41 protein-coding genes and 1 pseudogene (1 of these 42 running past the window's edge) are annotated in these 57,671 nt (G+C 35.2%); 8 read left to right on the forward strand and 34 right to left on the reverse strand.

What is annotated here, in order from left to right:
• Window positions 1-215 precede the first annotated feature (215 nt).
• The 3 genes from EKM00_RS12905 to EKM00_RS12915 all read left to right on the forward strand — a co-directional run bounded on the left by EKM00_RS12905 (window position 216) and on the right by EKM00_RS12915 (window position 2,123).
• A complete protein-coding gene (locus EKM00_RS12905) occupies window positions 216-389 on the forward strand; it encodes a DUF255 domain-containing protein (protein WP_126516460.1) in 174 nt (57 codons plus the stop codon).
• A gap of 201 nt (window positions 390-590) precedes the next feature.
• Entirely contained in the window at window positions 591-1,211 is a 621-nt protein-coding gene (locus tag EKM00_RS12910; protein ID WP_199734701.1) for a hypothetical protein, read from the forward strand.
• Window positions 1,212-1,277: 66 nt separating this feature from the next.
• A complete protein-coding gene (locus tag EKM00_RS12915) occupies window positions 1,278-2,123 on the forward strand; it encodes a mechanosensitive ion channel family protein (protein ID WP_126454149.1) in 846 nt (281 codons plus the stop codon).
• Between the two features lie 131 nt (window positions 2,124-2,254).
• Here EKM00_RS12915 and tsaB read toward each other — a convergent pair whose 3' ends face one another.
• The 5 genes and pseudogenes from tsaB to EKM00_RS15000 all read right to left on the reverse strand — a co-directional run.
• Complete coding sequence (gene tsaB, locus EKM00_RS12920; RefSeq protein ID WP_126516461.1) at window positions 2,255-2,923, reverse strand: tRNA (adenosine(37)-N6)-threonylcarbamoyltransferase complex dimerization subunit type 1 TsaB; 669 nt, start codon at window positions 2,921-2,923, stop codon at window positions 2,255-2,257.
• 97 nt (window positions 2,924-3,020) lie between these two features.
• Window positions 3,021-4,319: an efflux RND transporter periplasmic adaptor subunit gene (locus tag EKM00_RS12925; protein ID WP_126516462.1), complete on the reverse strand. Its 1,299-nt coding sequence runs from the start codon at window positions 4,317-4,319 to the stop codon at window positions 3,021-3,023.
• A gap of 6 nt (window positions 4,320-4,325) precedes the next feature.
• Window positions 4,326-5,696 carry a TolC family protein gene (locus EKM00_RS12930; RefSeq protein WP_126516463.1) on the reverse strand — a complete coding sequence of 457 codons (1,371 nt, stop codon included), beginning with the start codon at window positions 5,694-5,696 and terminating at the stop codon, window positions 4,326-4,328.
• A 202-nt stretch (window positions 5,697-5,898) separates the two neighbouring features.
• A complete protein-coding gene (locus tag EKM00_RS15215; RefSeq protein ID WP_370453940.1) occupies window positions 5,899-6,135 on the reverse strand; it encodes a hypothetical protein in 237 nt (78 codons plus the stop codon).
• 142 nt (window positions 6,136-6,277) lie between these two features.
• A pseudogene (locus EKM00_RS15000) lies at window positions 6,278-6,457 on the reverse strand (ATP-binding cassette domain-containing protein); the annotation flags it as partial.
• 238 nt (window positions 6,458-6,695) lie between these two features.
• Between EKM00_RS15000 and EKM00_RS12940 the strand changes: the two are divergent.
• Window positions 6,696-8,105: a DUF4403 family protein gene (locus tag EKM00_RS12940; RefSeq protein WP_126516464.1), complete on the forward strand. Its 1,410-nt coding sequence runs from the start codon at window positions 6,696-6,698 to the stop codon at window positions 8,103-8,105.
• Window positions 8,106-8,137: 32 nt separating this feature from the next.
• On the opposite strand, the gene EKM00_RS12945 is transcribed toward EKM00_RS12940, so the two are convergent.
• From EKM00_RS12945 to EKM00_RS13080, 28 genes are all read right to left on the reverse strand, one after another.
• On the reverse strand, window positions 8,138-8,407 hold the full coding sequence (locus tag EKM00_RS12945; protein ID WP_126454158.1) for a hypothetical protein: 270 nt from the start codon (window positions 8,405-8,407) through the stop codon (window positions 8,138-8,140).
• Window positions 8,397-8,981 (reverse strand): DUF420 domain-containing protein, encoded by a 585-nt coding sequence (locus EKM00_RS12950; protein ID WP_126516465.1) that lies wholly within the window; start codon window positions 8,979-8,981, stop codon window positions 8,397-8,399. The genes EKM00_RS12945 and EKM00_RS12950 overlap by 11 nt, the downstream gene beginning before the upstream one ends.
• Entirely contained in the window at window positions 8,982-9,668 is a 687-nt protein-coding gene (locus EKM00_RS12955; RefSeq protein WP_126516466.1) for an SCO family protein, read from the reverse strand. It lies immediately after the preceding gene.
• An 11-nt stretch (window positions 9,669-9,679) separates the two neighbouring features.
• Window positions 9,680-10,321: a hypothetical protein gene (locus EKM00_RS12960; RefSeq protein WP_126516467.1), complete on the reverse strand. Its 642-nt coding sequence runs from the start codon at window positions 10,319-10,321 to the stop codon at window positions 9,680-9,682.
• 77 nt (window positions 10,322-10,398) lie between these two features.
• A complete protein-coding gene (locus EKM00_RS12965; protein WP_126454166.1) occupies window positions 10,399-10,749 on the reverse strand; it encodes a cytochrome C oxidase subunit IV family protein in 351 nt (116 codons plus the stop codon).
• A gap of 21 nt (window positions 10,750-10,770) precedes the next feature.
• Window positions 10,771-11,748, reverse strand: coding sequence for a cytochrome c oxidase subunit 3 (locus EKM00_RS12970; protein WP_126516468.1), 978 nt, complete (start codon window positions 11,746-11,748; stop codon window positions 10,771-10,773).
• Window positions 11,749-11,790: 42 nt separating this feature from the next.
• Window positions 11,791-12,378 (reverse strand): cytochrome c oxidase subunit 3, encoded by a 588-nt coding sequence (locus EKM00_RS12975; protein ID WP_126454170.1) that lies wholly within the window; start codon window positions 12,376-12,378, stop codon window positions 11,791-11,793.
• 3 nt (window positions 12,379-12,381) lie between these two features.
• Window positions 12,382-13,284 (reverse strand): heme o synthase, encoded by a 903-nt coding sequence (cyoE, locus tag EKM00_RS12980; RefSeq protein ID WP_126516469.1) that lies wholly within the window; start codon window positions 13,282-13,284, stop codon window positions 12,382-12,384.
• Window positions 13,285-13,388: 104 nt separating this feature from the next.
• On the reverse strand, window positions 13,389-15,542 hold the full coding sequence (locus tag EKM00_RS12985; protein WP_126516470.1) for a gliding motility protein RemB: 2,154 nt from the start codon (window positions 15,540-15,542) through the stop codon (window positions 13,389-13,391).
• Window positions 15,532-16,275, reverse strand: coding sequence for a deoxyribose-phosphate aldolase (gene deoC, locus EKM00_RS12990; protein ID WP_126516471.1), 744 nt, complete (start codon window positions 16,273-16,275; stop codon window positions 15,532-15,534). The genes EKM00_RS12985 and deoC overlap by 11 nt, the downstream gene beginning before the upstream one ends.
• A gap of 221 nt (window positions 16,276-16,496) precedes the next feature.
• Window positions 16,497-16,913, reverse strand: a complete 417-nt coding sequence (locus tag EKM00_RS15220) for a VanZ family protein (RefSeq protein WP_126454173.1) — start codon at window positions 16,911-16,913, stop codon at window positions 16,497-16,499.
• Window positions 16,852-17,232, reverse strand: coding sequence for a glycine cleavage system protein GcvH (gene gcvH, locus EKM00_RS13000; protein WP_126454175.1), 381 nt, complete (start codon window positions 17,230-17,232; stop codon window positions 16,852-16,854). The genes EKM00_RS15220 and gcvH overlap by 62 nt, the downstream gene beginning before the upstream one ends.
• 93 nt (window positions 17,233-17,325) lie before the next feature.
• Window positions 17,326-24,492, reverse strand: coding sequence for a T9SS outer membrane translocon Sov/SprA (gene sprA, locus EKM00_RS13005; RefSeq protein ID WP_126516472.1), 7,167 nt, complete (start codon window positions 24,490-24,492; stop codon window positions 17,326-17,328).
• 27 nt (window positions 24,493-24,519) lie between these two features.
• Window positions 24,520-25,101: a Holliday junction branch migration protein RuvA gene (ruvA, locus tag EKM00_RS13010; RefSeq protein WP_126454179.1), complete on the reverse strand. Its 582-nt coding sequence runs from the start codon at window positions 25,099-25,101 to the stop codon at window positions 24,520-24,522.
• A gap of 101 nt (window positions 25,102-25,202) precedes the next feature.
• Entirely contained in the window at window positions 25,203-27,479 is a 2,277-nt protein-coding gene (locus EKM00_RS13015) for an NADP-dependent malic enzyme (protein WP_126454181.1), read from the reverse strand.
• Window positions 27,480-27,637: 158 nt separating this feature from the next.
• Window positions 27,638-28,063 (reverse strand): CBS domain-containing protein, encoded by a 426-nt coding sequence (locus tag EKM00_RS13020; protein WP_126454183.1) that lies wholly within the window; start codon window positions 28,061-28,063, stop codon window positions 27,638-27,640.
• A gap of 71 nt (window positions 28,064-28,134) precedes the next feature.
• Window positions 28,135-30,000 (reverse strand): trehalase family glycosidase, encoded by a 1,866-nt coding sequence (locus tag EKM00_RS13025; RefSeq protein ID WP_126516473.1) that lies wholly within the window; start codon window positions 29,998-30,000, stop codon window positions 28,135-28,137.
• Entirely contained in the window at window positions 29,997-31,211 is a 1,215-nt protein-coding gene (locus tag EKM00_RS13030) for an MFS transporter (protein WP_126454187.1), read from the reverse strand. The genes EKM00_RS13025 and EKM00_RS13030 overlap by 4 nt, the downstream gene beginning before the upstream one ends.
• A 97-nt stretch (window positions 31,212-31,308) precedes the next feature.
• The gene (locus tag EKM00_RS13035; protein WP_126516474.1) at window positions 31,309-33,045 is read right to left on the reverse strand and encodes a glycosidase; all 1,737 of its coding nucleotides are present in this window, start codon (window positions 33,043-33,045) and stop codon (window positions 31,309-31,311) included.
• Window positions 33,046-33,051: 6 nt separating this feature from the next.
• Window positions 33,052-34,002 carry a carbohydrate kinase family protein gene (locus EKM00_RS13040; RefSeq protein ID WP_233592297.1) on the reverse strand — a complete coding sequence of 317 codons (951 nt, stop codon included), beginning with the start codon at window positions 34,000-34,002 and terminating at the stop codon, window positions 33,052-33,054.
• Between the two features lies 1 nt (window position 34,003).
• Window positions 34,004-35,299: an MFS transporter gene (locus EKM00_RS13045; protein WP_126516475.1), complete on the reverse strand. Its 1,296-nt coding sequence runs from the start codon at window positions 35,297-35,299 to the stop codon at window positions 34,004-34,006.
• 133 nt (window positions 35,300-35,432) lie between these two features.
• Window positions 35,433-36,350, reverse strand: coding sequence for a GyrI-like domain-containing protein (locus EKM00_RS13050; RefSeq protein WP_126516476.1), 918 nt, complete (start codon window positions 36,348-36,350; stop codon window positions 35,433-35,435).
• Window positions 36,350-37,705, reverse strand: coding sequence for a vanadium-dependent haloperoxidase (locus EKM00_RS13055; protein ID WP_126516477.1), 1,356 nt, complete (start codon window positions 37,703-37,705; stop codon window positions 36,350-36,352). The genes EKM00_RS13050 and EKM00_RS13055 overlap by 1 nt, the downstream gene beginning before the upstream one ends.
• 33 nt (window positions 37,706-37,738) lie before the next feature.
• Window positions 37,739-40,999: a VCBS repeat-containing protein gene (locus EKM00_RS13060; RefSeq protein WP_126516478.1), complete on the reverse strand. Its 3,261-nt coding sequence runs from the start codon at window positions 40,997-40,999 to the stop codon at window positions 37,739-37,741.
• Window positions 40,992-44,309, reverse strand: a complete 3,318-nt coding sequence (locus EKM00_RS13065; RefSeq protein WP_126516479.1) for a VCBS repeat-containing protein — start codon at window positions 44,307-44,309, stop codon at window positions 40,992-40,994. The genes EKM00_RS13060 and EKM00_RS13065 overlap by 8 nt, the downstream gene beginning before the upstream one ends.
• 264 nt (window positions 44,310-44,573) lie before the next feature.
• Window positions 44,574-46,112 carry a RagB/SusD family nutrient uptake outer membrane protein gene (locus EKM00_RS13070; RefSeq protein WP_126516480.1) on the reverse strand — a complete coding sequence of 513 codons (1,539 nt, stop codon included), beginning with the start codon at window positions 46,110-46,112 and terminating at the stop codon, window positions 44,574-44,576.
• Between the two features lie 11 nt (window positions 46,113-46,123).
• The gene (locus tag EKM00_RS13075) at window positions 46,124-49,099 is read right to left on the reverse strand and encodes a SusC/RagA family TonB-linked outer membrane protein (RefSeq protein ID WP_233592298.1); all 2,976 of its coding nucleotides are present in this window, start codon (window positions 49,097-49,099) and stop codon (window positions 46,124-46,126) included.
• Between the two features lie 726 nt (window positions 49,100-49,825).
• Window positions 49,826-51,832 carry a glycosyl hydrolase family 95 catalytic domain-containing protein gene (locus EKM00_RS13080; protein WP_126516481.1) on the reverse strand — a complete coding sequence of 669 codons (2,007 nt, stop codon included), beginning with the start codon at window positions 51,830-51,832 and terminating at the stop codon, window positions 49,826-49,828.
• 323 nt (window positions 51,833-52,155) lie between these two features.
• Between EKM00_RS13080 and EKM00_RS13085 the strand changes: the two genes are divergently transcribed.
• From EKM00_RS13085 to EKM00_RS13100, 4 genes are all read left to right on the forward strand, one after another.
• Window positions 52,156-53,745, forward strand: a complete 1,590-nt coding sequence (locus EKM00_RS13085; protein ID WP_126516482.1) for a glycoside hydrolase family 32 protein — start codon at window positions 52,156-52,158, stop codon at window positions 53,743-53,745.
• 49 nt (window positions 53,746-53,794) lie between these two features.
• Window positions 53,795-55,123 carry a sugar porter family MFS transporter gene (locus tag EKM00_RS13090; protein ID WP_126454209.1) on the forward strand — a complete coding sequence of 443 codons (1,329 nt, stop codon included), beginning with the start codon at window positions 53,795-53,797 and terminating at the stop codon, window positions 55,121-55,123.
• Window positions 55,124-55,125: 2 nt separating this feature from the next.
• A complete protein-coding gene (locus tag EKM00_RS13095; RefSeq protein WP_126516483.1) occupies window positions 55,126-56,013 on the forward strand; it encodes a carbohydrate kinase family protein in 888 nt (295 codons plus the stop codon).
• 548 nt (window positions 56,014-56,561) lie between these two features.
• Window positions 56,562-57,590: a LacI family DNA-binding transcriptional regulator gene (locus EKM00_RS13100; RefSeq protein WP_126516484.1), complete on the forward strand. Its 1,029-nt coding sequence runs from the start codon at window positions 56,562-56,564 to the stop codon at window positions 57,588-57,590.
• A 19-nt stretch (window positions 57,591-57,609) separates the two neighbouring features.
• On the opposite strand, the gene queG is transcribed toward EKM00_RS13100, so the two are convergent.
• On the reverse strand, window positions 57,610-57,671 hold the 3' end of the coding sequence (gene queG, locus EKM00_RS13105) for a tRNA epoxyqueuosine(34) reductase QueG (RefSeq protein WP_126516485.1). It continues 907 nt past the right edge of the window; only the last 62 of its 969 coding nucleotides appear in the window; its start codon lies off the right edge, out of view; the stop codon is at window positions 57,610-57,612.

A 57,671-nucleotide genomic window follows, 5' to 3' on the forward strand; every position in this document is an offset into this window, starting at 1 on the left:
TCCGCTTCACATAGCGTGTTTCTTCATGTTTTTCCATTAGGATACTTTTTGTGTATCGCTATTTCAGGACGGGACATAGAGTAGCTAAAAAAATCAAAGCGTTTCATCAGAAGCGCTTTTTTTAGGAGCAATTTCCCGTCATCCGTTACAATCTTTTTCTTTTTAAAGAAAAAAGAAAAAGGATTTCCACTTCTACCGGGGCTAAAAAAATTCCCATGAATAAATTCCATTTTAAAACCAGTCCCTATTTATTACAACACCCCAAAAATCCAGTAGACCGGAAAACACTGATTTCAATATCATTGGCACCAACCCTAGAAAAAGACAAACCCACCATTATAAACACCGCTAATTTCCCAGCCATTAACAACCAACCTGAATGGCACTAAGGCAGCAATGACAGAAATACAAAACTATCAAATTCTCTTTTTTACAGGCAGGCTTCTCAAACCAAGAAAAACTGTAATACTTGATTCAAAATAAAACCTGTCTACTGCCAAATACTGATTATCAACAAATTATTAATGATTTAATAAAGTAATCATAGAAAAAAATCACTACTATTGTAAGACCAATCAAATAGAAATACCATGGGACTAGCATCATTTTTAAAAAAATTATTTGGCTCAGCCAAAGAAACGACCAGTGAATTAGTGGACAAAGCCGAAACTAGTTTTGAACACGCCAAAGAAACAGCGGCGCCTTACTTAGAAAAAGCGGAGAGTTTTATAGCAGAAACATTTGAAAAAACAAAAGAAAGCGCAACACCCTATTTTGAAAAAGCAGAACTTTTTGCTGAAGATACTTTTGAAAAAGCAAAAGAAACGGCAGCGCCAATTATAGAAAAAGCAGAACACTTTGCCAGCAATACTAGAGAAGTATTAAGCGAGTATTCAGCCAAAACCGGAGAAGCTCTTGGAAATTTAGTAGATAGTATAAAAGAAAAAACTGATGCAACTGCTGACAAAGCATCAGATATGGCCATTGAGGAAAAAACAAGCGTATCTGAAGTTATTGATACCCTAAAAGAAAAAGCAAGCGAAACTGCTGACAAAGCAGAAGACTTAGCCAGTGATGCAAAAACAACCGCTTCTGAAGTTGTTGACACCCTAAAAGAAAAAGCAAGTTCCCTTGCACATGATGACGATGAAGAACTAAAACAGAGCAAAAAAGAAACCATAAATAAAATAGAAGAAGAAGATGCCGATTAATTTATTCGTATTTTTGTCCTTCAAACTTAACCTTCTCCTTTTGAGAAGGTTTTTTATTATATAAAAATGAATTTAGATCCAGACCAACTTACTAATTACGCTGATACTTTTTTAAAAGTATTGATAGATTATTCTCCAAAATTAATTTCTGCCTTTATAATTCTATTTGCTGGACTTTATATCATCCGTCTCATCAATAGGTTTATCAGAAGAATAATGGTGAAAAGGAATCTAGACCCTACACTGACAAAATTTCTGGCAGATATTTTAGTTTGGGTCTTACGAATAATTTTATTTGTATCCTTTATTTCGAAACTAGGGATTGAAACATCTTCCTTTGTGGCCATTCTCGGTGCAATGGGACTTGCGGTAGGCCTATCACTTCAGGGATCACTCTCCAATTTTGCAGGCGGCATGTTGATTATTCTCTTTAAACCCTTTAAGGTTGGCCATACAATTGAAGCCCAAGGGGTCATCGGAACTGTTAACGAGATACAAATATTTGTAACCAAATTAATAACCGCTAACAATCAAACTATTTTTATACCCAATGGATCTTTATCAAATGGGAATATTACTAATTATTCGTTGCAAAAGATCAGAAGAGCTGATTTGACAATTGCTATTTCTTATGATACGGATATTAAAAAAGCACGCGAAATGATCACGGCAGTTCTAAAGAACAATCCAAAAGTGCTTGAAACACCTGCTGCTGAAGTATCCGTAAAAAACCTCACCGACAGCGCCATCCAAATAGCGGTAAGACCTTGGGCTACAAATGAAGATTTTTGGGGTGTTTATGCCGATACATTGGAAAACTGCAAACAAGCGTTTGATACTGCTGGAATTATTATTCAGCCTTATGTTAAGGAGTCGTCAAAAAAGAATAACACGGAGAGTAATGAAATATAATAATAAAGAAATTAAGGGTTTGGCTGTACTGCCAAACCCTTAATTTCTTTATTAAAACCGCATTCCTACAATAAGAAAGGCAGAAGTTACGACACTATTATTTTAAAAACCAGATTCCACAAAAGCAATAACTATTTTTTTGAAGTCGTAATCAAAAAATCTTTCAAATAATAAGGCTCAAAGTACGCAACATCAACGGTGTCACTTACTTTGAATTTCTCATAACTCAAAGCACTCATTTCTTTGGCAGAAGGATATTTAATCTCCTCTAAAAATATATGGTTTTTTTTAGTTAAAACCAGCTTGCATTTCTCGGCACAATCTCCAACAAAATAGACGGATTCCTGCAAATCTTCAAATGAATTCTCCGTAATTATTTCGGCAAGAACTTCTCGTTTTTTTACTAAATTCGGGTTAAAAACAGCACTATATACTTCCATTCTTCGCGCATCAATCATGGGAATAATCAATCCGCTGGAAACTGTAACCTGCGATGCCAACGCTTGCAAAGTATCAATAGCAATCAATGGGATGTTCAGTGCATAGCAAAGCCCTTTTGCTGCCGAAACCCCAATTCGCAATCCAGTATAAGAACCCGGTCCCTGACTTACGGCAACAGCGGATAAATCCTGAAGCGTAATTCCGGCTTCTTTGATAATTTCCTCAATAAAAACATGCAATCGTTCCGCGTGGGAATATCCTTCTTCTGCTATTTCTTTGCAGAGAATCGTTTTTCCTTCTTTTGCAAGAGCTACCGAGCAATTTTTAGTGGCGGTTTCAATATTTAATAAGTAAGACAAGCCGTTTAAAGTTTAAAGTTTAAAGTTCCTCTCGAAACCTTTAATTTGTTTTATTTTTGAATTACAAAATTCGCATTATTTATCATGCTTTTCGCTTTTATTTTTTCTTAATTTCCTTATCTTTTTTCAGCATCACTTTATCTCCTGAATTCAGTTCCTTAGCGACTGTAGAGTATGGCCCGGTAATGACCACATCACCTTTTTTAAGACCTGTCAAAACTTCAATATTAGTATCATCCTGAATTCCGGTTTTAATAACTCTAATTTTTGCTTTATCCCCTACTTTTACGAACACACATTCGTATTTTTTATCACTTTTAGGCGCTGCTTCTTTTTGTTCTTCAGCCGGATCTGCCACTTTAATCTCTTTGACTGAAGCCGTATCTGACTTTATAACAACAGCACTTATAGGCACTGTCAGTATATTTGTTTTTGTATCGGTAATAATATCAACCGTTGCGGTCATTCCAGGTCTAAAAGGGGAATATGTTTCTGGTCTCCCTTTAAGTAAATCTTGATAAGATTCCTTCAAAATTCTAACTTTTACTTTAAAATTGGTGACCTGATCAGCTGTCAAAGCGGAACTGGCTGAATTAGAAATACTAGTTACCGTCCCTTTAAATTGTTTTTTTAAATAGGCATCCACCTCCACATTTGCTTCATCTCCTACTTTAATTTTTACAATATCATTTTCATTGACATCCACTTCCACTTCCATATTATTTAAATTAGCCACTCTTAAAATCTCCGTTCCGGTCATTTGTTGCGTACCCAAAACGCGCTCGCCCAGCTCTACATTCAGTACTGAAATGGTCCCGTCAGCGGGTGCATAAATGGTGGTACGCCCTAGATTATCTTTAGCCTCATTTACGGTTGCCGCAGCACTTTGAACATTAAAGTAAGCCGTTTGTTTTGATGCTTTAGCAACTTCATAAGAAGCAACTGCTTTATCCCAATCTGATTTTGAGATAATGCCTTTCTCAAATAATATTTTGTTTCTCTCATAATTTGATTTGGATTCTTTAAAAGAGGCCTCCGCCTGACTCAAAGCAGCTCGTGTACCTGATAAATTAGAAACGGAACGATTGTATCCTGAAGTATACAAATCCGGATTTATCTTGACCAATAAATCGCCTTTTTTAACGGCCTGTCCTTCTTTTACATTCAAAGAAATAATTTCGCCTGAAACCTCCGATGAAATTTTAACTTCAATTTCTGGTTGAATTTTCCCGGTAGCCGATACGGTTTCAATAATAGTTGAGGGATTGACCTGGGCGATTTCAATTTCTGTTCCCTCATCTTTATTTCCTATAACACCTGCTTTTGAAAGCGTTACTAACAATACAATAGCTGCTACTGAAACACCTAATACAATATAAATTGTTTTTTTTGACATGATAAATTAGTATTTGATAATTGGAATTCCAAAATAGAATTCTAGTATTTTGATTTTAAAAATATAATCGTATTTGGTTCTAATAATTTCTGATTGTGCATTCGTCAGTAAGGTTTGTGATTGATTAAAATCAAATGAATTCATCAAACCTACATCATATTTTTCTTTGGCATAATCGTAAGCGCCTTGTCTCGCCTCAAGTGCCACAACTGAGGATTCATAAGCATTTAGTGCGCCTTTAGCATCTGTAAAGGCAGTAAAAACATTACGCTGCAAATCTAAATCCTGCTGTTCCACTGCAATTTTTGACCGTTCTAAACTTACTTTTGAACGTTCTACATTGTTCCTCACCGAAAACCCATTGAATATCGGAATAGACAATTGTGCTCCAAAAGACTGTCCTTTATTACTATTAAACTGTTCGAAAAACGGAGCTGAATTTTTAGTGCCAATTAGATTCCTCATACTATCAAAGAAAGGGACATCAGCATAAGAAACTCGGCTATTAAAGCTGTAAAAACCTTGTAAAGTAGGTTGAAAAGCTCCTTTGGCAATCTCCAGATCTTTCTGTGCAATCTCCAGATTTGTTCTGGCAATTTTCAGTTCAGTTCTGTTTTCTAATGCTTTGTCATAAATAGCAGCTGGAGTTTGTACCATTATATTATTTTTATCTCTAATGTCAGTATCATCTACTACATCAAAATCTTCAAACTCTTTTAATTGCAACAACTGCGCTAAACTTAATTTAGAAATTAATAAAGCATTATCTGCAGCAATAACATTTTGATTGTTCAATGCTACTGTAGCTTTGATATCTAATAAATCCCCACGAGGAATTGAACCTGCTTTAACTAATTCTTCAGAGCGTACATATTGCTTTTCATTAATTTCCAACTGTTCTTTTTGTACTTTTAGATTTTCTTTATTAAAAAGAATCTGTAAGAAAGCGTTGGCAACATTCAGGGCAATATCCTCCTGCATTTTGAGCAATTGGTATTTAGCCGCCACAATTGAAAGATTAGCTCTCCGAAGTGTATTTTGATTTTGCAGTCCTTTATAAATATCCACTCCAACATTGGCTCCTGCCGAAGTAAATTGCGTCGTTTGGTTCTGCAAAAGCCCTGTTGTAATGTCCTGATTCAAACCAATGTTCCAGGAATGTGATGCATTTGCATTTAAAGACGGCAGAAAATTTCCGATTGCTCCTTTTTTCTCAATAAGAGCTGTTTTACTATCTAATTCTGATTGCTTGATGGAAATATTGTTTTGAATGGCATATTTCACGCATTCCTCGAGGGTCCATTTTTTGGATTGCGCCTGAATAGATAAACTGAACAGCGTGATAAAAACGAAACTGATATAACTATTTTTTTTCATATATTTTAGATGAAAGTGTAACAAAGGTACTACACATATTTAACATTTTTTTAAAAACTGAATTTCTTTTTTAAGTACAGATTTAGGGTTTCACTTCTTCGTTTTTTAAGCCTTGATTCCAAACTTTAATCGTATCGCAAGCTTTAGTTCCACTTTTGATTTCGACATAAATACCATCGCTGACACCCAAGACTAAGTCCTTTCATATAAATTTCTGCGTCCCCGTTTGAATCTCTACGTATGGTTTTTGTGTCTTCTTATCAAGTTGAATCAGCGCCTCTTTCAGCGTCAATACCTTATACAATTTTTCAAGTATAATTGATGCATTTGCGCTGAAACCAGCGCGAATAAAAATGTTCTCACTATTGGCTAATGATGTTTTGATTTCAAATTGGACGTCACCATTTTCAGTTTTACCTTTTGGAGCAATGTATTGCAATACGCCGTCAAATTTTTTGTTTTCGATAGCGCCAATGGTAATTTCGATGGGTAATTTTTTTTATTTTGTCCACTTCTAACTCGTCAATTTTTCCCACAAATATCATTCGGCCTACATCTGCAACACTTTCAATTGTTTTCCCTTCATTGAAGTTATTACTTTCAATAACCTGATTCCCTACTTTTACGTGAACAGTATCTAAATTGTAATTCCCGAAATCTGCCTCATCAAGAATTCCAAGTATGTTTAATAGTGTTAATTTCCCTGAACCAGAGGAACCCATAATGGCCACTAGCTCGCCTTCCTTGATATTAAAATTAATCCCTTTTAAAACATGTAGTTCAGAACTTCATATTTTATACGATTTGTACAGGTCTTTAATTTCAATCATAATCTGGCGATTTTAAAACACTATTTGATTAGTTTCAACAGTAAATTATACGGAAATAAAAAAAAACTTCAAGGATTTTAACCATAAGACTTCGTTGCAGATAAAATGTTACACTTTAATCTTAAAAAAGAATAGTTTTATTAATTTTACTGCTTTAAACCCGAATTAAATGCCAAAAACGCTATCAACCCTGCTTACACTCTGTTCTATAATTTTATTTTTTAGCTGTTCGTCAACAAATCAAATTGAAGCTTTGAAACCTGAGCCTGACGACGCAACACCATTAGTCTATGAAAATACTCCGTCCTTTATCAACTTGCCCATCAGTATCAAACTGAAAGAAATTCAAAACCAAACCAACACTCTAATGAACGGCTTGATTTACGAAGACAACAACATTGACGATGATGGCATTGAAATGAAAGTTTGGAAATTGGCACCAATAAGTATCGTGAATGACCCGGAGAACTCAGGAGAAAAAATAAAAACTATTTTACCCTTAAAAGCGGTTGTGAAATACCGAATTGGCACTAAAAAAATGGGAATTGAATTGTATGATACGCGGGAATTCAACCTGAATGGCGTGATCACTTTAGTAAGCGAAATCAGCTTAACCAATTGGAAATTGAATACCAAAACCCAACTGCAATCATTGGACTGGAATGAAAGCCCAACGATGCGTGTTTTTGGAAAAAATGTTCCAGTTACCTATTTAATCAATCCTGCTATCCAATTATTTAAATCCAAAATCGAAAATAAAATTGATGCAGCTATTGCGAAATCAATGGATTTCAAGCCGAATGTGTTGACCGCTTTAGAAAAAATTTGCATCCCTTTTCAAATGAGTACAACTTACAACAGTTGGCTTCGTATTGTTCCTATTGAAATTTATTCTACAAATGCCCAACTAAAAAAAGACACTTTTGTGTTGCAAATGGGGATGAAATGCAACATGGAAACCATAATAGGACAAGAACCTAATTCTAAATTTGATGGTTCAAAAATTATTTTAAAACCAGTTACTAAAATTCCAGAAGCCATCACTGCAAATATCATTGCTGTTTCGACCTATCAGGAGGCTTCAAAAATAATGACCAGGAATTTTGCAGGCCAAGAATTTAGCTCAGGATCAAAGAAAGTAAAAGTGCAAAATGTAGCAATTCGGCACAAAACCGGAAAAATGATTATTGCGCTAGAAATAACAGGATCTGTAAACGGAACACTCTATTTGTCCGGATTACCCAAATATAATGAACAAACAAAAGAGATCTATTTTGATCAATTGACCTATGCTTTGGATACCAAAAATAAATTGATGCGCACTGCTAGTTGGCTTGCACAAGGATTTGTATTGCGAAAAATGGAACAATCTTGCCGATATTCCTTGATACCAAATCTTGAAGAGAGTCAAAAAAATATACTGCCTTATCTAAAAAATTATTCTCCAATGCAAGGCGTGTTCATCAATGGAAAAATGGAAAACATTCAATTTCAAAGAATCCAATTGACAAATCAAGCCATCTTAGCCTTTATAAAAATAAAAGGAACCATCAATGTCGCTATAAACGGCCTGAAATAATTTTTCCATTTTAAAAAAATAAAAAGTGCAGTTTAACTGGATTTGTTTTTTTTCATTCGATAAATAGCGTAACCAATCCCCGCGACCAGAAGATAAGGAATTACCATTAAATATACAATTCCATCATTAACTGCTGCTGCTGTAGTGGTATTTCCTTCACTCGTCAATGCCGCGCGACACATTGCACATTGAGCCTTTACAGAAGACGAAAAAAGAAAACAAATTAGTACAAATATAGATGCAGACCACTTTCTGATAATACTCTTGGTTTTTGAAATCTGACTTTTACTTTTAATATACATAATAAGGGGAAATCATTAAATAAACAATTACTCCGGTAACGGCGACATACAACCAGATTGGAAAAGTGATTTTGGAGATCTTTTTATGACTTTCAAAATTTTGTGCTAATGCTCTAACGTATGCAATCAAAACCATTGGAATAATCGCAATCGATAAAATAATATGCGTGATTAAAATCAATAAATAAACGATTCGTAATGATCCTATAGCTACTCTTTCAGAATCCTCTAATATAAGATTATGGTTAGAATCTCCAAAAATAGCAGAAACGGACGTCATGTGATAGGCAACATACATTACCAAGAAGGCGATAGACAACGCAATAGCTCCTGTCATCAACCTTTCGTGAAGTTTCCTTTTTCCGTTTTTAATTGCTATTACGGCTGCTACTAACAAAATCGCAGTAACCCCATTAGTAGTAGCATAAATGGGTGGCAAAAAAGAAAGAGGCGCTACATCATATCCCAAATCTTTTAATTTGATCCCAAAAAGTATAGCCACAACCACTGGTATTAAGATTGATACCGCTATAATTATCGTATTGTATTTTTTTTCTAAAGAACTGTTTTCCATTTACTCTTTTAATAAAATATTAATATCCTGCTGAATGTTCCTTACTCCTTTTTTATCTAAACCATCGTAATATAAAATCGGATTCCCAAAATCATCTTTTCTACAACGAATATTTCCATTCTTATCAATCAAGGCAAACAATCCTGAATGCTCGAATCCACCTGCTGCTTTCTTATTTTCCCCAGCATAAAGATTAAATCCTTTATTGGCCAGATTAAAAATATAGGCTTTATCACCGGTCAAAAAATTCCAATTCGTAGATTTTACTCCTAAAAAGTCTGCATGCTCTTTTAATACTTCTGCAGTATCGTGCTCCGGATCTATAGTAATAGAAACGATCCCAAAATTAGGATTGCCGAAAAAACTTTTTTCAATAAGAAGCATACTTTCATTCATCTTTGGACAAATCGTAGGACACGTTGAAAAGAAAAACTCTAAAACATAGACCTTTCCTTTGTAGGTTTCATTCGTTATTTTTTTATTGTCTTGATTTGTCAATTCGAATTGTGGGGCTGGACCAATTTTAGTTAGCTTCTCACCTTCTATAACTGCTGGTCTCACACTGTCCAGACGGTCGCCCTGAACCACTTTGTCATTTTTAATTCTATCTACAATTTTTGGAATCGAATAGATACCAAAAATCAAGATAATAAACGAAATACCGATATATGATTTATTCTTAAACATAAACTATAAATTTAAATTTTTCTGCTGGCATTCTTATTTTTCTTCAGAGCAGCACGATATTCATACAAAATGACTTTAAAATCATCCAGCATTTCATTGCTTAACTCAGCTGGGTGAAACGTATTATACCCCTCTTTGGTATCTTTTACTAATTTCCTCCCTCGAAGATTGCGTTCTTTATCGATGATATACACTTTGGGCGTCCCTAACTTTTGGTCAAGATTCTCGATCAGTTTTAATTGCTTGTGATACGCTTGAATTTCTTCAGCTGAAGCAAACACAAAACGCCATTGCGCCATATCTGTAAAAGCGGACAAGGCATCAACTACTTTCTTCGCATCTGTCTCAGTCCCTGTAGGACAAATTACCACAAACTGGACATCTTTAAACTTATGATACGTTTGATAAATTTTCTGATTTAGGTTAAAAAGATTCCCTCGGTTTATTAAAAGATCTGTCCCTGAAAACCCCAGAACGGTAACCTTATCATTTAAACTGATTTTTCCTCCGTCTAAAGTAGACCAATCTCCAAAATCAGCTGTTTTCGGGGTTACGATAGGAAGTTTTGTAAAACTGTTTACACCAGAAGCAAAAAAGAGGTACGCAACGATGGGTAAAATAAAAAGAACAAAAAGAACACTATTTTTTTTCATTGTGACAATGCTATTTATTAAAGTACAAAAATAAAAAAAGGCACGCAATGCGCACCCTTTTTTGAATTAATATCGTGTTAAAAATTCCATTTAATGGTGGAATTTTTAAAAACCTCATGAATGTAATCTCCTTCCGTTAAAAGAATGAAAAGCAAATAAATGATCAAGAAAATTAAAGGCAAAACAACTGCACTTCTTAAACTACTTTTTTCTCCCTCCATGTGCATGAAGGCCCAAACTATATAGTACGCCTTATAAATTGTAAGGCCATAAAATATCCAATTAAGCAAATTCATACCCATAAAATTATTCATGTGAAGAACTTCAGGTTTCAAAATCCCAAGAATAACTTCTATTATGGTAACAGCAGATAATATTCCGAAAACTTTCCAGATTCTGCCGATGTTAGATACGTGTACGTGTGACATGATAATTACTTTTTTTGAAAATTAAACAAGATAGAAAACGGTGAATACAAACACCCAAACTAAATCGACAAAGTGCCAATAGAGCCCCACTTTTTCTACCATTTCATAGCTTCCTCTTTTTTCATAGGTTCCAATTAATACATTAAAAAAGATAATAATATTAATTATTATTCCTGAAAGAACGTGAAAACCGTGAAACCCTGTGATAAAGAAAAAGAAATTAGCAAATAATTTACTTCCATATTCATTTCTGACCAGATTTGCGCCCTCCACAACATAATGTGCCTGTCCCAATCGAGATAAGGATTCTTCTCTAGAAAGAATTGTTTTCTGTTTGGTAGCTGTCAACACTTCTGTTCGAATCAAAAGTTCAGGGTGAGCTTTGAAACCGGCTTGTACCTCGGCTACAGAATAGGAAGGCAATGTTGGTCCACTCATAAACCATTTGGCTTTATTCGGCGTTAATTGCTCTCTTTCTTCATGCAGATCAGCAGCAAAGTCAGCTAAAGCTACTCGGTTTCCATCTTTATCAACAAACTGAAGCAAACTACCTCCTTTTGTTTCAATAGCGCCGTATTCGCCTTTGATAAAATTTTTCCATTCCCAAGCCTGAGACCCTACGAAAATCAACCCTCCTATAATGGTCAAAAACATGTAAAGGATCACTTTGTTTTTTTTCATTTGATGCCCTGCATCAACGGCCAAAACCATTGTCACAGAGGAAAATATCAAAATAAAAGTCATTAATGCTACATAATACATTGGAGCAGGAACACCATGCATAAACGGAAAGTGCGTAAACACTTCATCGGCCAAAGGCCATGTCTCAATAAATTTAAATCTAGAAAAACCGTACGCGGCTAAAAATCCAGAGAACGTTAAAGCATCTGATAGGATAAAAAACCACATCATCAATTTGCCATAACTTGCTCTCATTGGCTCATTGCCGCCTCCCCAAGTTTTCTCTTCACTATTTGCAGTAGTAACTGTCGCTTCCATAAAAGTTATTCGTTAAAAAGTTCCCAAATTTACGTTTTTTTCTTATTTAAAGAAATATAAAAACAAAAACAAATAAACCCACAATAGATCCAAAAAGTGCCAGTACATTGCACCTAGTTCTATACCAAGGGTTTGAGATGAATTGTATTTTTGTTTAAAATGATTATAAATTATAATCAGTAGTGAAATCACACCACCAGCAAGGTGAATCAGGTGCACAACCGTTACAACATATAAAAAAGTAGTCGTTATTGAGCTTCCACTTCCCGTGAAATAATACCCGTTTTCGACTATTTCTCCAAAACCTGCAAACTGCAAAAAAACAAACAATATTCCTAATGCTAAAGTAGCTAAAAGAAACAGTGTAGTTTGTGTTTGATTGTCTTTTTGAATCGCTTTCTTGGCTAGATAAAAAGTCACACTACATCCTATAATTACTGCAGTGCTGTAGTAAAAAGCAATTGGCAATTGAAAATCCTTCAACCAGTCGGCTCTTGATTTACTCACCACAAAAGCACTGGTTAGTCCTGCAAACATCATAGTCATACTCACCATAGCAAACAACAAAATCAATTTGTAGGATCTTGCCGTTCTTGATTTTTGCTCGGCTGCTGTCATTATCATTTCCATAATTTATCTTAAAAATTTATCAAATATATAAACTAATTGTAACAAAGTAATATACGCCACACTAACTAACATCAAAGTTTTAGCCGCATTTGCGGTTCGTAATTTATACAATCGAACGGCATAAAAAAGCATCCAAATACCCAGTAAAAATACAAAAATCGCTGCAATTGGCGTGATAAAAAACCGGCCTGTATACCCTAAAACCGGCAATAAGGAAGCCAAAATAAGCCAAACTGTATAGAGAATAACCTGCAAAGCGGTTCCTTTGTCTTTCTTGCCTGTTGGCAACATAAAGAAGCCTGCTTTTTCATAATCTTCATAAAGAAACCAACCAATAGCCCAAAAATGCGGAAATTGCCAAAAAAACTGAATCAAAAACAAGGTTCCTGCCTCTATTCCAAATTCTCCCGTTGCCGCAACCCAGCCCAACATAAAAGGAATTGCTCCAGGAAATGCCCCCACAAAAACGGACAGCGAAGTCATTGTTTTTAATGGTGTATAAACACTTGTATATAAAAATATGGAAACAGCCCCAAACATGGCTGTTTTCGGGTTGATCGTATAAAGCAACGCAATTCCTATAACGACAAGCAAACTTGCTACTAGCAATGCAGTGCGTTGAGACATTCTTCCCGTTGGAACCGGACGATTTTTGGTCCTGTCCATCAAAGCATCTAGATCTTTTTCGATTACCTGATTAAAGGCATTCGAAGCACCCACCATACAATAACCGCCTACAGCTAATTTAAACAATACCATCCAATCTAAAGAGTGTAGATCATAAATCCCAAGCATAAATCCTGCAATAGACGAAAATACGACACTAACGGCTAAACGTGCCTTAGTGATTTCGCGGAAATCGACATAAATAGATTTTAATGAAATGGTACTTTGTGTTGCGCTCAATGCTAAAGATGATTTGCTTTGTAAAAACTTTTGCAAAAGTAAGGTATCAAAAGGGATTTGACAAAAAACAATTCATAAAAAACTTTTTAAAATGAAAATGAAAACTAATAGTCAAAATACCAGTTAAAAATGTCTGCCCTCAGCCCTAGAGTAAACCAAGTACTACTTTCATTAAATGCAGTTGCCGTATTTTTTGAAGGATCAAAAGTCCTGTAAATATAGCTTCCAAAAAACTTTAAGTTGGTTGCCGGATTAACTAAATAGCCGCCCTGAAAGTCCGCAATAAAAACAGCTGTTTTGTTTCCTTGACCCACTTTTACACCACTGTCAAACGGCCTATTTTCATCATAATCCTTGTAAATATTTCCTCCATAATTAAAACCATCATCTGCGCTGTCAAAATCCAGGCCTCGAGTCCCCATAGTTATTTTTGCGTCAGCAAAATACCTTCCTTTATGGTATCGGGCAATTGCAATAAATTCCTTAAAATTTCCGCCCCACTGATGTCCTATACTTTGATTATTATGTCCATAATTTGTGATTGGAGCACTATGAGAATATACATACGGACGAACATGATTGTACTCTAGCTGCATTAGTAAATTATCCACTTTGAAAGCATCAAAATATTTAATTCCAAGTTGGTATCCGTATTTATTTTTCCAACTGTTATCACGCTTTTTTACATCCCCAAGCGAAAATTCATCGAGAACAAATTGTCCGTACAGGTTAATTTTGTTGCTCCATTTGTATTTATAAGTCAATCCTAAAAGCGCATTTCCGGTTCTTGCTGATGAAGCAAATTCGACCGCACGATAAAAAATTATGGGATTTACAAAACTCATGTCAAATCCTCGCTCATTGGTATTTGTCCAAATCACAGATTCGAAGAAACCTAGATTGAGCCTGTTCGAAACATTCCAACTCAAATAATGGTTGGCCATAAACTTCGTAGCGTAGGTTCTTTCCAGCGTAGCGTCCGGGCGAACATCTTTAAGCCACATATAAGTATTGGTATATTTTATTTTCCAAAAATTAGTATTCAATTTAAAATAAGGATAAGGACTGGCGCCATCACTTTCTAACAAAGAGCGATAACCATCCCCAATAAAATTTCTTCCGTAACCCAATTGCATATCAATATGTTTGCTGGGCGCAAAAGTCAAATTGGCTTCGGCCAAAGGAAAATCATACGAATCCGTTTTGAAATCTTTTGCAATTCCGATTCCCGGAATAATCGCAGGATTGCCTCCATCCGGTTTGATTGACTCAGCATACCGATTGTAATAATCCGCAAAACGACCCTGACTTTCAAAAATGGTTGTGGTAAAATTGAGTTGTTTTCCTATACCACCACGAAAATTTATCCCTCGTGTATTTACATAAGTATAAGAAGCCTCCGTTTGGGTGGCCTTCCCAAGCTGCAGGTCAAAAATAGGGTTAACTGTAAACCAATAGTCTTCCCCTTGAATTGCAACTGTACTCTCATTCCATAATTTTCTGGCCCACCAGCCGGAAACATTCTTTTTCAGCTTTTCATTGGCTCCTCTTAAGTCATAGTATTTTGACACCTCCGTATACGTATATGGTTTTGATGCCGTATGATTATTGCTCCCCACTTGATTTAACGAAGCATCAAATTGCGCATAATAACTGTGTGAAAAGGGCACATTCAAATGGCTATCAAATTCAGGGTTATTAAATTTTTTATACACGATGCTATCCAGTTCTGTTACCTTTTTATTGCTACTAGGCAGGAATTCGGCTTTCGCCAAAGTTTCAGCAACAACTTCTTCCCTGCTTTTTAAAGGAATTGCAATCGTCATTGTAAACTTATTATAGGTGGGGATACCGTTGTAGGTTGAAGGTTGAATTTTAGGCAATTCTGCAAATACTCTTCTAGTTTCTTTTATTAATTCCTGATGTATGGCATCAACATAAATCACTTTAAAAACCCCCGTGTTGTCTACTTCAAAGAGCACTTTTACCGCTCCTTGAAAATCGCTTTGGACTAGGTGCTCTGGAATTTCAAAGTTTTGAAAAACAAAATCCTGAACCTGATTATAGAAACAGCTTTCTAATGCTTCGGATTGCAAGTTTACACAATCTGGAAAAACAGGAAATCGTTCGGCTGAATTTCCTGACTCTTGCAGTAAACTATTAATCTGCTGAGCGTTTGTATAGAAAGAAGACAGGAACAAAAGCATTACAAACACTGTTTTTTTTACCTCAATTTCCTTTATAAATCTAATATTCATTATGTGAATTTTGACCGTTAGCAATCATTTTAGCTCCCGAAGTTCCTATTCGTCTTACGCCTAATCGGATCATTTCAACAGCTTCCTCATACGTCCGCACTCCTCCGGCAGCTTTTACCGGTAAAGGCGACGCATTTTCGAGCATCATTTTTATAGCAGGAATCGTAGCGCCATTGGGCAGATTATTTTCCGTTTTATAAAATCCGGTTGAAGACTTCACAAAAATCGTAGCGAACAACTCTTGCTGAAAATTAGAGACAATAACATTTTTAATCAAACTTGATAATTGGATGATTTCTTTATCATTGAGCGCTGCAACTTCAATAATCCACTTTACAACTTTCTTATTGGCCAATCCCAATTGCGTACACTTTAGAATTTCATCTTTGACCAAGTCAATTTCACCATTTTTGAAGGCTTCATAATTACAAACAAAATCCAGATCATCAGCCCCATTGTCTATAGCCTGTCCGGCCTCAATCAACTTCTGTTCAATTGAAGATCTGCCCTGCGGAAAATCAATTACCGTTCCTATTTCCAAATTTGAATGTGCCGAAAGAATCATTTTTCTAGCTAAAGGAACCATCTCGGGTCGTACCATAATGAGTTTAAAGCGTTCCTCAATGGCTTCCTGAATAAATCCCTGAGCCACAAGCGTATTTTCTTCATGACTGAGACCCGCTTGTACCGCAGTTTTCAAATAGGTTGAGTCTAAATATTGCTTGATATCCATAGCTATTTTGATTTCATAATTATAGTGAACTCTGACTGACAAAAATACATTTTATATGCACATGAGCTTAGTGCTAGATCGTACAATTTAATTATTTTTGATACTACAACTGATACTTTCACTACCTTAAAAATAGTAAAAATCCTGTTCCGTAAAACCGCAACTCTTCGAGTGCCTAAAACATAAAATCCCACAAGAAGTGGGACTTTATCTTTGTGTTTTTATTTCTTAAACAGCACCGCGATTGCTACTGCCAGCACCGCACCGGATGTATTTGCTGAAACATCATATATGTCTGCATGTCTGGAAAGGGTAAACAACTCTTGTGAAATCTCGATTACTATTCCAAAAAAAAAGGAAAACAAAAAAGAAAACACTAACGGTTTTAAACTATTCGAACTGCTTATCTGTTTTTTTAAAAACAAATAACAAAAGGACGTTAGTACAAAATGAAAAAAAGCATGGACATATTTATCTATATTGGACACATTCCCAAGAGGGACATTGTTCAATTGTATTAAACAAAAAAAGGCAATAATTCCAGCCCATACAATAGCTGCCCACAAAAATAGTTGCTTATGCACCAATAATTTCTTTATACGAATCACTCGAAAGAAGCGAATCAAATTCAGCAACATTAGTTACTTTAATTTTTACCATCCATCCGGCGCCATAAGGATCTGAGTTGACACTTTCCGGAGTGTTCTCTAGTGCGTCGTTAAAAGCGATAATTTCTCCTGAGAGAGGAAGAAACAAATCAGAAACCGTTTTAACCGCTTCCACAGTCCCAAAAACCTCATCTTTCTCTAAAGTCTGATCTAAAGTTTCCACCTCAACATACACGATATCACCTAATTCTTTTTGCGCAAAATCAGTGATTCCTACTGTTGCAATATCCCCTTCAAGGCTTACCCATTCGTGATCTTTTGTGTACTTTAAATTTGCTGGTATGTTCATATTATTGTAATTGATAATTATTAAATGATAATTTGAATTTTATGTGACAAATGTAGCAATCTCAATTCAAATCTGGTTTAGATTTAAAGAAAATTAATTCCCAAAATTATACCGAAGTGTAAACCCGGAACGAACATTTGTCAGTGGAAAAGAAGTCGAGATTACTGCTTTAGAAAAAGAATGATCGTAATAGAAAATAGCCGTAAGGTTTTTACTAAAGGAATAATCAGCTTTTACGGTAAGTGACCACAAATTTTGACCGCCTGCCAGCTGATTGTTGTTATAATCCAAGTACCTTACAATGGTTTGATTGTTGCGATAGGACAAATCTGCTTTCAAATTAATATCGCTTTTTATTATTCCTGTGGCATTATCTGCGAGTCTGGAAGAAAAAATAACATCTTTGAAACGGTAGCCTAGCCCCACCACATATTCAATTCCTTTGACTTCGGTCAATAAATTATTATCAAAACTCATGGATAACGCTCTGTCTTTTTTGATTTCGGCCAATACTTTCAAGGAACTTTTCAGTTCAAAATCCATTCGCAACAACGGATTAAATTGCTCTACTAAATTAATATTAGACATGATGGTTTGATTAAAAAAATTACCACTTGCATCAGTTCCGTCGGGTGTTTTATCGTATTCAAAATTTGATCTGAATGCATTTATCGTATATGAAGCCCTGTAATTATGCTGCAGGGAGAATCGTTTGAAATTCTTTTTAAAAACTTCATAACGCATCAGTCCGTTATATTTCACAGCCCAGTTTGGGATTGGAAAGCTTCTAAAAATTCCCAGCGAAACAGCAGAAGCATCTCCCCCGGAATAAGCAGCTAAAAACGCTGGTAACAATACGGCCTGATTATTTTTTCCATAACCCAAAGGGAATCCTTCCGGATCCAGGTTACTCGGATTATTAATGTCGATGCCGCGCTGTGTTGCCAGTCTATTTGCCACAGTAAGCCTGTTTGATCTAAAGTCATCAAATGCAGCTGATATATTTTCATCACTACCCGAAAAGGAAGTTTTTATCAGAACGGTCGATATCGAGAAAATACCCGCCGTGTATGGAGATCTTGCGTTATAAACGCCATCGGTGACGTCATATTGTTCCGAAAAATTTTCAGAGTAGGCCCGGTCTAAAGTCAAATCAATTTTTAAATCCGGCAGTAAATCTACATTTGCTGTAGCTTTAAATAATTTATTTGTCACTCGGGAAAAATTTTGGTTGAAATCCGGATAATTGGTCAGCCATCCATTTTTTGCTGCTTCAAAGCGAACATCATCCTGACTTCCAAAAATAAATCCCAACGATGGTCTTGAAGAACCCAGAAACCCCACGCTTGGTGTGTATCCCGGTAAAACGGTACCGCTATTGTGTGTATAGGTCATCTGAATATTTTTGACACTGGTCAACATCCCAATCAAACCATCTACAAATGGATTGTTTTTTGGAGCTTGGTTTGCATTCCTATTTACTATTTTTTCTCCCGGTTTTGGAGCAGTCATTCTAGGTTTAGGTACGGTCTTAGTACTGTTTTTGGCAAGTCCTAAATATTTATACAACAAATCCATATTGAATGTTGCATTCAAATTATTGGAATTTGCATTTTGAACGGTATTTCCCAGATTATAATTAGTGCCTTCAATTTGTATTTCTGACAAAGCATTACTAGTACGCTGCCAGCTGTAATCACCGGTATAAGAATACGTTGCTTTTACAAAACTGAACAACGGAATTTTATTAATTGGAATTTCATAATTCAAAACCAGTTGTTGCATGTGTTGATTTGGATCTCCCATGTCCCAATAACTATCCCAAATTGTAAACGTATCAATAGGTTCGTTATTCTCGTTCAAATAGCTTTTTACAATATTGCTGGATGAAGCGGTATAGTTTAATTTCAGTGATTTTGTCAAATTATAATTAAATCCATATTGGTAATTAAAAGCAAAATTTCTGCGATACAACGGATCAAGTCCTATGCCTTCCACCTCAACCTGTCTGAATTGCTGACGGTTGTATTGTCTAATAATATTGCTGTTAAACGAAATATTTGAAGGCAAATAATTAAAATTAAAATCACTCAGTAACTTCCAATAATTACTTTTTTTCATGAACTTAGTTTTCTTGAACGGCTCCACTGATTTTGGCTGAAATGTGTATGCATAATCTACAGAAGAGTTTACCTGTTGATCGATATAATCTTCGATTTCAAAATCATGTCTTTCTACTTCATTAAAAGATTGCGAAAAAGTAAAGTTTTCCGGGTCGTAAACATGCTGTTTTTGTTCCGGACCGCGTTCTTTTCTAACCCCGATAAAGTTTATGCTTTTGCGTTTTGTATAATCAATAGCTCTACTGGCAATATTATCTCTTTGATTTTGATCCGTGGTTTTATCCAGTAACTGTTTTAGTTTTATATCTTGATTAAAAGGATCGTATTCCGGCGTTATTGTTTCTTCGCCTATAGCGTAATTAAAAGGCAGGTTAATCTGCCATTTTGGAGGCAGTAATTTTCCTAAATTCACATTTGCAACAATAGTATACTGTTGCGTATCTTCTCTGCTTCTTTCATTTGGGCCTTGTTCCAATGCTCCAAAACCAATAGTGCTTTTTCTACCGGAAGCTGAAACAGTAGCGAAATCAGCTAAATTTGAATCAATATTCAACACTGCGGCCATTCCGCCTTTATTATCCATATCTGCCAGGCGAAGTTCGTTAAACCAAACTTCTCCTTTAATATCGTTGCGGGCATCATTATTTTTGACCCCAACCATCAAGGTTCGTACTAACCCAAAATTAGGATTCCCCTTAACTCCTATTCTTAATTTATTTATTTTATTGCCCAGGGAGGAATCCAATTCATCTTCATTTTGATAATAAATCCCATCTACTGGTAGTGTGGCAGGATCGATACTCATAGCCAGAATCTTCAATTGCGTTAATAAAGCAAGTGACAAATCAATTTCATTCTCTGCGGGCCAAACTGTTTCGGCACTCAAAGGCGAGCAATCAGAATTAGATGCTGATGATGGCGTGGTGACTTTTAAAGGAATTTCAATTTGGTAAAAATTCTGGGTAAAATCATTTCCAAAACGAATGAAACCTACCATTTGATTTTCTTGAAGTGCAATTTCGTTAGGTAACGATTCTGCATGCAAAAACATTTTTAATTTCTTGAATTGGCGCATATCAATACTAACATTTTTAAAAACGGCTCTGGAGTCTAATGGTTCCAGTCCGTTTCCGGATACCCGCAAGGCTAATGATTGTTCGTTTTGATTAATTACCGTGTTGTTATTAAACAGCTGTTCACGCGTTACGCCCGGTGGAGTAATGTAATTAACAGGACATCTTTGGTTGTTTTCCTGAACATTTACGGCTAAAACATCTAAATTAGTATTGTCATCGTCTATGTTAGTATCATTAAAATCAAGGGTATTGGTATAGCGTCTCCATTCTCCTCGAACTAAATCTAAGGCTCCAAAACGAACCGTTACTTGATCTTCAAAACCGGTCATAAACATTCTCATGAACCGTATGGATCTAAAGTCGGAAATATTTCCTATTGTGTTTTCAGGTTGCGAAACCGGAATTTTAAACTGCAGCCATCGGGCCTCTGTATTTGAACCATCGGGCAAGGTCACTTGCGTATTTCTAATATCCGTAATGTAATTTTGTCCCACGGCCATATTGGGCTGGACAGTAATGCTGTATTCATAATACGCATTAATGGTATTCATCGTATTATCCTTATTGATATCCTCGACATCAGGAAGAGTGGTAGACCCTCTGTTAGGATCATTGATATCTACTGTTGAGTTGCCATCAGTACCGTTGTACATTTTGTATCGATCAATAATGCCGCCTGATGCATTCAAGTAAAAAGTATAGTCATCTGCCGCTGGATCCAGCTCAGAAGCAAAATTAGTATATACTGATCCTTCATTAGCATTAGACAAACCATCTAAACCAATGTCTTGATTTTTTCTATTATCAACATTTGTGTCAAAAGCATAAATCAATGATTGAGAAGCCGGGACATCGCCCCATATTGGCTGTGGATTCACTACAATCTGATCCGGTCCTAATCCGTTTTCATATTGTTTTCTTCCATCTTTCAGGACATCCTCTGATATCTCTCCTAAGTTGAAGTATATTTTACCCGTATTTGTTTGTGCTGCCTGACCATTTCCTACGTACGGATCTAAAATCCAAAACTGGATGTATTCCACATTCCCTTGTTCGAAATTAGTCGAATTTAATGCTCGCATGATTCCACCAAAATTGTCTCTGGAATTTGCACCAACATTTAGGCTGTTGTTATATGGCCCCCGTTCTAAAGGATAATAACTTAAATCTAATGTGTTTATCACTTGTGATTGCCCTTGGGCGATATCTGTCAGGGGATACAATTCCTGACTAAAGATTCTTCGGGTAGAATTAAATGAAAGGTCTTCGTTAGAAATACCGGATGGCTTTTGCGTATAAAATATTGGATCAATAGAGTACCATGATAATTTGGCTCTTCTAAACCCATAACTTAGATCATTGGCACTGGCATTAAAATCATACGTACTAGTTGTGTTTTTTTCTGGGGTTGATGCAAGACTCCAAGAATATGGGCTTCGCATATCAATAGTAGATTGAGTTCCTTCAAAATCATCTACATAAATCGTAGATTCACCCTGAAATTGATCTGCTTTAGGCGAATCCGGTTTTAAGAAAGCAACTTCGCCTCGTATAGAAAGATTGGAAGGCACATCCGTATCCAGATTGGGTAATTTATTTACCAATCGAGTCAAGAATGGCACCTCGGTTGAAAAATTAGTATTAAATCCAAAAATAGTATTGTTGACCGATTCCTGTCCAAAACTCGATTTTTGAGTAAATGGCCTTTCGCTCATTTTCAAAAAAGTGGCTCCAACCACAAAATTATCAGCAATTTTATGCTCTACATTTACACCCATAAACCGTCTGGTTTGCTGGCCAAAAACAGAGTTGTTTTCCAATGACACCTCAATAGGCGTATTAGAGGCCTGAAGTGAAGCATCTAAAATCTGTACGCGACCCAATTGATAATTGACACTGTAGTCAATTCCTTCTACCAGAACCCTTCCTGCTGCGGTCACTACAACAGAACCTCTAGGAACATTAAAAGCGCCAATTGGTATTCCATCACCACCTGTAGATTTGTATTTCCCTCTTAATAAGAACTTATTTTTCTCACTATCCTGCAAAGCCCCTGATTGGGTGTTGCGGTACATATTGCGGAACACATATTTTTTCTGATTCTCATTATAAGAACTTACATTGTTATAATTTTCTATTAAAGCGGGGTTTGCTAATTTAGAAAACAATAATTCTCCAAACGGTTCTTTTGTGGTAAAAATAATTCTTCCGTTCTGAGCATCTATAGTCAGCCCTGGCATAAAGTCAAAAAAACCATCACCTCCGGCTTGCGGATCATTATTGAAATTTAATTTGTCTAAATTAAAAACTTTCAACAATGGTGTGCTGGTAACAGTATAATCTTTTGAGGGAATTTCATTTTTATTGTTAGCATCCGGAAAAGGACTTCCGGATACTTCCGTAATATAGTTTAGAGGCGAAGGATCCGTATAGAGAATATTAAATCTGAAATCTTCTTGTTTCAATTGATAGCCCCCTTGAATCTGATAGATATTTTTCATCATCAGGTTCCAAATAGGGTTTCTAACGTTAGTCAAATTACTTTTCAGCATTTTCAATATCAAACTTTGCGAGATAACCGCTTGATTTGAGGAACCATTCCCCGTAACCACCGTTGCATCTACTCCATCATTACCAAATTCCCCCACTTGATAGACCTGATCGCCGATGGTATATTGATACGCCACTGCCAGAACCTCATCATTTGCCAGTCGTTGTTGCAATGAAATATATCCTAATTGCGAATTAAAAGTATATTCATTTGGATTCAGTTTTCGAGCATTTTCTAGTTTAGAATAATCCTGTGCTTCACTTACTGTCACATTAAAACCGGAGTTTGCTGTTACAATTTCACGTATATTGGGATTCAGCAAACCTCCTCCTGTAGTAATTTGTGCAGGATCATAATCATTATTTGAATTGTCAGCAGGAGAATCTAAGGGATTATTAAAAATGCCTGTTGATGGATCTAAAACAACCACTTCGTTGTCTGCCAAACCCGATAATTGTCCTTCCCCTAAATCCTGAAGTGCAATAATATTTCTAAGGTTATTATTCGTGGTCGTGACACGGTTTTGCTTATTGGTTACCCAAATTTCGATCCGGGAGATCTGAACTCTACTATCAATAAAAGGATAATTTGCCAGGGATTTATCATACCTGTTTCTAAAATATTGGGATAAGAAAAAATGCCTGTCACTATCATAATCTAAGGCAAACATCTCAAAATCTTCAATTGTGCCTCCACCTTGAGCGATTAAACTTTTAGTCTGCGATTTTTGTTCCGAAAAAACACCGGTGACTGTCGTTTTCCCAAACTGTAATTGTGTTTTTACACCAAATAGACTTTGTGCTCCCCGGATCAAGGAACTATTCAATGGCATGCTGACATTACCCACTTCTATTTTTTGAATAATATCGTCCTCTGATGGTGCATATTCCAGCTTGATCAGGTTTTGAAAAGCAAATGTTGACTGCGTATCATAATTTACATTTACATTGAGCCGAGTCCCTACCTTTCCCATCAAACTCATGCTAATTCTTTGATCAAAATCAAATGAAGTAGTAGTCCTGTTTCTCGGGGAAAATGAGGGATTGTCTTGTTTGGTATACCGCATTCCTAAATCCATTTCAACAGATCCGGTAGGTTTTACATCAATGGTATTGCTACCAAAAACAGATTCAAAAAGCCCTGATTTTACGTAATATCGAGGTAATAAATCTCTTTTAGCAATTTCACTTCCTTCTTTTTTTCCATCAATAGCATCTACTTTTTTCTTGAAATAGTCCCGCATGGATTCCTTCAAAACAAGATTTTCATACTCTTTTGGTGTTAAAATAATCGGGTAATTAATAGAAAAACCATCCACGGAATTTGTATAGATATACCTGTCAGTTACAGGATCGTAGGTATATGCCGAAAGGATACTTTGAGGATTTTTTAACTGTACCTTTCCTATAGAAAATCCGGTTTTTACGGTATCCTGAACTGCCTGAGTTACTTGCGCGTTTGACATAAAACCGCAAAATAAAACAAGCGAAAAAATACAAATTTTATGCATACAACTCATGTTTCTTGAATCCCTGTTTTATAGATTTTTTAATGCTTTTTTGATGATTGTTTCCACTGTGGCGTCCGGATCCTCTTTAACAATTTTTTCTATAATTTTTTCTGAATTTTTTCGTACAAAACCTAAAACTTCCAAAGCTGATAACGCTTCATCTCGATTTGTATTGTTCTGTGACATAGAAACTTCATCTAAGTCGTATAATTTTAATACTTTCTCTTTTAGATCCAGTATTACTCTTTGTGCTGTTTTACTTCCAATTCCTTTTATAGACTGAATAGTAATTACATCCGCAGTCGCAATTGCTTGTATGATTTGTTTAGGATCTAGTGAGGAAAGCATTGTTCTTGCTATGCTCGCTCCTATTCCTGAAACGGACAATAACATTTTGAATATTTCTCTTTCTGACTTTTCCATAAAACCAAAAAGTGTATGCGCATCTTCTTTTATCTGAAGATACGTATACACTTTTATAAAATCTGTGCTTGGAAGTAACGAATAAGTATGTAAGGAAATGTTTACGTGGTAACCTACGCCACCACAATCAATAATTATGTGAGTGGGTGATTTCTCAACTAGTTTCCCTTGTAAGTGTGCTATCATGAATTAACAATATGTTAACAAATATAACAAAATTAGCATACTATTTTAGTAAATTCATTAATTTAACTTTGTTAGCTTCTTGACGCTTCTCTGAATTTAATTTATTTTTTCTTTTGTTTTTCCTGAGCATCAATCACAGCAATAGCTGCCATGTTTACCATTTCCTCAACACTGGCTCCCAATTGAAATATGTGAACAGGTTTTCCCATCCCTAACATGATTGGCCCAATAGAATCTACTTTATTTAGTTCTTTCAATAGTTTATAGGTGATATTAGCCGATTCCAAATTGGGAAAAATAAGGGTGTTTACTTTTTTGCCTGCCAATTTAGAAAACGGAAATTTCTCTTTCAGCATTTCTGGATTAAGGGCAAAATCAGCCTGAAGCTCTCCATCAATAATCATTTCCGGATGATTTTCATGCAAATAAGCAACCGCTTGTCTTACTTTAGTGGCACTTTCATTTGAGGAAGATCCAAAATTAGAATAGGAAATCATGGCAATGACTGGCTCTACTCCAAACATTCTGGCGGTTTTAGCTGTCATAACTGCAATTTTTGCCAAATCATCTGCTGATGGATTAATATTTATAGCCGTATCAGATAAAAACATTGGCCCACGAGCCGTCATCATCATATTAGTAGTAGCCACCAGCGAAGCGCCAGGTGCTTTCTCGATAAGCTGTAAAATAGGTTTTACCACCGTAGGATAGCTTCTGGAATATCCTGTTACCAATGCATCAGCTTCGCCTTCATTGACCATCATAGCTGCAAAATAATTTCTTTCGCGCATCAGCTTCTGAGCATCTAATAATGAGATTCCTCGTCTTTGTCTGGAGGCCCAGTATGTTGTGGCAAACTTATTTCTTCGATCTTCTTCTTCAGTGATTTTCGGATCAATAATTTCAACATCGGCATCAAAGCCAATTTCAGCTTTCAATTCTAAAATAATTTCTTTATTCCCCAATAAAACTGGAAAACCTATTCCTTCTTCCAATACTATCTGGGCTGCTTTCAAAACATCTAAGTGATCTGCCTCGGCAAAAACGATTTTTTTAGGATCCATTTTAGCTCTATTGGTAATCAATCGAACCATTTTATTATCATTCCCTAAACGCTCTAAAAGTTCCTCTTCATACTTGACCCAATCCGTTATAGGATTCAATGCAACCCCAGAATCCATTGCTGCTTTCGCTACCGCCGGAGCAACAACTATAATCAATCTTGGGTCAAAAGGAGAAGGTATAATATAATCCCGTCCAAATGTTAACTTTTTAGCCCCGTAAGCGATATTTACTTGTTCAGGAACGGACTCTTTAGCTAAAGCTGCCAGCGCTCTGACTGCAGCCATTTTCATGGCTTCATTTATTTTGGTCGCACGCACGTCTAAGGCACCCCTAAAAATATAAGGGAATCCAAGAACATTATTCACTTGATTAGGATAATCAGACCTTCCAGTAGCCATAATCACATCTTTTCGAGTCGCAATGGCTAAATTATAATCAATCTCCGGATCTGGATTTGCCATAGCGAAAACGATAGGATTTATAGCCATTCCCTGTAACATTTTAGGAGTCATAATATCTCCTGATGATAACCCTAAAAAGACATCAGCACCAACTAAAGCTTCTTCAAGACTGATAGGTAAAATGTCTTTGGCATATTTTAATTGTAAATCAGACAATTTCGGATTGTCTTTGGTCAACAATCCTTTGCTGTTATACATTAGGATATTTTCTAGTTTTACACCTAGTAAAATATATAAATTTGCACAAGCAAGAGCGGCTGAACCTGCTCCTGAAACTACCAATTTTACATCTTCTACATTTTTGCCGGCCAGCTCAAGGGCATTTAGCAATGCTGCCGAAGAAATGATGGCTGTACCATGCTGATCATCGTGCATCACGGGTATATTAAGCTCTTCTACAAGCCGTCTTTCTATTTCGAAAGATTCCGGTGCTTTGATATCTTCCAAATTAATACCCCCAAAAGTTGGCGCTATGTTCTTTACCGTCTGGATAAATTCTTCTATATCTTTTGTCCCAATTTCAATATCAAATACGTCGATATTGGCGAAAATTTTAAACAACAACCCTTTTCCTTCCATTACAGGTTTTGACGCTTCCGGACCAATGTCTCCCAATCCTAAAACTGCAGTTCCATTAGTAATCACTGCAACTAAATTTCCTTTTGCAGTATATTTATAAACGTTGTTTACGTCTTTAGCAATTTCTAAACACGGCTCAGCTACACCAGGAGAATAGGCCAAAGACAAATCTCTTTGTGTTGCATATTTCTTGGTGGGAACTACTTGAATTTTACCAGGAGTCGGCTTTGCGTGGTATAATAATGCTTCTCTTCTTTTGCTATTCTTTTCCATTGTTTTTAGATTTTATTCTAGCGTGTAAAGATAGGGGTCTAGATTTAAAAAGAGAGGACTTTTCTCCCATTCTTTTGCATAAAAAGACCTGATTTGATTCCAAAAAAAAAGCTACACGTAATGCAGCTTTAAATAATTATATTTTTTTTGAATCTTATTTATTGGGTAATGTAGGAGTTTAAATGTTGAATAGTCTCTTTTTGGATCTCGATTATAGCCTTTACCACATCACTTATTGAGATAATTCCAATTACAATTTCATTTTCCAGAACGGGCAGGTGACGCACTCTTTTGGCACTCATTAACTCCATGCAGTACTCCAAATTATCCGATGGACTTACTGTAACCACATCAGTCTCCATGATTTCATGAACAAAGGCTTTCTTTGAAGATTTTGCTTTCAGAACAATTTTCCGAGCATAATCTCTTTCAGACAGCACACCTTTCAAAATCGTATCTTCAATAATAAGAATTGCTCCGATGTTTTTTTCACTCATCACAGACAATGCTTCGTAAACAGTGTTAGTGGAAAGTATGGAATACACTTCCTTCCCTTTAGTACTTAAAATTTGATTAACTGTCATAATTGATTCATTTAGTGAATCATAAAGTTAAAAAAAATATGCATTCAAACAACAAAAACTTTTTTTAAGCTCTAAAATATAGCATCAGGAGAAACCAACGCTCCTAATTTAGCTTTTAATTCTTCATTCAAAATTTGTAATCCATATTGATAGGACGCATTCACCCAGCCAAAACCTTCCTTTGCGATGTAATCAAATTCAGTCCCTACATTACCATATTCGGCAAAAACTTTATGAGAACTGATTCCCAAATCAAATTTTTCCGGGATTGTTCCATTATAATCCACTGCATTTCTAGTAATCAACCACAACCATCGGTACACCATTTCTTGTGCTTTATCTAGATAATTATAGTTAATCAATCCTTCCCACAGCAACATTTGGTGTGGCGCCCAGCCAAAAGGATAATCCCATTGTCGTGGCGGTGCCTCTTTTGAAACATTTGCAATACTCGCCTTAGTGCTTCCTGTAATTCCACCTGTTTTCACAAATTGCGGCAGGGCTACTTCTACTAATTTTTTGGCCTGATTTTCATCACATAACCCAGCCCACAGAGGAAAAAAGGTTGTTGCAGCTTCAAAAGGAAATTGTTTGTGATTCACAAAATCATAATCAAAATACATACCTGCGTCCTCGTTCCAGCACAATTCATTCATTTTTGTTTTTCTGGAAAGTGCCTTTTGTTCCCATTCTTCTGAAGTGTAAAGGATCTCGCCACTTTGAAAAGCATTACTAAAATATTCTTTTATCAAGTAAGCGACATCTTTTTCATATTTGTAAAGAAAACTATTGACATCTATTGAATTCAAATTCGTACACGTATTTATCAGGCGGTTTGTTGTATCATGCCCGCTTTCTCTCATGCTTCGATCATGAACAAAATAAATGTCAAGTTCGTCATCAACAAGCGTTCGCTGTAAATATTGTTTTTCAAATTCTCGAATAGGTAAATTGTATTTTTTAGCATACGGCTCTAAAACATCATCAAAATGCCCCGGTTCTACTTCAAATGGCATTCCAATTCCATCAGCTTTATACCTGTTTAAACCTGTTGGGGTCAAGCGATTTCCTTGCACCATCCAAACTGTATTGTACTCCAAAATGACCGTTCCCAAATGACTTGTTAACCAGTCTACACTTGGTGTTTTCTTTTTTGCAATTTCGATTAGCAAAGAAGAATACAAAGGCGGTTGTGTTCTGGTCAAATAATAACTTCTATTCGCATTCAGAATTTTACCATACTGAATAATTTGGTATTTAAAATTTTCAGCAATTGCGATTGCTTTGTCTAATTGACCATCTATTAACAAGCCAACGCCAATAAAATAGCTGTCCCAACCATACATTTCGTTGAATCTTCCACCAGGAACCACAAAAGGCACACCTTGCAGACTGTATAATTTTTGTTCCAGAGCCAAAGCCAGAATTCCTGGTTTTTCATTTAAAGTTTCCACATATTCCACCGAATAATTCTCAGGCAGAATTTCAACTTTAAAATTTGGCAATTCTTTTTCTAATTCTTGAAAATAAGCAACTCCCGTTTTGTCTTTGGCAGCAACATAAAGTGTTGCCACATCACTGGACGTTTTTTCATCTTCAATAATTTGTTTCAACCCTTTTTTATCAATGGTACGAGTCAGTTCCTCCCAATAATCATCCTTGATTTTTCTTGAAATTCGGTGAACTGGATTCTCTTGAATGCGACTCAAATCGACTTCACCCAATACTGAATTCGCTTCCTTAAGCTGCGCTAATTCCTGTAATAAATTGGACAAATGATATGTACCTATGATAGCCTCTTCCTGTTTGGTGTTTTCGTCAACCAAAACAAATTTTTTAGGCCCATTGTCGTCTTTCGTAATTTTTTTATCCTGATCTGTATCCTCTTGAAGCAATAGTTCCTGGAATACTTTGTCTATGTTAAGTATGAATTTCATTGTTTAGCGGTAAGTTTTTTTAAAATAAAGAAAGAAACAAGCAGTAATGACATTGGAATTAAAGTATAATAAAAGGCGTTTTCCGGCCCTTCATTTTTAAACAAATAACCTATAACTCTTGATCCCAAAGTGCCACCAAGTGCCGAGAAAACCACAATTAAACCGGTCATAGAACTGTGTAATTTTTTTGGCAAGGCACTTAAAACTACTGAATTTAAAAGCGGATAAATCGGTGCAATAAAAAGTCCTACTAACGGAAATGCAAATCCTATCAAAGGAATATCGCTTAATGAATTGATTTCTTTGACATTCAATCCAACTGTTTTAGGGAGTACAAAAATCACAATGAGCATAGCTGCTACAATACAAAAACTGAGTACCCAAATCCAATTGACCCTTTTAGTAATTACCCCAGCAACAAGTCGGCCTACAGCCAATGAAATAGCCAAAATACTCGCCATCATGATACTGATATTCTCTGGAAGATGCAACACCTTATTATTGAAAGTAGGCAACCAAGACATAATTCCCTGCTCAATCATTACAAATAGGAATGCGCTGATTACAAAAACGATGGTTAACAGTTTTGCAAATAATTTGAACATTTGTTTGAAGTCATCAGCTAGATCAACGCCAGGAATTTCAATTTTATTTTCGAATTTAGTAAAAAATAAAAAACCAAAAGATAATAACGAAATACCAGCCAATAACCAATACACGTTCAACCAAGCATCTGGATTCGCATCTGAATTAAAAGCCGGAAACAAGAAATATGCTAATGCAATCCCTATCATAAACACGCCTTCAATGCTACTCATTAAACTATTGTGTTCGTGTTGATTGGTAGTTATGGTTCCAATAAGTGAATACACCGATACTTTTATCAATGCAAAAGAAACGCCCACGGTAGCAAAAAGCAATTTGGCCGTTCCAAAAGAATTTCCATAATACATACTGACGCAAGCTGCTGAAACCAAAGCCAAACCAATAAGCATAGCTTTCTTATATCCAATTCTGGGTAAAAACGAAGCGATTAAAAACGAAACTATAGCAATAGGCAAATCCTTGTACGCTTCCAGAACACTGGCTTGAAATTCATCTACACCATAATTTTTTTGCGCCTTTAATATCACAATTCCCACGCTGTTCAGCAAAATTGCAAATACAAAGTAGTTGAGATACATGGCTAATTTTATAGTACTTTTTTTCATATTTTCATTAGTTGTATAATTAGTGTTTTTCAATCCCTTTGGATAGGACAACTTTAATTTTTATATTTTGATACCCCATTTTGATTCGATATCAAATCTAACAATTCATAGTGCTTTTCAGACCGTTTTCAGTATGGTCAATTGTAAATCCATTCGTTTGAAGGTTTGCTTTTAAATGCGCAATTGTTGTTCCGTTTACCCATTTAATATCTACAATTTCATCCACAGCATCATTGATTTCTACTTGACCTGAAAATGCATTCGAAGTATTCCTTAGCCGAATAATGTCTAACTGTTTACTAACAACTCCTGTTTTCAAACCGTGCTCAACATCCAACATTGTCAATGTAGTGCGATTAATTTCCTTATGTCCAGCACTACCGCCATTATCTGCTGCTTCATAATTATTTTTACCTGCAAAAATATCTAAATACCAAACCTGCGGTATACCTGGCATAAACATTTGAATAGCTCTTGCAAGAAGTAACTTCTGTTCGTTTTCACCTAATGCACTAAAAAAAGTAGCATTTATTTGATAATAAGAAATTTTATTCCCTGAGGGATCATAAAGATTTTTTACCCGACCACCACGTTCCATGATTTTATTCATGATACTTTCAATCTCGGTATCTTCTAACAATCCTTTATTATAAACACCATTTACTTCCTTGCCTTTCAAGTCCAAAACAGGTATTCCATCATGGCAACCAAGCATGTTTACTGTTTTATATCCTTTAGCAATAATTTCCTTAGCCCAACTTAATAAGGCTTTACTAGTTTTATTTTCGATAGTATGTATCGTTAAACCAGGTAAGAAAAAGTCATAAATATAATACCCTTCGTTAGCGACGTCATCATGCAAATGCAAACCATATTCAGCGTGGATTTCTGGCAGTAACATCAAATTATTTTGTGCTGCTATTTTCCTAATACGCGCTAAATATTCCCACGTTCCCGGTTTATTAAAAAAGTTAGATTCCCCTACTTGTTTGTGCAAATAGGCAAAAGCGTCTAATCGAAGAATATTACAGCCATAACCGTTTAATTTTTTCAGAGTCTCTTCATAAAAATCCCAGACTAAAGGTGATGCAGCATTGACATCCATTTGTCCTAAATAGGAACGCTTTTGTTCAACGATTTGTAAAATTTCTGATTTCAAAGGAGTACAATCTTCAAAATCAATGCTGTTTAAATCCTGATTATCCTTTATTGCGGTATTAATTACGGCAACAATAAACTGACTTTTCTCTTCCGTAAGCCCTTTTAGATTTTGTAAATCAACTACAGTAATTGGATTGTAGGTTATTTGCTGATAAAAAGTATTCCAATAAGGCTGTTCTGTACCATCCGGAAAACGTACTTTCAAGACAGGCAAACCTAACTTTCTCATAAACAATTTGTTGAGAAACTCTGGTTCTGGAATTACAATTCCATCTTCATTCATTATCCCGTTTCCGTGCCAGAATTCGTTCCAATTTATAAAAAAATCTTTAAATTTTGATTCATTACCGTATTGCAGTATGTCTTTAAATTGGGGGGAAGCTACAGAAAGGTGATTTAATACGATATCAAACTTTAAATTTACATTGAGTTCTTTTAAATCGAGTAAATCTTTTGTGCCAACTAAATCTGTATTGATATTATAATCAATAATTGAAAATCCTCTATCTAAATCGCTATTGAAAAAAGTGGGAAGAACATACAATAAAGAAAAAACATCTTTGAATTCAGACATTTTAAGCATGCTTACAGCGTCCGTTAATTTTTCTCCAATACTATCCGGATAAATATTAAGCATAACCCCATTACTGATCTTTTTATTATTTTCTTGCATCGTATCTTATAAAAGTTTAGAAAGGATATTGATGTTATCCGGTAATCGTCCTACATTTTGCAATTTCAAAGCTGCTAATTTTAGAGCGATGTCCAAACATTCATTAATTGATTTTTCCTTAATATAAGCGAATAAAAATCCAGACCAAAAAGCATCACCTGCTCCCGTAGAGTCCATAACTTTATCAATTTTTATTGCTGGCATTTGTATGACATCTTTTCCTTTTTGAGATAATTTTACTCCTTTGCTCCCTAATGTTAAGCAAACAGTATCTACGCCTTGATGGTGAAAAAACTCAAATATTTCTTCATGTGGAAGCTCCTTCTCAAAAAGACGCAACATATCATCCTCACTAATTTTTATTAATGGATTGAACTTACAATACGCATTGATCACTTTAAAAGCCTTCTTTTCACTTTTCCACAGCTTTCTTGCATAGTTGACATCAATACTTAGCTTACAGCCTAAATCGTACGCTTCTTGTGCTTTCTTTAAGATCGTTTTTTGTGCAGGATTTTTACTTAATGCAAAACAAGTAGTATGAAATATCTTGGTATTGGATAATATTTCTGTTGAAATTTGTTCCTCATAAATACAACAATCCGCTGAACGATACGGAATGAAATCTGGCGTTCCCTGAGATCTTGAAACAAAAATCACACTAGTTGATTTATTATTCAGGACTTTAAGGTGGTTAGTATTCACTCCAACACTCGCTAACCGTTCCGAAATATAGGAACCAAAACCATCGTTCCCTACCGTCGCAACCATTATAGTATTTAACCCTAATCGCGTTGAATTCATAGCAACGTTGGTCGGTGAACCTCCTAAATACCTATGATAATCTCTAGTATCATTAATAAGTACCTCTTCTTGATGACCAATAAAATCTACTAGTACTTCACCAACACAAAGAATATCTATTTTATCGCAATTATTATTTGTTGTAATATACACTTTATTTCGTTTTTTTTATTTTTATTAATAATGTGCAAAACGCAGCCATAACTAACAATACACCCGCAAAAGTAATGGCTTGGCGAGCATCATTGTCTAAGAAATTCTTTAAAATATAACCAAAAGAGAGGTTTTGGATAATCATTGGAATAACAATCATCATATTAATAATACCCATGTACACTCCATAGCGCTCTTTTGGAATAACAGCAACGACCATTAAATACGGTATTCCCATCATACTGGCCCAAGCAATTCCGTAACCAATAATTACTGCAAAAAATATGTATTGATTTTGCACCATTGGAAACCATAAAAAAGAAACGGCTCCAAATAAAAGACAGACAAAATGAATCATTTTAGCTCCATGTTTTTTGGCTAATTTCGCTAAATAAAAAGCAATTGAAAAAGTAACTATAAATCCAAAAGCACCGATTAATCCATTCCATTCTACCGCTTTTTCATAACCTATTGCATTCATCGGTGTTACATTCCACACGGACAAAGCAATACTTTTCGAATTATTTTGCCAATAGCACATCATGGCATACCATTGAAACAAATACACCAGAAACAGTTGCCACATGACCGTTGGCATTTCTAAAACTGCTTTATAAATATCGAAAAAAGGCGAAAAAACATTTAGAGGTTCTGCTTTTAAAATAGCTAATTCTTCTGCTGTTGGCGGGATTTCTGTAGTTTTACCCATACTCCACCAAATGGAAGTTACTGAAAGAATTGCTCCTAAAAAAAAGGAGGCATAAATCCACGTTGGTAGCGATCCTGTATATCCTACAAAAATAATTGGAAACAGAAAAAGGGAAATATAAGCCAGAAACTGTCCGAAACCAGTAAAAAAACTTTGCGCCTGGAAACCTGTTGGTTGTTGTTCTTCATCCAGCGTATCCGCAATAAAAGCCCGATACGGTTCCATAGCAGTATTGTTACCAACATCCAGAATCCAAAGCAAACCTGCAGCCATCCATAAGGAACTGCTAAATGGGAATAGAAATAAGGCGATACTACAAATTATGGCTCCGATAAAAAAGTACGGTTTGCGCCTTCCCCACCTTGGATGCCACGTTTTATCACTCATCGCGCCAATAATGGGTTGAATCAATAAGCCCGTTAAGGGTCCGGCAAGATTTAAAATAGGAATTTGATCCGGACTTGCATGTAAAAAATCATAAATAGGATTTACGGCACTTTGTTGCAAGCCAAAACTGTATTGTATGCCGAAAAAACCAACATTCATATTGATTATCTGCCAAAATTTTAATTTTACTTTCAAGCTCATTTTGGTTGGTTGATTTGTTAATTTTATCTAAAAATAATTTTAATATTGCCAATTAAAAACAGATTAAAAACAAAAACGTTTTCGGAAGACCCGAAAACGTTTTCGATTATTTTAAATCAACGACAATCAACCTTTATTTTGAAGCAAAAGGAATGATGATTTTTGTTTCCCATTCTGATTCTACACCCCCATTAAAAGGATTGTCCATGTAATGTTCCAAAACGGTATTTTCTAATTTAAGGTTGTGATTTTTTGCATAATCAATCAAGGCAAACCAACCTCTGTCTGAAGTTCTGAAATTACCATAGTAAGTCGCTTTTAATCCTTTGCGTGCAGGTAAGGTTTTAAATTTAACCACTTCATTTTCAATGACTTTTGTCTTTTTATTAATTGGAAAACAATAATTAAAATCGATTATTTCTTTATCCAAATCCCATTTTGTAATTTCTACATACGGCTTTCCAACTATTTCTATTTTGTTTTGAAATAAAAATCCGGTAATTACAGCGTCATTCGCAATCATATTTTGTGCTTTTTCCTGTAAAACACTTTTTAAACTAATATAGGCCACAAATGTTTCTTCGGAGGAACCTTCCCCGTCAATTCTGACCTTGAAATTTTTTAGATGTTCTGTTAAACCATTTTTAAAATTCGTTATTTTCTTGATTTGATCCTCTTTGAAACTCGTATTAAAAAAAGGAACGGTTATTTTATTGTACCAACTGTGATTCAAATCGTGTATTCCAACACTTACTTTTGTAACTGAATCGTTTACAAACTTAATATCCCAAGTATATTTCATTTGGGCAGCTCCTTTTTTCATTTCTTGTTTGATAAAATCAAAATTTCTTTTTTCGAGAATAGTGTAATTTTCTTTTTCATTTTCCAATTGAAGGATTGACCATTCCTGAATCCCTTGAAATACGGTTCCTGTAGCAGCTTTTACTTTAAAAGAAATACAATAATCGGCCTGCTTTAGAAAAAAATACCAAACTAAAAACAAGGACAACACAACGCTTAATACTACTATACTTTTTTTTCTAACTGTCATTATTTTTTACTCATTTTTAATGTATTATTAATGTAATGTCCTATATTATTGCCTTGTACAACACCATTCTCAATAGCGGCTCTGTAATGAATTCCTCCATAAAGCCTACTTATTGAAGCTTCTGCCGCAGCTTGCTTGAATGATTTAAAAGGTCTTTTAGGCAACCCAAAAGAAACTTCTGAGTCATCGATATAACTAAAATTATCTCCAAAAATCGAGGTTAGAATAATTGCCGAACACGACGAAACCACAGAGTGTCCACTCACATATTCCGGAAAAGGAGGTGTTTGTAATTGTGGTCTCCAGTTTTCATCTATGTTTTGATTGATATACGTTTCAGGACGCACAACATTACTCCTATACTTTTCATCCCAACAACTAATGAAGCTCTCAAAAATTCCGATAGATGTTATAGTGTAAGCAAAAACAGTAGTTTCAAAATCTGATTTCGATTTTTTCAAGGCTATTTTAGTGATATTAATCCAATGTGCATCCGGTGTATTTTTCTTCTTTGCAAACATCATGTGTCCCTGTATGACTGTAGCATAGGGATTACAATCCCAAAAGGAAGCTATAGCCGATTCCTCAGGAATTGGTTTGCTTGGATTTTTTTCGACTTCAATTAATTTTTCAGAAATTAAATTTCCGACATCATAGGTTTCTTTTGCCTCTTTATAAAAAGCAGAATTTTTATCCGTAGAATAAGGATAAGGTGGGATGGCTTTAAATTGAGAGGCTGAATCCATAACCAAAGTTCTTATTTCGCCCCAATGCGGCTCCACACCATCCATATAAGAGGGTGGCGTTGGCTGCCATCGACCGGGTTGATCTGCATACACTGAAAACTTAGAAAAAGTACGCGTTTGTTTATAATTATCTTTCCCCATCCACATTTTTATTCTGTCTACCACTCTTAAAGCGTACGCTTTGGAAACATCAAATTCTTTTTGATTTTCAGCGCTCCATTTTTCATACAAACTATCTCTATATTTTTCTATAGCTTCCTCAGAAAAAATCAATTCTTTACTCACTTCAATATGGGCAATAAGCGCCGCTAAATTTTTATTCACCCCACTTTTAGGATCTAGTTTAGGAATAGAATCCAGTCCTTTTAACTGCCCTTGTAAACTTTCGTATTTCGTGCTATTTTGTGCCATAATCTCGTAAGCTGCAACATTGGGATAAACATAAATTCTACTCGCAACTGGCGGCGAAAATATGTCATGAACCATAATTCCTGTTACTGTATCAACTGCAGCACAAAAATCAGCTGATGATACTTTAATTGGCATCTCTTTGCCACAAGAGGTCAAAAAGAGCATTATAAGTCCTAAAAGATAAATTTTAGCGTTCATTTTATAGGGTTTAAATGTGTTTTTTTCATTAAATTAGTTTTTAGCTGAAGGCATTTCGTACAGCTCTGCCTTTTTATTATTGATGGTAATCAGCAAGTATTTTTTGCCTTTAAAATTGATAATCCCCAAATGCTTAACTGCTTTTTGAGTCAGATCAATACCAATTTGATGTCCTAGCAAGATGGTTTTTTCGTTCTTGATTAAAGCACCGGAAAACCCATCAAATCTACTGTGGTATGGAGCAACGCCAAAATAATTTCCCGCAGCAAAAACTTCTTCCCTAGCATCTGAATCAAAATTAGATTTCACAAAACTGGTGATAGGCGCTACTTGCATTTTATTCGAAAAGGGCATAAAAGTAAAGGTTCCCTTATCGTTTCTTAAATAACCGGATTTTAAATTATGAACTTCAAATAATTTTCCTGTCGCAAGCATTTTTGGATCAAAAACTTCCTCGAGAGTTTTTCCTGCAAATGATTTGTAACTATTGAACTTCTTTTTTAGCATGCCACTGAATTGCTCTACTAATTCGTCCAGACCTAAAGTGGTATAATATTTTGCGTTTTTTTCTATTGCCACAATAGTTTCAAAAGATCCGTTCGCATCAAAATCTCCGTAATACATTTTCATGGGAAATTCCTGCGAGGCTTTAAATTTAGAATTCATTCCCCAATTACCAACCAAATAATCTTCGTCACCGTCCTGATCAATATCAAAAGAAAGTATTGACTGCCATAGTCCATTGCTTTTTTCAGGAAAAACAGTTGTTGTCACATCCGTGAATTTACCGTTTTTATTCGCAAAAAAAGTAGGCTTCATCCATTCACCTACCACAATTAAATCTGTTTGACCGTCTTTATTGAAGTCTGTAAAAATGGCATCCGTAACCATTCCTATTTTTTCAAAAGTTTTGTTTTGAACAATAGTGAATACGCCTTTATTGTTGTTCAATAAATAACAATCGGGCATACTTCCAAATCTATTATTTATTGAATTATTCCCAACAAAAATATCTAAATCACCATCTTTATCGTAATCAAAAGCCTTGACAACGGATGCGTTTTGAGCCAGCTTAGGCAAGGTTGCTTTTAGAAATTGATTGTCTTTGCTTAGATATAGCCGGTCTTCCAGATTGGATGCATTTTCGCCCCCACCAGAAACCACTACTAAATCATTCCTTTTATCTGCATTGAAATCCCCGATCACTGCTGAAGCATCTTCATAAACAGAATCCTTTTCGATGGCAGCAAAACCTTTCTTGGTAAATCCATTTTGATTTTGAAAGTAGATTGTCGCTTTTTTATCTTTGGAACCACCAAAGAAGACATCCTCTTTTCCATCTCCATTTAAATCCCCTACTGCAGTAGCCGGACCGCGATCAGAACGTTGATATGGAATCAGTTTTTGAACTAAGAAATCAATATAATCATTTTCCTTATGTATAAAATCAATTCCCAATCCTGTTTCCACCTTTTTGAAAATGGGCAAAACAGCAGGGTGTAATTTTCTGTAATCAAACGCTTTTCTGTTTGTATTTGCTTTTACAGTGAGGGTTTGATTCGTTTTTAAATTCTTCAGAGTTTGATAGGTTTTATCAGGCCAAATTACCACTAAGGAATCTATTTTAGTCGTTTTTCCGTATCCAAAATGAATTATTGGCTCTGATGAGGACTGAAATCCTCTGGTAGTTTGCAGTTCTTTGAATTGTTTTTTTCCTTTGGCATAGGAAATCACTTTGGCTCCAATCCCAAAGGTGTTTTTTCCTATAAACCGCAATTTCAATTTCAGGTAGTTTGCTTTTCCGTCCGTTTTATTAATGTAGACGGTAGCGATACTATTCGTATTATTAGTAATCACGTCTAAATCACCATCATTATCAATATCGGCATAACCACTTCCGTTTGAAATAATAGAGTCGTTTTCTATCCAATCTGCTGATCTGTTTTTATAATGCAAATCAGATGATCCTTGAAAAATATAATTTGTTACATTTCCTTTTGGCATTCGCTTCAACGCCTCTTTATCCAATAACTTGGTAGTACTAATTTTATTCTTTATCTGATCATTTGAATAATATTTTACATAATCTAAATCGTTAGGCCTCTTAGTAATTCCGTTACTCACAAAAATATCCAGCTCTCCATCTTGGTCATAATCGCCAAATAAAGTGCTCCAACTCCAATCCGTAGCTGCAAGGCCACTTAACAATGCGGTTTCTGTAAAATGATTGCCTGCTTGGTTCAATTGCAGCATGTTCCTAGCATATTGATAATGATAGCCTAATTTTTCGGTTCTCATTTTCAGCATTTGAGGATTATCATCTCCTAAGGAAGATTTTAATACTTTTTCATCTTCAGGAAGCATATCAAGGCTCATAATATCCGGAAATCCGTCATGATTGACATCCGCAACGTCCAGTCCCATAGAGAACCTGCTGGTGTGCCCAAAATATTGTTTTAAACTTTCCGTAAAAGTTCCGTCTCCGTTATTGAGATAATAATAATCATCTTCATGAAAATCATTCCCCACATAAATATCCGGATACCCATCTAAATTAAAATCAGAAACGGCTAATCCTAAACCATAGCCATTGGCACCTCCAAAAATTCCTGCCTGCTCGCTAACATCTACAAATTTTCCATTGTCATTGCGGAATAATTTATCCCCGCATTCGTAACTTCTTTTATTTCTTGTAGCGGCATTTCCAAAAGACAATTCGGAGTGAACCGCATGATTCAACAAATACATGTCTAAATCCCCATCCAGATCATAATCAAAAAATGCTGCCGAAGAGCTGTAATTATCAAGATCTAATCCGTATTCAGCCGCACTTTCGGTAAATGTATTGTCTTTATTATTGATAAACAGTTCATTCTGTCCCTCGAAACCATTAATTCCTACTACGGCACATACGTAAATATCTAAATATCCGTCACCATTTACATCGGCCATCACCGTTCCGGCATTCCAATCACTTTGCCCCTCTACTCCAGCTTTAGCGGAAATATCTTCAAATTTATTGTTGCCTTTATTCAGGTACAATTTATTTTTACCTTGATTAGAAGTAAAATAGATATCGACCAAACCATCGTTATTGACGTCGCCAAGCGCTACACCACCGCCATTATAGTAATAGAGGTAATCTAAAATGGAAATGTTTTTGGACTCTAATAATTGATTATTGAATGTAACATTACTTTCCTCCGAAGACAATTTTTCAAACAACTGCCCTTCTTTTTTGGAACATCCCATAAATAGAAGTGATGCGAGTCCTATTCTAATAAAATTATTCATTGGGTCTAAATAGTTTAGGGGTATTATCATTTACGACGGCTAGTATTGAAATCGTATTGTTTTTATCCTTGATCACCTTAAGTTGTTTTACTTCACCTTTTATAAAAAAACCGGATTTGTTATAAGGAGTCCATGAGAAAGTACCTTTTTTATTTCCTAAAAGGACACTTCCAAAATTAGCGTCTAATCTGGAAAACTGAGGTTTAAATTCATATTGATTTCCTCCTAAGATCAGGTCTAGTATTCCGTCATTATTTACATCCATCACACAAATAGTGTTTACGCTGGAGAACTGTACTTCTTTTGGAAGCATTTGTATTTCAAATTTTCCATTGCCTTTATTAATGGCAATCACGCTTTCTTGAATAGCAACGATTTTCTGAATCGAATTAGTGACGATCTCCGGAGTGAAAAGTTCCTGAAACGTTTTCTTAGAATAATCGGCATAACTTAAATTTTTCTTCTTTATAGAAGGAATTTGCCTGGCTAATTCTTGTTTTAAATGGATTGGCAAATCCTTTCCATTAACGGATCGGGTGGCTATTTGCTCAATGGTTCCGTTGTTGTCAAAATCATTGGTAAATAATTTCAAAGGATTCCCTTTGGTAGGTTTATAAGGCATATTAGTGCCCCTATTGCCCAGAATTAAATCTTTTTTTCCATCTTTATTTAAGTCTACACAAGCCACGGCATTCCAAAAACCAGTGTAGCCACTGAGGTTCGTTTTGTATGTTGTCAAACGCCTTCCTGTATTTTTAAAAATCATTGGTGCGGTCCAATCACCAACCAGAATTAAATCTTTTTTAGCATCGTTATCAATATCTTCCCAAACGGCATCGGTTATCATTCCCACCGTATTTATTTTGAAAGCTTTTTTATCTGTTACATTCACAAAATTTCCTTTTCCGTCATTTTCTAACAAAAGATGTTTTGGATCTATACCATATACGCCAGGAACACTTCGGCTTCCAATAAACACATCAATATCACCATCATCATCAAAATCATAGGGTGCAATTACGGAAACATTATTGTTCGTTGTTGGGATATTGGTTTTGCTTTTCACAAAAAATCCGTTTCCATCATTCAAATACAAGCGGTTTTTATAATTGGCCTGATCTGATTTCTCATTTCCTCCTGAACCAACTAATAAATCAACGTGTCCGTCATTATTGGCATCAAAAAAACTAGCGGCAGTATCTTCAAAACCGGCATCTGACTCCAAGTCTTTTTGAGCCAAAAGAGTGAAATTACCATTTCCTTTGTTCACATATATTTTTCCGGTTTGTCCTTTGGCTCCGCCAATAAAAACATCTTCATTTCCGTCACCGTTAATATCAGCCACCGCAAATGCAGGTCCTTCTTGTGAAAGCATTTTAGAAATTAATCCTTCATGATCAAAATCGACATAATTATTTTCTTTGTGGGCTAAAAACGGTGCTTTCTTTTCAGAAAACAATGGCTTGAGCACCTTGTTTTTTGGAACATAATTCAATTTAGCTGTTGCAATATTTAAATTCATCGTGGTATTATTTACCACTTTTTTAATCATTTCAAACTTTCCATTTGGCCAAATTACCTGCAAAGAGTCAATTTTTTTGGTACCTATTCCAAAAGTCATCACATAATCTACCGAAGACTGAAATCCTCTGGAAGGAATTAATTCTTGTCTGAGAATTTCTTTGCCTGAGAACAATTCCACGACACTTCCTACCGCAAATGTATTTTGTCCTTCGCCTTTTAGTTTTACTTTTAGGAAATGATTATTTTTGCTTTTTTCGGAATTATTTCGATAAATAAAAGCCTCTATATTGACGTTATTGACAATTAAATCGAGGTCTCCATCGTTATCTAAATCGCCGTACGCTGCCCCATTAGAAAAACTTGGTGTATCTAATCCCCATTTCAAAGCTTCATTCGTAAAGGTCAGATTTTTGTTATTCTTAAAGGCATAATTAGGTATTGGAGTACTTGGCATTTTACTGATAATGGTTTGAATTTCTTCTTTTTTGCCCGTAACGACCATTTTCTGCATGAATTCGTTGGCAAAGAAATCTACAAAATCCTGATTGGTTAAATCGTTATAAATTCCGTTACAAACATAAATATCTTTGTATCCGTCATTATCCATGTCAAATAATAATGCGCCCCAACTCCAATCCGTTTTGGCTACGCCAGCATGATTTGCTATTTCAAGAAATTGATTATTCCCATTATTAATTTGCAGGGTGTTCTGCATATACTGCGTATAAAAATCGAGATTTACTTTTCGGGTAAATAAATCATAATTTTCAAAATTAGTAGTCGTTTTTAAGCGTTCGTCCGGTTCCGGCAACATATCGGTTACAAAAATATCGGCTTTCCCGTCATTGTTTACATCGGCCATGTCAGCACCCATAGAAGATTGACTGATATGAGACGTCCATCCCTGAATTTGTTCGGTAAAGGTTCCGTTTTTATTGTTTATGTATAAATAATCTCTTTCATAAAAATCATTAGAAATATAAATATCCGGATACAAATCTCCGTTTACATCTCCTACGGTAACGCCCAAACCAAAGCCAATCAGACTTCCATAAATGCCTGCTTCTTTGCTGACATCAACAAATTTTCCGTTGTCATTGCGCATTAATTTATCGCCTCCTCCTTTTAGGATTTCAGCCACATCCCAGTCTTTGTCTCTTAAATCTCTTTTGTTAGAATAATTAAGACTGCTTACCGGAATAAAACTGTTGTTCAGAATATATACGTCTAAGTCACCATCTTTATCATAATCAAAAAAAGCGGCATGAGTTGTTATGCCCGTATCCGCAAGATTGTATTCGGCTGCCTTTTCCGTGAATGTATTGTCACCATTATTAATAAAAAGTTCGTTTTGTTGCGAGTCACCCATACTGTTTCCGGCATTACAGACATAAATATCCAGAAACCCATCCGCATTGATATCGACCATCACGACACCAGTTGACCAGGTTTTAGTTCCTTCGATTCCGGCTTTTTTAGATATATCTTCAAATTTAAAATTCCCTTTGTTTAAGTAAAGTTTGTTGGTTCCAAGATTAGAAGTGAAATATACATCCGAAAGACCATCATTATTGATATCACCAATAGCCACACCACCACCATTATAAAAATTCCTGTACTTGAATATATTCATATCCGCACCATTTTTCACCTCATTAATAAAATTAATTCCGGTTTGGGAGGCATCTAATTTAGAGAACAAAGTATCGTTGTTTCCAGGGTTATTTTTAGAACAGTTAGAAAAAATAATTATTAAAGGAATAAATAAAAAAATACGATTAAACATATTTACAAACTATTTGATTATGTAATTAGAAATGCCTAATTTATATAATAAACATTATATAAAAAAATTAAAAATAGATAAAATAGAGGCTTAACAGTTAAAAAAACGTTCCTTATTTCTATAATTATTTGAAGACTACTTTTAACATTGATTAAGAACTCAAGATTAAATTAAAATACATTTTGCTGTATTATAAAAAAATAAAGAGGGTACTAAATACCCTCTTTATAACTAACTCAAAAATAATTGATTTTAAATAACTTTTTAGTAGCCTGGGTTTTGTTTTAAATTTACATTAAATAAAGCCGCAGATGGGATTGGATACAATGCATACCTCTTATCTGATACATACTTTTTAAGCTCTCTTTCCTGAAGAAATTTTCCAAAACGAATCATATCATTCCTTCTGTACTCTTCAAACCATAACTCACGACCTCTCTCAGCATAAATACCTTCTAGATCTAAAGTTACAGCAGCACTTTTAGTTCTTGCAAAATATGCGGTCATATTAGGAGCTGTTCCTGATCCACCACGTAAGATAGCTTCAGCTTTCATCAATAAAGCATCAGAATAACGCATTAAAACAAAATCATTTTCTGGCGAATCCAAACTAGCGACATCCGGAATGTACTTTTGAGCTCTAATACCTGCAGACTCTAATGTTGCTCCGCTAGTAATTAATGTCAATTCGCGTGTATATTTTAAAGGTTGACCAAGAGGATTAGCATCTGTTTTGATTCTATCCCGCACAATTTGAGTTCCTCCTGGCTTGTATATCTGACCTATTTGGAAACCAACAGGATTTCCGAAAGCAGCAATAATTGAAGCATCATCGTTTTTAGCACGTCTATCAGTCGATTTAAATTTGTCATAGTATTCAGCTACAGTAGCAAAACCGTTCCATCCATCAGGAGTTTGATTGTAATGCATACCCATTCTCCAGAAACATTGAATATTCCCTCCGTTTCCTGGACTGTTTCTTGACGCAAATAAAATCTCAGGAGATGTATTATTTGTTGGCTTAAAATTATCCCAATAGTCTGTTGCTAAACTACTGTTAATAGCATTCACATGCTGAACAACTTTTGTCATATCAGCGGCAGCAAATGTGTAAGGACCTGCAGCATCAGCTGCTGTAAAAACACCTTTATTCAAATACAATTTTGCTAATAAAAAATTAGCCGCGTCTTTGTTAGCAGTTCCAGGATCACCAACAATTCTGGCTGGTAAGTCTGCAAGAACAGCTTCTACTTCGCTAATTACAAAATTAGTTGCTTCAGATCTAGTCCATACTTTCGGGTCTGCTAAAGAAGAACTTCCCGCCTCTCTGTAAGGAACTTGACCAAATAAGTCAATTACATGATAATAATAGAAGGCTCTTAAAAAACGTGCTTGTGCTTTTTGAGATGCTGTCCCACTGCCGCTAAAAATTACTATGTTACAGTTATTAACTTGTGATAATAATTGGTTCCAAGCTCCTCTTACTTCATTATGGTCTGGTCCCCAGGTATGTACATGAATTTGTCTCCAAACACCGGCATCATCCCAGTCACCACCACGAGTCGGTCCTACTAAAGCATCAGTCGACATTTCATTTAAAGCAAACATTGTTCCTTGCCCTTGAAAATTCCTTAATCCTTCATAAGCAGTTGATAAAAATTGCACAGGATCAATGGTACCGCCACCCGCTTTTTCAGGTACTACATACCCATCTAATACCTCTTCTTCAAGATTCGTACAACTTACTCCAAGTGCAATTGTACTAACGAAGAAAATACTTTTAATTATATTGATTCTTTTCATTGTTTCTTTTATTAAAATGTTATGTTAAGACCCAATCCTAAACTTTTTTCTCTAGGATATGATAAATATTCCATACCTGCAGAAGGCACGCCATTCAATGACTTATCAGTATCAACCTCGGGATCTGTTCCAGAATATTTAGTGATAACAAATAAGTTAGATCCATTGACAAACAATCTGGCAGATTTAACTTTAAACCTTTCAATCATTTTCCCTGTAAACGTATAACCAAATGTCAAGTTTCCTAATCTTAAGAAATCTCCTTTTTCTAAGTATTTAGTAGATGGTGAATTTGGATCACCTTGTGCCTGAGGTGAAGTTGCAGCTTCTTCAGTTGTATTTCTTCCTCCTAAGAATGAACCTTTAAAGAAATAGGCATTCGTTGTATTGTTATAAATATAATGACCGAAGGCACCGTAAAAAGAAGCACTTGCATCAAAGTTTTTGTAAGTAAAACTTGTAGAAAAACCAACATTAACTTTTGGCAACGGCTGCTTGTCTAATATCTTTTTAGCAGCTGTCCCTAAACCTGTATCATTACCCACAGCATCCGCATATATAGACATCCCATTAGCATCATATCCTCTCCATTCATACAAATTGTAAGAATATAAAGGTCTGTCATTCGTTATAATTTGAGCATAAGCCCCTGATAATCCTTGACCATTTAAGCCTCCCGTTTGAATGAATCCAGCAAAATTTGTAAATTTATTTGAATTGAAAGAGGCATTACCCGATACATCCCAAGTAAAATCTCCTGAATCAATTACTCTGTAGTTTAAAGAAACTTCAAACCCTTTGTTAATTAAATTTCCTTTTGCATTCCGCAAGCGAGGAAAATAAGTCCCTGGCTGAGAACCATCTGATTGAGTCGGAAATATCAAATCATTAGTGTTTTTATTATAATAATCAACAGAACCTGTTAATCTGTTGTTGATTAACTCAAAATCAACACCTACTCCAGAAGAAGTAGTAGTTTCCCATTTCAAATCTGGATTGGCGTTATTGACCGTTAATGGAGTACCATTTAAGCCAAATTGAGCTGCAGCAATAGCTGAGTTAGGAGCAAATTCTTGATTCCCAGTTATACCATAACTTCCTCTAATTTTGACATCATTCACTAAACCTTCCCCGCTTTCAACCACCTTATAACCAACACCTAAAGAAGGAAATGTACCGTATTTATTATTTTCTCCAAATTTACTAGAACCATCAATACGGACAGTACCAGTTAATAACAACTTCTTGAACAAAGTAGCATTAACCCTTGTAAAATATGATTCCAAGTCCACCTTATTTCTACCCGATGATGGACGATACTCTCTACTAAGAGCACCTTCTATGTTATCAATCAAGTTTAATTGGTCGCTATTAAATCCTTTTGCACTGACGCCAAAACCGTCATAATTATATTCATAGAAGGAATATCCTGCTAAAGCGTCAAAAACAAAATTTTCGTTAAATTCTTTGTTATAATTCAGAGTATGCTCAAAAGTTCTGTTAAATTTATTTTGTGTTGAAATAAAAGCAGTACCTCTCTTTACAGTGTTATCAATAGGATCTACTGCTTGAAATTGAGGTCCTTGTATATCAATTGTTGGCAACAATTGACTTTTTCTAGTAGAAGTTGAATTTTCAATACCGAATAAAAATTTATAACTAAAGTTGCTATTAATTTTATAAGTAGCTGCAACACTTCCAAATAATTTACTTGTATTGGTATAATCTGTGTAAGAATTCAATAATTGTACTGGATTCAAAAAAGTATTACTTATTACATTATAAGAACCATCTGTGTTGTAGATTGGAGATGTTGGATTCCAATACAAAGCGGAACCAATTATATTACCTATAAATCCAGCGTCATTGGAAATAAGCGTTGTTTGATCTTTAATACCTGCGTAAACCAATCTAGTTTCCACTTTCAAAGCACCACCAAAAAAGTCATTTGAATTATAAAGTGACGCAGTGTATTTTCCTATTCCAGTATTTCTGACAATACCATCAGTATCTGTCGCACTAAGTGACAATCTAGTATTAGAATTAGCTGTTGATTTACTGAAGGATAAATCATGATTTTTAGTAATCCCTGATCTAAGAACTGCCTTTTTCCAATCGTATGATCTCGATTTTTGGTCATCACCACCTGCCGCAACAAACTGATCTGCTGTCATTACCCCAAAATCTCCTGCAATTTTACTAAACTGAACAGATGTTGAATAAGCTAATTCTGGCTCTGCAGATTTCCCTTTTTTAGTCGTTATAACAATAACTCCATTTGCTCCACGAGAACCATAGATAGCTGTAGAAGACGCATCTTTCAACACAGTCATACTTTCAATATCATTCTGATTCACAAAGTTCAACGGATTTCTTGGAGTTGAACCACCCAATAAGCCATCACCTCCGGCAGAAACATTTCCTCCATCTAACGGAACACCGTCAATAACTATCAACGGTCCATTTCCTGAACGAACAGAAGTATTACCACGAACTCTAATAGAAATCGCGCCACCTGGTTCTCCACTAGATTGAGTAACTTGAACACCTGCTACTTTACCTCTTAATAATTGCGCTGGGGAAGGAGAGGCTACGTTATCAAATTTTTTAGAGCTAATTTGATCTACTGCTCCAGTTGCATCTTTCTTTTTAACCGTTCCGTAACCAATGACGATTACTTCGTTCAGTTCTGCAGAATCTTCTTTTAAGACTACACTAATAGTGCTCTTACCTGCAACATTTAACTCTTGCGATTTAAGACCAATGTAGCTGAATACTAAAACTGCATTTGAGCCTACATTTTTGATCGTAAATTTTCCATCGAAATCAGTTTGTGCTCCATTTGTTGTTCCTTTAACTAAGACAGAAGCCCCTGGAAGCGGACCGCTGCCATCAGATACTGTACCAGACACATCTTGCGAATAAGTCAAGCTTGTACACAGCATCGTTAGAAACACCATCAAGCCTTTAATTAGACTATTTTTCATACGTAATAAATAAGTTGGTTAATAATTTTTTTTATTGGTTTGTTTAAATATTAACACCAAACATAATTATAAATTTATGATAATATTAAGATATTACTAAACTAAAACGTTTTCGTTACGCCGAAAACGTTTTCGATTTTAAAATTAATCCTTTAAAAATTTAATACTAAAATTATACTAAATATAAAAAAAAGAGACTAAAAAACATATTATTATAATTTAGTGGCTTTTTCACTTCAAATCAATTGTATATTACTCAATAGAAAAGCTTTTTACAAACTAAGATTACGAATTACTCATCATAATGAAGTTTTTTATACCAAATCGATAATCCAAAATAAGCCGCGTCAAATGTCTAAAAATAGTACGCCATAAATACCCTATTTAATTTTCACTCACTGTTTCAACGGCTAAAAATATCATATTTACAAGACGTATTATAACTAAATTGTATTCTCCTTTAAAATATAAATTTGGAAGAAATTACGTAATTACATCATTTATCACTTCATCCTATTTATTCTATCTAAACAATCAGTCCTACAATAGTAAAAGCAATCATACCTCTTTTTCTATAGAAAATTTAAATTGAATAAAACCCAATGGCTTCTAAAAACAAAAACCACGAATACTATAACAATCTTCAAAATAGATTGCTTGTATATTCGTGGCAAAAATTATTTAAAGTAACCCGTTTGGTGTAATTACACCCAACGGGTTACTGTATTATTTGATAACAATTGTCTTATTATCCACTCCCACTCCAATAATCTTAAGTGATTTCCATTGTTTTGGCAGCAGTCCCTTGTTGTATTTCAATCCCATATCCGTTTGTTCCACTCCGCCAAAACCATAAATAACGGCTTGAAGCATTGCTCCGGCTCCAGTAGCAAAATAAGGGTTATTACTATTGGCTGATTCCGAAAATACGCCAAAAGGAGGCCGACTGTTAGGTAAATACGATTTCACAAAATAACTATAGGCTTTATCTCTATCGCCCAATCGAGCATATAGAACCGATAAAACTCCGGAAGCCATAGCTGGACCATCTTTTTTATCAATTTTTTCGGCGTAATATTCCAAATCTCTTTTTATTTGTTCTTTGTCAGTGATTGTATGCAAAGGATATGCTAATAAGTTGACATCTGCCTGTTTTATCATTTGCCCTTGATATCCTTTATAATTTTGAGTAATCCCATCCTTTTTATGAATCACTAATTTCTCTGATACTGCTATCCATTCTGGATTGATTGGCTCGTTTAAAAGTGTCGCTGCTTTAATCGTATTTTTCAAAGACTCGATCGCTGATGCATTGGTAAAAGCATTGTCATCTACATGTTGCGCATACTCATCGGCACCAACTACATTCAAAATAGAAAAACTTCCGTCTTGATTTTTAACTACTCTGCTAACCCAGAAATCGGCTGTTTCTTTAAGAACCGCCCATTCTTTTTTCAACCAAGAAGTGTCTTGTGTATAGGCGTAATAATTCCAAAAAGCTATCGAAACATCTGCTGTGATGTGCTGTTCAAAAATACCTGTCAAGGCCCAAGTTGGTGTTGCTTCTTCTCCTGTATCATCAGATTCCCAAGGATACATTGCTCCTTTGTACCCATAAATAAAGGCTTTTTGTTTTGCTTTTTGCAAACGATCTGAGCGATAATCCAAACATGATTTTGCCATATCAGGTTGCAGTGCCAAAAGCGTTGGATACATCCAAAGTTCCGTATCCCAAAAAATATGTCCGTTATAGCCTTGAGACGACAACCCCATAGGCGCAATACTTTGTCTGGTTCCCGGACGTATATAAGAATACAAGTTATACAACGCAAAACGCACCCGTTGTTGCGCATCCAGATCGCCTTCAATTTGTATGTCACCGGTTTTCCATAATTCGGCCCAAGCTTGTTTGTGACGGTTCAATAATTTATCGATTCCTTCCTGCAGCGCATAAATAGGTTGTCTTTCGGATTCGTTCAAAGGATCCGTAACATCCTTGGAAGTGCAAATTCCTCCTGCAACCGCAAAACGGTATTTTTGGCCTTTGATCAATTTTTTAGTAAACCCAACTTCATTTCCGGTTTGTTTTAAGGTTTCGCTTTCACCATCAAAAAGAAAAGTTGTTGAAGCCGCAACTGTATATTTCCCCGTTAGCGTTTTAGCTGTAGTGCCAAAAACCGGCATTAAATACTGATTGTCCTTTAAGACCCTAAACTGACTTTTTGCCTCTTTCAGTTCATCAGGAACAACCATGTAATTGTTAGCGGTAATTTCTATATCCTTAATAGGAGTAATTTCGACAATTGCCATCGCTGAAAAAGGAACAGCTCTATTCGCCAAAATCGTGTAATTAATTGTGGCCAAATCTTTAAACGAAAAGGAAGTGGTACTCGTTCCTTCTTTCATTGAAACCACTTGACTCCAATTATCGATATTGTCTGATTTGATCTCTTGATTATTGATATTCAAATGCAGATTCAAAAACTCTATTCCGCGTACTATTCTGCTGATCCCATTTTCAGGACTTCCGTCATACACGCCATTCAGGATAATTTCTTTTGTTTTGAGAGGTGTGTCGTCAGTCACGATTCCTATTTGACCATTGGCCATGGCAACTCCAAAATAATTCTCTCTGGAATTAGCATATAAGTGCCATTCGTCTGATTGGGCTTGACCACAAACCCCAGCACTAACTAAAAGCATGAAAACCAATATTTTAACTGTTGAATTCATCATATAATATTTTAATAATATTTTCAAACATATATAAATTATTCGTTAAAAATGTACATCGATCCAGATAGTAGGTGAAATACAAATCGAAAACGTTTTCGACTCATCAAAAACGTTTTTGGTCGATTCCAAATCAACAATTACAAATTATAATTCTATTTTTATGAAGATAAGTAATAACCATGGTATAATGTCGTATTTTAAAATCAGGATAAAATTATGTAACAATATGATTTAAAGCTGTTTTACTTAAAGTTAATTCTTTTGACTTTACGACTTTTAAACTTTCGACTTACTTACTATACTAATTAATCTTTTTTTTAATGAAGTCCACAAATAAAATCCCCTCTATTTTAATACTATTTGCAGTCTCTTTAATTCTATTTTCCTGCATAAAAGAAACTAAAAATGATGTTATCACCATTGTTGCTTCTGGAAAATTAGCAGTAGATTCCTCTAAAAAATACAAAGAACCTTTTAGACCGCAATTTCATTTTTCTCCGGAAAAAAAATGGATGAATGATCCTAACGGAATGGTTTTCTATAAAGGGATTTATCATTTATTTTACCAATATTACCCAGATGGTATCGTTTGGGGACCAATGCATTGGGGACACGCCACAAGTAAAGATTTAATCCATTGGACACAACAAAAAATCGCTTTGTTTCCTGACAAATTAGGAATGATATTTTCAGGAAGTGCCGTTGTAGATTTAAAAAATACTTCTGGTTTGGGAACAAAAGAAAATCCACCAATGATTGCCATTTTTACCTATCACGACATGGCAGGCGAAAAAGCGGGCAAAAGAAATTATCAAACGCAAGGATTGGCATATAGCTTAGACGAAGGCGAAACTTGGCTCAAATACAATGGAAATCCAATCATAGGAAATGTTGATCAGAAAGATTTTAGAGATCCTAAAATGTTCTGGAATACCGAAACTAATCTTTGGAATATGGTATTAGTAGCCGGAGATCATGCACAATTTTATACTTCCAAGAATTTAATTGATTGGAAATTCGAAAGTGAATTTGGTAAAAATATAGGAGCTCATGGCGGTGTTTGGGAATGTCCTGATCTTTTCAAATTAAAAATTGCCGGTTCCAATGAAGAAAAATGGGTTCTACTCATCAGCATCAATCCCGGTGCACCACTTGGTGGTTCAGGAACACAATATTTCATTGGTGATTTTGATGGAAAAAGTTTTAAAACAACTCAAAAATCCATCAAATGGATTGACAACGGAGCTGATAACTATGCCGGAGTCACGTACAATAATGCGCCTGAAAACAAACGAATATTCATAGGCTGGATGAGCAATTGGTCATATGCCAGAAACACGCCTACCAAAAACTGGAGAAGCGCCATGACATTACCAAAAGAACTTTCGCTTGCAAAAATCAAGGGCAATTATGTCCTAAAAAACGTTCCTGTGGAACAATTCAAAAAACAAGAGACCATAGCCTTTTCTAAAGATGAAATTATCCTAAAAGCGAATCAAAAAACTACATTTAATTACCAATATTTGAATCAGTCAGCAGTACAATTTAATGCTAAAAATAAAAATTTAAAATTGGTTTTTTCCAATGATGTAAAGGATTCTTTGGTCATGAATTACGATGCGAAACGAAAGACTTTTTCTGTTGACAGAAGACATTCCGGCATAGTCAATTTTGAAAAAAGTTTTGGAGAAGAAATACACAACACCAAAATTCCAAATATAATTTCTGAGGCTATTGATTATCAAATCATAGTAGATTGGTCCTCAATAGAAATTTTCCTCAACGGTGGCGTTTACAGTTTCACAGAACAAATTTTCCCTAACAAACCATATACCAAACTAACCATTCAATCCGATGAAAATCAAGAAATTAAAAATTTTAGTATTGCTGAAATAAAAGGAATCTGGTAATAAAATTCATTTATAATAACCAAAACCACTAACTAAAAAAAACAGAATAATGAATAACAAAAAAATACTCTATTGGTCCATTATCGTTGCCTTTGCTGGATTTCTATTTGGATTTGACACCGTCGTAATTTCAGGAGCAGATAAACAATTGCAACAACTATGGGGTTCTTCTGATTTGTTTCATGGATTAGTAGTCATGTCATCCGCATTATGGGGAACGGTTATTGGCGCTATTTTTGGTGCGTTTCCAACGAATATTTTAGGTCGGAAAAAGACTCTAATAATTATAGGATTACTGTTTTTGGTTTCTTCCATTGGAACTGCATTCGCAAATGATCCCATTTTCTTTTCCGTTTTTAGATTTCTTGGCGGAATTGGTATTGGCGCTTCAACCATTGCTGCTCCAACCTATGTTTCTGAAATTGCTCCTGCAAAAGACCGTGGAAAACTGGTTGCTTTGTACCAATTCAATATTGTTTTTGGAATTTTAATCGCCTTTACATCCAACTACTATTTGCAAGATATAGGAGAAAATGCCTGGCGATGGATGTTAGGAATACAAGCGTTTCCATCTTTCATTTACACACTTCTGGTATTTGGAATCCCGGAAAGTCCGCGTTGGATTTTAGAATACAAAAAAGACAGACAAAAAGCAGTCGCTATTTTGAAACAAATCAATAGTGACGCAGCAGTAGAAGCGGAAATTGCTGCTATAGAAAAAGAAACTGTTCAGGAGGGGAAAAACGAATCTATTTTCATGGCTAAATATAGAAAACCATTGCTCTTAGCGTTTTTTATTGCCTTTTTCAATCAGCTCTCCGGAATTAATGCTTTTTTATATTATGCCCCTCGAATTTTTGAATTGGCAGGATTAGAAAAATCTGCCTCTTTTTTGAGTAGTATCGGAATTGGGATAATCAATTTAATATTTACCATGATTGGAATCTCGCTAATAGATAAATATGGCCGAAAAACGCTCATGTATTTGGGTTCGGTAGGATACATTATTTCTCTAGGATTAGTGACAACCGCCTTTTATTTTGAATGGAAAGGAATGGCTGTTCCGTTATTTTTCTTTTTGTTTATAGCCTCACACGCCATAGGTCAAGGAGCTGTCATTTGGGTATTTATCTCTGAATTGTTCCCTAATAAACTTCGAGCTGCCGGAACCTCTTTTGGCACTTCTGTACATTGGATTTTAGCAGCATTAATCCCATCATTCATTCCGTTTTTGTTTAAAGAGATTGGAACAACAACCGTTTTTGCCGTCTTCTGCATAATGATGGTTTTCCAATTGCTTTGGGTATTTACAAAAATGCCGGAAACCAAAGGGAGAACATTAGAAGAACTATCTGAAAGTTTGTCAAAAAAAGAATAATTATGACCAAAAAAATAATCTGTTTCGGGGAAGTTTTATTTGACGTTTTCCCAACGCACCAAAAAATCGGAGGAGCGCCATTGAACGTGGCGCTTCGTTTAGCATCACTTGGTATTGATGCTCAAATAATAAGCCGAGTAGGAAATGATGAAATTGGAAAAGAACTCCTTGCCTTTGTTAAAAAAAATGGAGTTGTTACCGATACGATTCAAGTTGATAAAAACGCGGCTACCGGACAAGTTATTGTTCAATTAAATGAGAAAGGAGCTGCTTCATACACAATCAATTATCCGGTTGCTTGGGACAAAATTATATGTATTGCAGAAGACGAAATAATGGTCAAGAAAGCAGATGCACTAGTTTTTGGGAGTCTTGCATGTAGAGATTCTGTTTCACACGATTCCCTATTAGAAATAATTAACTATGCAAAATATGCTGTTTTCGATGTTAATTTACGTGCTCCTTTTTACACTAAGGAACTACTGATTAATTTGATGATGCAGTCAGATTTTATAAAATTTAATGATGAGGAATTGTATGAAATAAGTGCTTTTATGAATTCACCATACCATTCATTAGAGCAAAATATTCTTTTTATTGCCACACAAACGAATACAAAACACATTTGCGTTACAAAAGGAAATCATGGTGCGGTGCTGTATTACAATGAAAAAATGTACTACAATAGTGGCTATAAAATAAATGTTGTAGATACCGTGGGTTCCGGAGATTCTTTTTTAGCTGGATTGCTTTCTAAACTATTAAAGGATGCCAATCCTCAAGAAGCAATTGATTTCGCTTGCGCAATAGGAGCCATTGTAGCCAAAAATGAAGGAGCCAATCCCAAAATTTCAAATAAAGAAATTAGTGCCTTTATGAATCCATGCTAGTTTAGCGAAACTGATCTTTAACAATTACAACGACCCAAAAAAAACCTATGTATTAGTAAATCAATCATGAAAAGATTGATTTACCGAAACTTTTTGGGATAACAACAAAGTTATTGAACTTTTTTAGGGTTTTAAACAAAAGTATTGAACTTTGAAAAATCCCATTATCAACGAAATAGCCACTCAATTACGGATTTCTAAAACCCACGTTTCAGAGTCATTGAAGGAATGCCGAAATCTATTAAAGAAAACAATTCCCTTCTGGTTTTAAGTACATTAAGATCGGAACACGTATAAATGAAAGAACGTCAACCTAGGATGTTCCCGCCTTTACTAAAAATGGCAGATCCAATTAGTTTATGTAACGAATGTGTAATAATTTGTTTTATTATTAAAAAATTACAGAAATACGATAAAAATCAATACCTTGGTAAGGAATATTTGAACTTATAGTCTTTTTTATACCTATGTCAAAGACTGAAAAAGATCGCACAGCAAAGTTACTATAAAGACCTTTTCTTAAAATTAAATACGTAGAAATTCGATTCATGAAAGACATTACTCTTAAGGAAATTGCAACAAAACTGGGAATTTCAATAACGACTGTTTCAAAAGCGCTTAAAAATTACCCTGATGTTAGTGAAAAAACTAAAAAAGCAGTAATTGAACTTGCCCAGCAATTACACTACACTCCTAATAGTTTTGCAGTAAATTTAAGAACAAAAGAATCAAAAACCATTGGTCTAATTATTCCTGAAGTTGTACATCATTTCTTTTCGAATGTTGTCAATGCTATCATCAACGAAGCTGAAAAAAACGGCTATTTAGTAATCATTTTACAATCAAATGAGACACTGGCTTTAGAAAAAAAACAAGTAGAACTGCTAATAAACAAAAGAGTTGACGGAATCATAATGTCCTTATCAAATGAGTCCAATAATGACGATCATATAAAAGAAATCATCAATAGAAATATTCCTTTTGTTATGTTTGACAAAATAGCAAAGCTTTCTAAATGCTCGAAAGTAATAATTGATGACCAAAAAGCGGCCTTTAATGCAGTGCAACACTTAATTGATAACGGCTGCAGGAAAATAGCCCACATTCGAGGACCCCTTAATCCACAAAATTCAATAGATCGATATATTGGATATAAAAAAGCATTAGAGAAAAATAATATTCCTTTTGACACAAAATTAGTTTTTACATGTGAAAATGTGACTTTTGAAGAAGGAAGAGATTTTGCTAAACAGATTATTGAAGAGCATGCTGATATAGACGGCATTTTTGCTATAACGGATCTGGTAGCAGTGGGAGTATTAGCCTATTTTAATGAAAACAAAATCAATGTCCCGGAACAAGTAGCGGTAATTGGTTTTAGCAATTGGTTTATATCGCAAGTACTGACTCCAAAACTTAGTACTGTAGATCAGCCAAGCCATGAAATGGGAATTGAATCTTTTAACTTATTGTTAGAAGAAATGAATTGTCATAAAGAAGGAATTCCTTTTATTCCAAGAATTATTGAATTAGAAACAAGCATTATTGTTAGAGAATCTTCTATAAAATTCAAATAAATTAAGTTTCAAAATTTCGTTATTGTAAAAAATCAATATTCCTTTTTAATCCTTGAAAATTAGCTCTTTTAAGTGGTGAGT

The sequence above is a fragment of the Flavobacterium sp. RSP15 genome, assembly GCF_003968755.1.
GTDB lineage: Bacteria > Bacteroidota > Bacteroidia > Flavobacteriales > Flavobacteriaceae > Flavobacterium.

Excerpts from the sequence above, each read along its gene's own strand:
- EKM00_RS13015 (WP_126454181.1), bottom strand. The coding sequence starts at position 27,479 with ATGGAAAAGAATAGCAAAAGAAGAGAAGCATTATTATACCACGCAAAG.
- EKM00_RS13095 (WP_126516483.1), top strand. The coding sequence starts at position 55,126 with ATGACCAAAAAAATAATCTGTTTCGGGGAAGTTTTATTTGACGTTTTC.
- EKM00_RS13030 (WP_126454187.1), bottom strand. The coding sequence starts at position 31,211 with ATGAAAAAAAGTACTATAAAATTAGCCATGTATCTCAACTACTTTGTA.
- EKM00_RS15220 (WP_126454173.1), bottom strand. The coding sequence starts at position 16,913 with ATGTTGCTGAATTTGATTCGCTTCTTTCGAGTGATTCGTATAAAGAAA.
- EKM00_RS12960 (WP_126516467.1), bottom strand. The coding sequence starts at position 10,321 with ATGAAAAAAAATAGTGTTCTTTTTGTTCTTTTTATTTTACCCATCGTT.
- EKM00_RS12950 (WP_126516465.1), bottom strand. The coding sequence starts at position 8,981 with ATGGAAAACAGTTCTTTAGAAAAAAAATACAATACGATAATTATAGCG.
- EKM00_RS13065 (WP_126516479.1), bottom strand. The coding sequence starts at position 44,309 with ATGTTTAATCGTATTTTTTTATTTATTCCTTTAATAATTATTTTTTCT.
- EKM00_RS12940 (WP_126516464.1), top strand. The coding sequence starts at position 6,696 with ATGCCAAAAACGCTATCAACCCTGCTTACACTCTGTTCTATAATTTTA.
- EKM00_RS12915 (WP_126454149.1), top strand. The coding sequence starts at position 1,278 with ATGAATTTAGATCCAGACCAACTTACTAATTACGCTGATACTTTTTTA.
- EKM00_RS12945 (WP_126454158.1), bottom strand. The coding sequence starts at position 8,407 with ATGTATATTAAAAGTAAAAGTCAGATTTCAAAAACCAAGAGTATTATC.
- EKM00_RS13055 (WP_126516477.1), bottom strand. The coding sequence starts at position 37,705 with ATGAACGCTAAAATTTATCTTTTAGGACTTATAATGCTCTTTTTGACC.
- EKM00_RS12930 (WP_126516463.1), bottom strand. The coding sequence starts at position 5,696 with ATGAAAAAAAATAGTTATATCAGTTTCGTTTTTATCACGCTGTTCAGT.
- ruvA (WP_126454179.1), bottom strand. The coding sequence starts at position 25,101 with ATGATAGCACACTTACAAGGGAAACTAGTTGAGAAATCACCCACTCAC.
- EKM00_RS13025 (WP_126516473.1), bottom strand. The coding sequence starts at position 30,000 with ATGAAATTCATACTTAACATAGACAAAGTATTCCAGGAACTATTGCTT.
- gcvH (WP_126454175.1), bottom strand. The coding sequence starts at position 17,232 with ATGAACATACCAGCAAATTTAAAGTACACAAAAGATCACGAATGGGTA.
- EKM00_RS13050 (WP_126516476.1), bottom strand. The coding sequence starts at position 36,350 with ATGACAGTTAGAAAAAAAAGTATAGTAGTATTAAGCGTTGTGTTGTCC.
- EKM00_RS13035 (WP_126516474.1), bottom strand. The coding sequence starts at position 33,045 with ATGCAAGAAAATAATAAAAAGATCAGTAATGGGGTTATGCTTAATATT.
- EKM00_RS13045 (WP_126516475.1), bottom strand. The coding sequence starts at position 35,299 with ATGAGCTTGAAAGTAAAATTAAAATTTTGGCAGATAATCAATATGAAT.
- EKM00_RS13080 (WP_126516481.1), bottom strand. The coding sequence starts at position 51,832 with ATGAATTCAACAGTTAAAATATTGGTTTTCATGCTTTTAGTTAGTGCT.
- EKM00_RS13060 (WP_126516478.1), bottom strand. The coding sequence starts at position 40,999 with ATGAATAATTTTATTAGAATAGGACTCGCATCACTTCTATTTATGGGA.
- EKM00_RS12965 (WP_126454166.1), bottom strand. The coding sequence starts at position 10,749 with ATGTCACACGTACACGTATCTAACATCGGCAGAATCTGGAAAGTTTTC.
- deoC (WP_126516471.1), bottom strand. The coding sequence starts at position 16,275 with ATGGATATCAAGCAATATTTAGACTCAACCTATTTGAAAACTGCGGTA.
- EKM00_RS13075 (WP_233592298.1), bottom strand. The coding sequence starts at position 49,099 with ATGAAAAATAGTCTAATTAAAGGCTTGATGGTGTTTCTAACGATGCTG.
- EKM00_RS12970 (WP_126516468.1), bottom strand. The coding sequence starts at position 11,748 with ATGGAAGCGACAGTTACTACTGCAAATAGTGAAGAGAAAACTTGGGGA.
- EKM00_RS13090 (WP_126454209.1), top strand. The coding sequence starts at position 53,795 with ATGAATAACAAAAAAATACTCTATTGGTCCATTATCGTTGCCTTTGCT.
- EKM00_RS13085 (WP_126516482.1), top strand. The coding sequence starts at position 52,156 with ATGAAGTCCACAAATAAAATCCCCTCTATTTTAATACTATTTGCAGTC.
- EKM00_RS12905 (WP_126516460.1), top strand. The coding sequence starts at position 216 with ATGAATAAATTCCATTTTAAAACCAGTCCCTATTTATTACAACACCCC.
- EKM00_RS12910 (WP_199734701.1), top strand. The coding sequence starts at position 591 with ATGGGACTAGCATCATTTTTAAAAAAATTATTTGGCTCAGCCAAAGAA.
- EKM00_RS12985 (WP_126516470.1), bottom strand. The coding sequence starts at position 15,542 with ATGAATATTAGATTTATAAAGGAAATTGAGGTAAAAAAAACAGTGTTT.
- sprA (WP_126516472.1), bottom strand. The coding sequence starts at position 24,492 with ATGCATAAAATTTGTATTTTTTCGCTTGTTTTATTTTGCGGTTTTATG.
- EKM00_RS12955 (WP_126516466.1), bottom strand. The coding sequence starts at position 9,668 with ATGTTTAAGAATAAATCATATATCGGTATTTCGTTTATTATCTTGATT.
- EKM00_RS12975 (WP_126454170.1), bottom strand. The coding sequence starts at position 12,378 with ATGGAAATGATAATGACAGCAGCCGAGCAAAAATCAAGAACGGCAAGA.
- EKM00_RS12925 (WP_126516462.1), bottom strand. The coding sequence starts at position 4,319 with ATGTCAAAAAAAACAATTTATATTGTATTAGGTGTTTCAGTAGCAGCT.
- EKM00_RS13070 (WP_126516480.1), bottom strand. The coding sequence starts at position 46,112 with ATGAAAAGAATCAATATAATTAAAAGTATTTTCTTCGTTAGTACAATT.
- EKM00_RS13020 (WP_126454183.1), bottom strand. The coding sequence starts at position 28,063 with ATGACAGTTAATCAAATTTTAAGTACTAAAGGGAAGGAAGTGTATTCC.
- EKM00_RS13100 (WP_126516484.1), top strand. The coding sequence starts at position 56,562 with ATGAAAGACATTACTCTTAAGGAAATTGCAACAAAACTGGGAATTTCA.